Origin of the sequence: Paenibacillus lupini (assembly GCF_011761355.1) — a bacterium.
In the GTDB taxonomy this organism is placed as follows: domain Bacteria; phylum Bacillota; class Bacilli; order Paenibacillales; family Paenibacillaceae; genus Pristimantibacillus; species Pristimantibacillus lupini.
The window spans coordinates 288,358-346,028 of record NZ_JAASRW010000005.1; the positions used below are offsets into that span (position 1 = coordinate 288,358).

38 protein-coding genes (2 of these 38 only partly in view) are annotated in these 57,671 nt (G+C 44.2%); 34 read left to right on the forward strand and 4 right to left on the reverse strand.

The genetic code is table 11. The annotated features are described in order from the left end of the window. The 8 genes from FHS17_RS17815 to FHS17_RS17850 form a co-directional block, all read left to right on the forward strand. Positions 1-558: the 3' end of a type 2 periplasmic-binding domain-containing protein gene (locus FHS17_RS17815; RefSeq protein ID WP_167279775.1), read on the forward strand. 1,107 nt of this gene lie to the left of the window's left edge; only the last 558 of its 1,665 coding nucleotides appear in the window; its start codon lies beyond the left edge, outside the window; the stop codon is at positions 556-558. 75 nt (positions 559-633) lie between these two features. Next, positions 634-1,668, forward strand: coding sequence for a glycoside hydrolase family 88/105 protein (locus FHS17_RS17820; RefSeq protein ID WP_167279776.1), 1,035 nt, complete (start codon positions 634-636; stop codon positions 1,666-1,668). 155 nt (positions 1,669-1,823) lie between these two features. Then, positions 1,824-2,495, forward strand: coding sequence for a helix-turn-helix domain-containing protein (locus FHS17_RS17825; protein ID WP_167279777.1), 672 nt, complete (start codon positions 1,824-1,826; stop codon positions 2,493-2,495). A 146-nt stretch (positions 2,496-2,641) separates the two neighbouring features. Further along, positions 2,642-3,655: an NADP-dependent oxidoreductase gene (locus FHS17_RS17830; RefSeq protein WP_167279778.1), complete on the forward strand. Its 1,014-nt coding sequence runs from the start codon at positions 2,642-2,644 to the stop codon at positions 3,653-3,655. A gap of 237 nt (positions 3,656-3,892) precedes the next feature. Continuing rightward, on the forward strand, positions 3,893-5,962 hold the full coding sequence (locus tag FHS17_RS17835) for a UvrD-helicase domain-containing protein (RefSeq protein ID WP_167279779.1): 2,070 nt from the start codon (positions 3,893-3,895) through the stop codon (positions 5,960-5,962). A gap of 158 nt (positions 5,963-6,120) precedes the next feature. Next, positions 6,121-7,239, forward strand: coding sequence for a DUF4432 family protein (locus FHS17_RS17840; RefSeq protein WP_167279780.1), 1,119 nt, complete (start codon positions 6,121-6,123; stop codon positions 7,237-7,239). A 71-nt stretch (positions 7,240-7,310) separates the two neighbouring features. After that, positions 7,311-8,351 (forward strand): LacI family DNA-binding transcriptional regulator, encoded by a 1,041-nt coding sequence (locus FHS17_RS17845; protein ID WP_167279781.1) that lies wholly within the window; start codon positions 7,311-7,313, stop codon positions 8,349-8,351. A gap of 277 nt (positions 8,352-8,628) precedes the next feature. Continuing rightward, positions 8,629-11,064: a hypothetical protein gene (locus FHS17_RS17850; protein ID WP_167279782.1), complete on the forward strand. Its 2,436-nt coding sequence runs from the start codon at positions 8,629-8,631 to the stop codon at positions 11,062-11,064. A gap of 72 nt (positions 11,065-11,136) precedes the next feature. Here the strand turns inward: FHS17_RS17850 and FHS17_RS17855 are convergent, their stop codons facing one another. After that, a complete protein-coding gene (locus tag FHS17_RS17855) occupies positions 11,137-12,060 on the reverse strand; it encodes a helix-turn-helix domain-containing protein (RefSeq protein WP_243865418.1) in 924 nt (307 codons plus the stop codon). A gap of 406 nt (positions 12,061-12,466) precedes the next feature. On the opposite strand from FHS17_RS17855, the gene FHS17_RS17860 reads away from it, so the two are divergent. The 12 genes from FHS17_RS17860 to FHS17_RS17915 all read left to right on the forward strand — a co-directional run bounded on the left by FHS17_RS17860 (position 12,467) and on the right by FHS17_RS17915 (position 34,152). Further along, the gene (locus FHS17_RS17860) at positions 12,467-19,114 is read left to right on the forward strand and encodes a DUF5695 domain-containing protein (RefSeq protein ID WP_167279783.1); all 6,648 of its coding nucleotides are present in this window, start codon (positions 12,467-12,469) and stop codon (positions 19,112-19,114) included. Between the two features lie 75 nt (positions 19,115-19,189). Continuing rightward, positions 19,190-20,197 (forward strand): S-layer homology domain-containing protein, encoded by a 1,008-nt coding sequence (locus FHS17_RS17865; RefSeq protein ID WP_167279784.1) that lies wholly within the window; start codon positions 19,190-19,192, stop codon positions 20,195-20,197. Between the two features lie 449 nt (positions 20,198-20,646). Then, on the forward strand, positions 20,647-22,065 hold the full coding sequence (locus FHS17_RS17870) for an ABC transporter substrate-binding protein (protein WP_167279785.1): 1,419 nt from the start codon (positions 20,647-20,649) through the stop codon (positions 22,063-22,065). Between the two features lie 72 nt (positions 22,066-22,137). After that, positions 22,138-23,061 (forward strand): carbohydrate ABC transporter permease, encoded by a 924-nt coding sequence (locus FHS17_RS17875; RefSeq protein WP_167279786.1) that lies wholly within the window; start codon positions 22,138-22,140, stop codon positions 23,059-23,061. Further along, positions 23,058-23,930 (forward strand): carbohydrate ABC transporter permease, encoded by an 873-nt coding sequence (locus FHS17_RS17880; protein ID WP_167279787.1) that lies wholly within the window; start codon positions 23,058-23,060, stop codon positions 23,928-23,930. The genes FHS17_RS17875 and FHS17_RS17880 overlap by 4 nt, the downstream gene beginning before the upstream one ends. 305 nt (positions 23,931-24,235) lie before the next feature. Next, positions 24,236-25,093 carry a helix-turn-helix domain-containing protein gene (locus FHS17_RS17885; RefSeq protein WP_167279788.1) on the forward strand — a complete coding sequence of 286 codons (858 nt, stop codon included), beginning with the start codon at positions 24,236-24,238 and terminating at the stop codon, positions 25,091-25,093. A gap of 169 nt (positions 25,094-25,262) precedes the next feature. After that, entirely contained in the window at positions 25,263-26,216 is a 954-nt protein-coding gene (locus tag FHS17_RS17890; protein WP_167279789.1) for a glycoside hydrolase family 43 protein, read from the forward strand. 194 nt (positions 26,217-26,410) lie between these two features. After that, positions 26,411-28,156: an extracellular solute-binding protein gene (locus FHS17_RS17895; RefSeq protein WP_167279790.1), complete on the forward strand. Its 1,746-nt coding sequence runs from the start codon at positions 26,411-26,413 to the stop codon at positions 28,154-28,156. Between the two features lie 91 nt (positions 28,157-28,247). Then, on the forward strand, positions 28,248-29,162 hold the full coding sequence (locus FHS17_RS17900) for an ABC transporter permease (protein ID WP_167279791.1): 915 nt from the start codon (positions 28,248-28,250) through the stop codon (positions 29,160-29,162). Positions 29,163-29,181: 19 nt separating this feature from the next. Continuing rightward, a complete protein-coding gene (locus FHS17_RS17905) occupies positions 29,182-30,081 on the forward strand; it encodes a carbohydrate ABC transporter permease (RefSeq protein WP_167279792.1) in 900 nt (299 codons plus the stop codon). Positions 30,082-30,105: 24 nt separating this feature from the next. Further along, the gene (locus FHS17_RS17910) at positions 30,106-31,848 is read left to right on the forward strand and encodes a glycoside hydrolase family 2 protein (protein ID WP_167279793.1); all 1,743 of its coding nucleotides are present in this window, start codon (positions 30,106-30,108) and stop codon (positions 31,846-31,848) included. A gap of 255 nt (positions 31,849-32,103) precedes the next feature. Then, a complete protein-coding gene (locus tag FHS17_RS17915; protein ID WP_167279794.1) occupies positions 32,104-34,152 on the forward strand; it encodes a GxGYxYP domain-containing protein in 2,049 nt (682 codons plus the stop codon). Between the two features lie 268 nt (positions 34,153-34,420). On the opposite strand, the gene FHS17_RS17920 is transcribed toward FHS17_RS17915, so the two are convergent. After that, on the reverse strand, positions 34,421-35,074 hold the full coding sequence (locus FHS17_RS17920) for a transcriptional regulator (protein ID WP_208420444.1): 654 nt from the start codon (positions 35,072-35,074) through the stop codon (positions 34,421-34,423). A gap of 334 nt (positions 35,075-35,408) precedes the next feature. On the opposite strand from FHS17_RS17920, the gene FHS17_RS17925 reads away from it, so the two are divergent. The 10 genes from FHS17_RS17925 (at position 35,409) to FHS17_RS17970 (ending at position 50,056) form a co-directional block, all read left to right on the forward strand. After that, the gene (locus FHS17_RS17925; protein WP_167279795.1) at positions 35,409-36,398 is read left to right on the forward strand and encodes a cell wall hydrolase; all 990 of its coding nucleotides are present in this window, start codon (positions 35,409-35,411) and stop codon (positions 36,396-36,398) included. Positions 36,399-36,698: 300 nt separating this feature from the next. Further along, positions 36,699-38,537 carry an assimilatory sulfite reductase (NADPH) flavoprotein subunit gene (locus FHS17_RS17930; RefSeq protein ID WP_167279796.1) on the forward strand — a complete coding sequence of 613 codons (1,839 nt, stop codon included), beginning with the start codon at positions 36,699-36,701 and terminating at the stop codon, positions 38,535-38,537. Between the two features lie 73 nt (positions 38,538-38,610). Further along, positions 38,611-40,341, forward strand: a complete 1,731-nt coding sequence (gene cysI, locus FHS17_RS17935; RefSeq protein ID WP_167279797.1) for an assimilatory sulfite reductase (NADPH) hemoprotein subunit — start codon at positions 38,611-38,613, stop codon at positions 40,339-40,341. Positions 40,342-40,444: 103 nt separating this feature from the next. Next, complete coding sequence (locus tag FHS17_RS17940) at positions 40,445-41,917, forward strand: gluconokinase (RefSeq protein WP_167279798.1); 1,473 nt, start codon at positions 40,445-40,447, stop codon at positions 41,915-41,917. Positions 41,918-42,004: 87 nt separating this feature from the next. Next, positions 42,005-42,649, forward strand: coding sequence for an urease accessory protein UreH (locus tag FHS17_RS17945; RefSeq protein WP_167279799.1), 645 nt, complete (start codon positions 42,005-42,007; stop codon positions 42,647-42,649). A gap of 390 nt (positions 42,650-43,039) precedes the next feature. After that, positions 43,040-46,588, forward strand: a complete 3,549-nt coding sequence (locus tag FHS17_RS17950) for a glycosyl hydrolase family 18 protein (protein WP_341805865.1) — start codon at positions 43,040-43,042, stop codon at positions 46,586-46,588. A gap of 225 nt (positions 46,589-46,813) precedes the next feature. Further along, positions 46,814-47,833 carry an ATP-binding cassette domain-containing protein gene (locus FHS17_RS17955; RefSeq protein WP_167279801.1) on the forward strand — a complete coding sequence of 340 codons (1,020 nt, stop codon included), beginning with the start codon at positions 46,814-46,816 and terminating at the stop codon, positions 47,831-47,833. Then, complete coding sequence (locus FHS17_RS17960) at positions 47,830-48,633, forward strand: ABC transporter permease (protein ID WP_167279802.1); 804 nt, start codon at positions 47,830-47,832, stop codon at positions 48,631-48,633. Before FHS17_RS17955 ends, FHS17_RS17960 begins: the two co-directional genes overlap by 4 nt. Before the next feature lie 159 nt (positions 48,634-48,792). After that, positions 48,793-49,641 (forward strand): aldo/keto reductase, encoded by an 849-nt coding sequence (locus FHS17_RS17965; RefSeq protein ID WP_167279803.1) that lies wholly within the window; start codon positions 48,793-48,795, stop codon positions 49,639-49,641. 16 nt (positions 49,642-49,657) lie between these two features. Further along, on the forward strand, positions 49,658-50,056 hold the full coding sequence (locus FHS17_RS17970; RefSeq protein ID WP_167279804.1) for a cupin domain-containing protein: 399 nt from the start codon (positions 49,658-49,660) through the stop codon (positions 50,054-50,056). 69 nt (positions 50,057-50,125) lie between these two features. Here the strand turns inward: FHS17_RS17970 and FHS17_RS17975 are convergent, their stop codons facing one another. Together FHS17_RS17975 and FHS17_RS17980 are read right to left on the reverse strand one after the other, a co-directional pair. Then, positions 50,126-51,487 carry a response regulator transcription factor gene (locus FHS17_RS17975; protein WP_167279805.1) on the reverse strand — a complete coding sequence of 454 codons (1,362 nt, stop codon included), beginning with the start codon at positions 51,485-51,487 and terminating at the stop codon, positions 50,126-50,128. Further along, positions 51,468-53,195, reverse strand: coding sequence for a sensor histidine kinase (locus tag FHS17_RS17980; RefSeq protein WP_167279806.1), 1,728 nt, complete (start codon positions 53,193-53,195; stop codon positions 51,468-51,470). The genes FHS17_RS17975 and FHS17_RS17980 overlap by 20 nt, the downstream gene beginning before the upstream one ends. A gap of 334 nt (positions 53,196-53,529) precedes the next feature. Between FHS17_RS17980 and FHS17_RS17985 the strand changes: the two genes are divergently transcribed. The 4 genes from FHS17_RS17985 to FHS17_RS18000 form a co-directional block, all read left to right on the forward strand. Beyond that, positions 53,530-54,324, forward strand: coding sequence for an ABC transporter permease (locus FHS17_RS17985; RefSeq protein ID WP_243865420.1), 795 nt, complete (start codon positions 53,530-53,532; stop codon positions 54,322-54,324). 15 nt (positions 54,325-54,339) lie between these two features. Next, positions 54,340-55,209 carry an ABC transporter permease subunit gene (locus tag FHS17_RS17990; RefSeq protein ID WP_167279807.1) on the forward strand — a complete coding sequence of 290 codons (870 nt, stop codon included), beginning with the start codon at positions 54,340-54,342 and terminating at the stop codon, positions 55,207-55,209. Between the two features lie 36 nt (positions 55,210-55,245). After that, entirely contained in the window at positions 55,246-56,949 is a 1,704-nt protein-coding gene (locus FHS17_RS17995) for a type 2 periplasmic-binding domain-containing protein (protein ID WP_167279808.1), read from the forward strand. A gap of 75 nt (positions 56,950-57,024) precedes the next feature. Beyond that, on the forward strand, positions 57,025-57,671 hold the 5' end (the start) of the coding sequence (locus tag FHS17_RS18000) for a family 43 glycosylhydrolase (RefSeq protein WP_167279809.1). Its footprint extends 736 nt past the window's final position; only the first 647 of its 1,383 coding nucleotides appear in the window; it begins with the start codon at positions 57,025-57,027; its stop codon lies beyond the right edge, outside the window.

Genomic DNA, 57,671 nt, shown 5'->3' on the forward strand with positions numbered 1-57,671 from the left:
ATCAACTACGAATCTACTGCTGAGGAACGTGCTGCTGTATGGATGTACCTCGAATGGATGAGCCAGCCGGAGAATTTGTTCTTCATGCAAAACGGTGTAGAAGGCCAGAACTATACACTAGATGGATCCGGTCTTGCTGTTAAGAATGCAGACTTCAAAGGGGAATCCGTTCTGTCGCAAAACAATAACAAAGACTACTGGGCTCTTGTAATTGAAGCTGCTCAATATGCAGATCCGGCGGTAACACGTAAAGCCTACCTGCAGAACTGGTCGCCTCCTGGCTACGAGAATCTGGCTGAAGAAGTATTAACTAACTATGACAAATATGCAGAATTCCGTACACCAGACGCGTTGTTCAGCGTTGTTCTCGAGAAAGTAAATGAGTACAAAGCCGATCTGAACTCTCTCTTCCAAGAGCTGTATGTGAAGGTTGTTCTTGCTCCTGAAGATCAGTTCGATAAAGTGTATGAAGATGCGAAGAAAACGTATATGGATGCTGGCTACCAAGAAATTCTGGATGAAAAACAAAAAGCGATTGACGCGGGCCAATTCAAGTAATTTCTAACGATCAGCTGTCAGAGCCCCTGCTTCCGGCGGGGGCTCTAGGCTTTGGATAATGGAGGATTGGATACGATGAAAATTGACGCGACAGCAATAGATTTGAAGCAGATCACTGGACAAGTGGTAGATTATACATTTGGGATGGATTTGACGTGGGATTGGCCGGGTGGAGTAGCCTTTTACGGTGTAAGCCGGGCATTCGAAGTAACAGGGGAAACGGCTTATCTGGAGCGAATGGCTGCATGGGTCGATGAATACATCGAAGCAGGCTTGCCTGGCTGGACAGTTAATACCTGTGCGATGGGGCATATGTTGATTACTCTCTATGAACAGACGCAGGACCAAAAGTATCTGGATATTATTATGAGCAAGGTAGACTATCTTGAAAATAAAGCCCTTCGATTCGGAGACCGGGTGCTGCAGCATACGGTTTCTGCCAAAAATGATTTTCCTGAGCAGTGCTGGGCAGATACCTTGTTTATGGCCGCGTATTTCATGCTTCGTGTAGGCGTGATGCTGAATAAGAAACATCTTATTGAAGATGCTCTGCATCAATTTTACTGGCATATTAATTACTTACAGGATGAGGATACCGGTTTGTGGTACCACGGCTATACCCATATTCAAAAGGATCATATGTCCGGCATGTACTGGGCACGAGCGAATGCTTGGGCTGCTTATACGATGTCGCAAGCGGCAAGGGGAGTACCAGAAGGTTATCTGTATCCCCCGATGATGCATATTTGGAGTTCTTTGCGAGACCAACTTGCTGCGATTAAGAAACTGCAGAAAGAGGATGGACTCTGGGGGACAGTTCTTGATTACCCAGAAGCTTATGGTGAGGTATCTGCGACTGCAGGTATTGCTGCCGCTATGGTGATGCAGAACAATCCGCTGCATGGCAAGTATGTGCAGAAGGCGTTAGATGGAGTATTAAATAATATTACGGGCAGCGGACGAGTCTTGAGTGTGTCTGGTGGAACAGCTGTGATGAATGACATCGACGGTTATCTGAGTATCAATAGAAAATGGGCGCAAGGCTGGGGGCAAGGGCTTACGCTCGCTCTGCTTGCGGCTGTGATGCAGAATGAGAAGAGATTTTCTTAATGAGGTGTTCGAACCGCAGGGGCTGTTGGCCTTGCGGTTTTTTCATTCAAGAGCAGATATTTTGTTTCGAAGTAGTCAATAATGTTTCTATAATATTTATTTGGACTATGTTCATTGGTATACTACAAGCAGATGATTGAAAAGGAGAGCTTTCTATGACCTATTCCTCCGAAACCGCAGGAGCTGCTGCTGCACATACAGAGAAAGAAGTCCTGCTGAATGAAATGTTTATTCAGATAGGTGTCATACAGAAAAAGTTTCAGTCTGAAGGCGAGGACGATGAAAAACGCTGGATGATGGCCCAAACGAGCGATGCCAAAGTTATTGAAATTTTGAAAGAGGCTACGGTTATCATGTTACATGTGATAGAGGCAGTTGGTGAGATGCAGCCGGTAAACGGAATTGCGATCTCGAAGCATTTTGGCATACCTAAGGGCAGTATCTCAAAAATTACACGCAGACTTGTTGAACAAGAGGTAATGCGCAGTGAATATTTGCCGGATAACAAGAAAGAGGTCTGGTTTTCCCTTACCCCGCTTGGTCAAAGCATATATGAAATCCATAAGCAGCTGCATTCCCACATCGAGCGCAATGTACGGAAATTTCTCGGGAAGTATAATGAAGAGCAGTTGAAATTTCTTGTGCAGTGTATGAAAGATACATCGGAAGTTTCTTGGGTTGAAGATCCTGCTGATGAGACAGAGCAGCAGGAGGAATCATCGAAAGAGGCAACTGTCATGAGTGATATGTGGATGCTGCTTCAGCAATTAGATGACCGCAAGCTGAAGAAGGCGAAGGAGTTAATTCAAGTCGCTTTCTTTGATTAGAGGGAAAAGGAAAAAACCTGCGGGATGATGTATTTCAAGTTATTTTGCCAGGTTTCTTGGACAGCCTATAGGATGTCTGGAAACCTTTATTTTTTTTGAAAGTTTTATAACTATCACAACAACAAAGAAATGAGTGGATACAGTTGATGAACAAAATCATTACTTTACGTTCCCGTCCGCAAGGATGGCCAACAGATGAAACGTTTGAATTCAAGGAAGCACAAGTAGAGTCACCTGCAGAGGGGCAGATTGTGGTTCGTTCCTTATATTTCTCCGTTGATCCTTATATGCGGGGAAGAATGAATGACTCCAAGTCGTATATCCCGCCTTATCAGCTTGGTGAAGCGATTGTTGGCGGTATCGTAGGGGAAGTTACGGAATCTCGTTCGGAAGCTTATAACCCTGGCGATAAAGTTATGGGGTATTTGGGCTGGAAGCTGTATAACGTGGTTGATGCAGCGGCTGTTCGCCGGATTGATGAGAATTTGGCTCCGCTTTCCGCTTATTTAAGCGTCATCGGCATGACCGGTTTAACCGCCTATTTCGGACTCATGGATATTGGCAAGCCTAAAGCTGGCGAGACGATTGTCGTTTCCGGTGCAGCAGGAGCAGTTGGATCCATCGTTGGGCAAATTGCCAAAATTCAAGGAGCACGGGTTGTTGGTATTGCTGGATCTGATGAGAAAGTTAAGCTGCTGACTGACAAGTTCGGCTTTGATGCCGCTGTTAATTACAAGACAGCTGGTGACTTGAAAGCGGCAATTGCCGAGGCATGTCCGAATGGTGTTGATGTGTATTTCGATAACGTTGGCGGTGATGTGACAGATGCAGTCATGAGCTTGCTGAATGACTATGCAAGAATTCCACTTTGTGGAGCCATCTCTGCTTATAACATGGAGGAGGGTGCGGATCTACGGCCAAGTATATTGACGAAGCTGATTAAGACTCGTTCCATGATTAAAGGATTTGTACTTAGCGATTATACTGATCGTCTAGAAGAAGGCGCCAAACAGCTTGGACAATGGTTGTCGGAAGGCAAGCTGAAATATGAGGAGACCATTATTGAAGGCTTCGATCGGATTCCTGAAGCTTTCCTGGAGCTGTTCAAAGGTACAAATGTGGGGAAAATGCTTGTGAAGATTACGCCAGACGAAGGCTGAATGTAATGGTGAAAGGGAGAGCGAATATCGCTCTCCCTTTATGTCTAATAAACTAGACATAAAAAAACCCAGCTTCTATTCCAAGTGGAATAAGAGCTGGATAATAATGTAAATATGTATAGGTGTTTTTGGACCCACGATAATTACATAATAATCTATCTGAAACTATAAGTCTATACTTTTTTTAGTTTCCCTCTATACTTTTAAGTGACTTCAAGCAGAAGAGGGGGTTGGAAAGTGATCAATCATACGGAAGCAGAAGAACGAATTTATTTGGAGCTAGCGCTGTTGCGGCTTAACAAAGCGCTTAATGACTTGGATACTCAAATTGATGGTGCCCGCAAAGCGATTATTGAATCAAAAAAGTATGTATATGCGAACAGGGATCAGCTTGATCCAGCAGAGAGGGCAGCGAACATCGTAGAGATCAGCCTATCCATCGATAAAGGGGAGAGTGCCGTTGCCAAACGAAGCAGGCTTCAAAAGCTGGCGCAAGTTCCTTACTTCGGAAGAGTAGATTTCTCCCCTGATGATCGAATGGAAGGTCATGCTTATTATATAGGCATCCATTCTTTCAGCGATGAAACCGGGCAGGACAACGAAATCTACGACTGGCGGTCTCCGGTAGCGAATTTGTTTTATGATTACAATGTTGGAAGGGCTTTGTACATAGCTCCTGAAGGGGAAGTTGAAGGCAACATCGATTTGAAGAGACAGTATCGAATCAGACAAGGCGTTATGGAATATATGATTGAGAGCACTATCAACATTAACGACGAGGTGCTGCAAAGGGAGCTTAGTCAAACCTCGGATGAGAAGATGAAGAACATCGTCGCTACGATCCAAAAGGAACAAAATGAAATTATTCGGAATGAATATTCCCATGAACTCATTATCCAAGGCGTGGCTGGTTCCGGTAAAACTTCCGTTGCTTTGCATCGAATAGCTTTTTTACTGTACAGGTACAAGGGAACTCTTACATCGGATAATATGCTGATTGTCTCCCCAAATAAAGTGTTCTCCGATTATATCTCGAATGTCCTGCCTGAACTTGGTGAAGAAAAAATAGCCGAAATCGGATTTGACGCTATTGCTGCAAGTGAGCTTTCAGTCAGCTACCAGACCTTTGACGAGCAGGTATCGGAGCTTGCAACCTCAACAGACGATTCTTTAATTGAGCGGATTCGGTATAAGGCCAATATCGAATTTGTACAACAGATGGATGACTTTGTGCGTTATGTTGACGCAAGCTACTTTAGTCCTTCTGATATTAACCTCGATGGAGTGCACGTTGATAAAGCGCAAATATCAGAGGTATATCAGGCAGCCAATGCGTTGCCTTTGAAGCTTAGAGTAGAAAAGACGGCCACCGTCATTTCGGAAAGAACTAGAAATAGGAATGGCATGAAAGTGGACAGATCAACCATGAATAAGATAAAGACGGCGATAAAAAAGATGGTAAAGACACAAAGTCTTCTGGCGAACTATATGGATTTCTATCACTATATCGGAAGACCAGAGTTATTCAAATTTATTGGAAAGAAAAAACTCGAATACTCCGATGTGTTTCCTATGGTGTATTTAAAGATCCGGCTGGAAGGTCCGAAGGGGTACGAAGCGGTTAAGCACTTATTGGTAGACGAGATGCAGGATTACACGGCCGTTCAGTACGCAGTGTTATCTCTATTGTTCAAATGTAAAAAAACGATTCTAGGCGACCATTCCCAATCCGTTAATCCATACTCTTCCTCATCGATTGCTGATATTAAGAAGGTCTTCCCCGAAGCCGACCCGGTTGAGCTATTGAGAAGTTACCGATCTACGTTCGAGATTATTGAATTCATTCGGCGATTGAATCCAAGCAGTAAGATTATTCCGATTGAACGGCATGGGGAGCAGCCACAGATCATACAAGCTTCGGATCGAGGCGAAGAGATGATGCGGATCATACAATTATTGCTGGCATTTAAGGAATCAGGCAACCGCACATTAGGAATCATCTGCAAGACACAGAATCAAGCGGAAATGCTCTATGAAGAGCTCAATCAAACGGTGAATGCTGATGCCATTCATCTGCTCACGTTCAGCAGTGAGAAATTTCACGAAGGAGTTATCCTCACTTCAGCTCATATGGCAAAAGGCTTGGAATTCGACCAGGTAATCGTACCATTCGTAGATGCGGCTAACTATAAATCAGATTTGGATAGAAGCTTGCTGTATATCGCATGTTCCAGAGCAATGCATAGGTTAGCGGTAACTTATCATGGTGCAAGCAGTTCGTTTATTCCCGTAGAAGTTGATCGATAGAGTAGATGTACAATCATGGCCTCCGTTAATAAGAAGAGTTCGCTAGCCGATATGAATGGTGGGCTCTTCTCATTTTACCTTTTCAGCCATTGCAATCACATATCTTATCATCATATAATTATCTAAACGTTTAACTATAGAGAAGGAGAGTCTATGAAATGATGATCAATAAATGGTTATTAGCCGAAAAACATGATCAGATCATTAACTTACCTCATAGTGGTTATATTCGTACACGCATGATGAAAGACCAGAATGGGTCATTACTTACCGTCATTGACATATCGAATGGCAAAATGCATTTTACAGTACTCCCTGAAAGAGGGCTGGACATCGGAGAGCTATACTTAGGGGCAAAAAAGATGAGCTGGGATAGAAGCGGTGAATATCTATTGCATCCATCAAACGTGGATCTTAATGAATCAAATGGAACAGGCTGGATGAAGGGCTTTTACGGAGCGGTCGCTTCAATCGGGCCGGAATTATTCGGGACACCCGGTGAAGGATTTACGCTGCACGGCTCGGGATCGTACTCGTTTACTTCACCAGAAAGCATTCAAGTTACTTGGGATGAGCAATCCGTGTGGATTGAAGGAAAAGTCCCCGTTCTTAACCGACACGGAGAGCTGTTATTTGAAAAAATAATTCAAATGAGTACGCTTTGGGGAAGCTCGTTAATTTTACGGGAAGAAACGGTAATCAATAAAAGCCGCTATATGCAGGTTCTAGATGATGGATATCATATCCAATTGTCGGGTTCTTATATGCATCAAGGAGGCAGATATGTTCTGCCAGCTAGTCAGCATGAATTATTAATAAGGGATTCAGCGCCGCTTGAGGAGGATCCATTTCATATTCCTTCAAACAAAAAGGCTTACCCTATGAGATGTTATCAATATGTCCCAAGGCCGGTAGATGGTTTATATGAATTCGATAAAGTTATCCCCTATCTGAGTAAGATGAATGTAAGCAGAGGATTAACCGGTGAAATGATTATAAATACGGAAAATACTCATGCAGGATATGTCATTAGGCCTCTATTTGATTTCCCTAGATCACTTATAGCTAAACAGATCGACGATAGCTTTATGTTTGCCATAGAACCATGCAGGACCCGGCCGAATCGAATGTCACAGAAAATAACGGACGGAGAGGCCTTGTATTTGCAAAAAGGAGAGGCATTATCCTCTTGCTGCCTAATTGGTTTATCAGATTCTGAAATGGAGATTCGGAATTTGGAGAATATGATCCTATCTGCAGTTACTACTATAAAGTGAATGGCTTGAATGTAGGCTTTGTAAATGATATAACAATAGAATGTGAAACGTTTAAACAAAGGGTGAAGATCATGGAAAAAATCGGGATTAAAGAGATTGCATTGCGGGCAAATGTATCCACGGCAACAGTTTCCTATGTATTGAATGGCACCCGTAATGTAAGGCCTAAGACGAAAGAGCGGGTCTTAAAAGTAATCGAAGAACTTAATTACAGGCCAAATGATATTGCAAAAAGTCTAAAGAGTAAAAGAACAAATACGATTGGGGTTATTGCGGAAGACGTAACGGTCTTTAATGTACCTGAAATTATTGATGGAATTAATGAATATGCAGAGAAGAACGACATGCATATTTTATTAACGAATCTCCGTTTACAGAAAAAGGTGGGTTATGATTATGCGAACACCGATCATTATCAAAAGCTTGCGCAAGATGCAGTATCAACCCTCTTATCCAAACAAGTAGAGGGAATCATTTATATTGGTGTACATCCACGGGACTTAACGGGGTTGATCAATACGTATGAAAAGCCCATTGTATATACCTATTGTTATGCACAAAATGAGTGCTCTATCCAATATAATGATGAACAGGCTTCCTATGATGCAATTAAATATCTAGTTGATAAGGGTCATTCACGTATTGCGATCATAAGTGGTTTAATGGATTCAATACCTTCTAGACTGCGATTTAACGGTTATTATAAAGCATTGACAGAATTCCAGTTACCTTTTGATCCACAGTTTATTAAAGTAGGCGACTGGGGTTTAGATTCGGGTTATCATCTGACAGGTGAGCTATTTAAGTTACAGGACCCGCCTACGGCAATTCTTATTATGAACGATTTGATGGCTGCTGGTGCTGTGCGAGCTGCATCTGAACAAGGAATTATTGTTCCAAGGGATCTCTCCATAATAGGATTTGATAACCGAGAGTTCAGTGCTTATTTAAGTCCCAGAATTACGACAATGGATTTACCATTACATGATATGGGGATATTAGCAATGAAGGCTCTCTATAATAGGATTAACGGAAAAGATGACAAGACGGAGGAAACTCCTCTATGTAAACTAATTGAGCGGGAATCCGTAGCTGGGCCTAGGCCTAGGTGAGTAGCTGTAAAATAATATTCCGGTAAGAGACTGTTCATTCTAACAAAGCGGTCTCTTTTTTACTGCACTAAAGGTAAATCGATTAACTTAAATGAAGAACGGATTAGATACGAAATTCTCAGTATATATCTACTAGATCTATAGAGAAAAGGAGGTAAAAGTGTACGTTTATCAATGTATTTGGTTATTGGCATAAAATGCTTGCTGGGACTTATTGTGGTATGCTACTATTAAATCAATATTTAAACGTTTAGATTATGACATTGGGAGTGAGAACTTGAAGCTGCTTCGTAATGATACTTTTGAAATACAGATATCTCCACAAGGTACAGTAGAATCTATATTTCTGACAGATGATCCAGAAAAGATGAACTGGGTAATTGATGCACAATATGTAAAGGATGCTGGCTACTCAAGTCAGGATAAGCGATTCGGGCAGTGGAGTGCTATCGTTGACGATGAAGGAATTGAAAGCGTTAACTTACAACCACATATTCATTTTATCAATGATAAATCGGCTAATGTTACTTTTTCGCATGATAAATTTAAAGTTGAATATGATTATCTGCTAAATAATAATGGTGAATTGCTATGGAACATTCGTTGTTCAAATCCAACCATTGATCCTGTAAGAGTGAATGGATTTCATAGCTGGTTTTCTCTTGCCTATATCATGTTCCGAGATGAAGATGTCTTGAGAAACATGAAGCATTCTTGTGCAGTGTTTCCACATTTAGGCGGTGATTTCTCCAAGTTTGCAGCTATGCGTAGAAGCAATGAGGCTCCGCATCTTGCGATCTATAGCACAGGCGATCGTGTTACCGCTTTTGGGACGTATTGCAGTTATGTCAACCGTTTTTTAGAACAGGTATCACCATCATTGGATGGAATGCTCTATCACCGGTTGTCGTTTGTTGAGGATGGAAGCTCTATGGAGCAGTCTGCAGAAAATGATTGGATCTATGGGGGGGATTACTCAGCCATTACACTTGGACCTTCAGAAGAAAAAAAGTGGTCATTTGTATTTACACCATTTAAAGACCAAGAGGAATTTTATAAAAAGGCACAGAAGTATGGACATCCACATTGGACTTATTCGCACGTAACGACTACAGATGGAAAGTTTTTTGCTGAAGTGAATTTGCCGGAGGAGGAAACTTTAATTTCGGTGAAAATTGTAAGTGTAGTGGACGAAGCAGGTACCCTTAAGGAAACTGACATTACAAATGAATTTAAGCTTGTTTCTAAAGAAAAATCTAAACGTTTACGTGTTGCTATACCACTAAAGTCAGCGGGAGAGATTAAGTTAGAAGCTACACTTGCTAATGGGAAATGCGATGTATTAATTGGAAACGTACTTGAACCTATTCATAACTTACTGGAGAAAAGAGCAGATTGGTTATGTAACCATAGTTTTAATCCTACTCAAGAAACAACTCGTCCATATGCCTTTATGCCATTATCAAACCAAGGGGAGTCTCTTGGTAAATTATCATTTATTTTGATGAAAAATCTTTTATCTCCCCCTGTAGCGACACAAGTTAATAAAGTGGAAACTTCCGCATTCCTAGATTTAAAACATCATTGGTTTGAGGATGGAGACTTTATGATTCCCAGACCACTTTACGGTTCGGAATCCTTCTACCGCATTTATGATTTCGATTATATTGGTCACGTGTATTATTTATTGTCTAGATTTGAACAGTCATTATTGTCTTATGCAATTCCAGAAACGTATTTAACATGGGCTGCCGAGGTCATGTGCATGAGGCTCGATCCAGATTGTCATCGTAATAAACGTGAAAAAGAAGAATCACAGCTGGTTGGTGTATTTATTCTTTATATTGCTGATTTGCTTGAGGATCTGAAAGAAAATCAGTTATTCGATTGGCACGATAAGTTACATTGGTTATGGTTGCAATTTGTGGAAGGGCTCAAACAGGGTTCACAAGGCTATCAAGGAGCTGTGACGGAGCATTTTTATGATAATGCGGGATTTGGACCTACGTGTGAAGCGCTGTGTCTAGCTAAGTTGACGGATGAAGCAGAATTGTATGCCCCGCTCATTATTGCGAACATTGGATTCAGTAACGACTATAGGGCTAATGCTCCGGATCGTTGGTGGGAAGCCTTATCTTTTATGACGCATTCGTTATGGGGAGGTTTAGTAGCTGGTGCTGCCCGGTCTTCTTATGAAACTCTTGGAGACACGAGATTACTGGAAGCTGGCTATCGAGCAACAATGGCGGTGTTTAATTGTTATGATTGGAATGTTAACTCGACAACTCGTAGACTGAAACCCGGTGAAGCTGCTTCTACGTATAGCATTGCAGCTCCTAATTTAAATATGCCGGAGCTCTCCAGAAATCGTTTCGGGCAATCAATTTTTAAAAAATCGAGTGACCCGTTATTCAGCAGTCTTTTTTCTAACATTGAAGGCGACGACTGGGATATGGGGGAAGAGCTTGTTGCTTATATGCTTGGGTTTGGTTCGACAACATACCTATATACAGATGGCGAAGGGGAACTAAGCTGTGTAAATGGTTTTATTGAGCAGGCAGAGAAGGGCTGGGAGATTACTAGTTATGCCGCATATCCCACTAGATATGTGATGTTGGAAAAAGGACTCTCGTTCGTTTCAAATGCAGGAGAAATGATTAAGCGTATATTATTTATCGATGGTCAATTTATAAGAACAGAGATTAAAATTTAACAGGTTTATTCTAAAAATAAATAAAAACGGAAACTGGAGTGTGATTGCCAGCTTCCGTTTTTTTTGTTTATTCTAAGATATTTCAGGCTTCCGAAATTCTTTCTTTCGGAAGTTTGCTGGTGCAGTTCCTTGTTTATTGGTGAAGACGGAAGAGAAATAGGCAGGATTGCTAAAACCGACTTCATCAGCAATACGCGCAATGGACCAGTCCGTTTGAATGAGCAGCTTTTTTGCTTGCTCTATCCGATACTGCAGCAAATAATCAATGGGAGTTAAACCATACACTTTTAACATGCATTTGGCTAAATAGTTAGGATGGTAATTAAATTCGGCCTTTAGTACGGGGTTAGTGATCTTGGAGGTATAATTCTGACGAATAAACAATTCGATTTTTTCGGCAAGATGGATGGCCGTTGAATTTGTTGCTATCCCTGAATCAAAATTAATATTTTGCATAAAGTTCTGGAAAGCTGTTTGTTTCCGCCAATTACGGAGTGAACGTGGATCATTATCTAAAGAATAAAATTCATTGAGATCATTCATTGATTTGCTGGAGAGCTTTAATTTTTTTGGAATAAAGATCGAGCTTAATTCACAGTGATGGAGATAGGCTTTCTGTTTATGTTTTTCAAATAACGTCATTTGGTTTTCCAGGCATTCATTTATACCTTTCATTTCATCCCAGGCACCAAACGTTTGAAAATGTATCCAAGTAATTTCTGTCTCCTCTTCACAGGAAGTAGTGCCATAGTGATACGCATCGGGTCTTAAAATAATCGCTTCATCTTTATGTATGATCCACTCATTCTTATTCTCACCAATGAATAGCTTTCCCTTGGTGACTATAATGATATCGAACACATTAATAGAATATCGACATACATGTCGTTCCCCCGGCATGAAAGTATGCTTCCCACTGTCTATAAAATAAGGAATAGGCGGAGTTACAAAGTGCATGATTAGCTCGGACATAAGATATCCCTCACTTTGATCCATAATGATGAGCCTTCATTTATATCATAAGTAGTTGTTAATTGTATGTGAAATATCACAAGGAGGCTAAGAAATTTAAACGATTTACTAAAGTGAGGTCTTATATTGTGAAAATTTGCTATAGTGAAGCCAATCAGAAACTTTTGTATTAAAATAGCACACTTCTCTAAAATTTTCAAACCCTTAGGGGAAAGTTGAAATTCCATAAATATAGGTTGGAATATTAGTTTTTCAATATAAATCATGGGTGATACAATTAAGTAAGCGCTTTCCGTTGAGGAGATTAGAGGAAGGAGTAGGGATTTATGGGATGAGATGCGGAAAGTCATTGCCATAAAACTTAAAATCTAAACGTTTAATTGGAGGCAATCACCAGGATAAGACTACGAAAAGTAAACAGGAGGTTAAGATGAAAACGACGACTAAAAAGTTGATGTCACTGGCTACTGCATTTGTGTTATTTTTCGAAGTGCTGCCTTTGGGGGTTAACGCGGTGCCTTCGGCAGCCGCAGCAACGAATAGTATCTCCAATGCTAGTCTCTCTGCCAAGGTCGGTGATTTAGGGCAGATTGAAGAATTGTTTATCCAAAACAACCCAACAAACAAAAGTGGCAAACCTATCAATTTTGTTTTGCCCAACAATACGTCGCCACAAAACGACGTCCAGCACCAATGGATGGGCGAAATGATTTTTTCTTACCGTACCGGTGACAGCAAGCAATTCCCTAACGACAGGACCGGCTTTGTAGAAGTGGATACAAACAAAACATTGGCAGCTGGCGGATCAACCAAGTATACAGCTATCAATCCTACTAACCAATATTTTGCGAAGGAAGCTTCATCAGACGGCAAGAAAGTGGAAGTCGACTTTATTGGACAGAATCTAGATTCAACTGCAGCTCGGGTGATGAAAGGTTTTGACGTGAAGTCTGTATTTGATATGGATACCGATGATGGTTCGATGCTATGGGAAATTACGTTAAAAAACAAAAGCAGCAAGTACATGGAATTTGGTGATATCGGCTTGCCGATGCCTTGGAATAACAAATATCAATCAGTGTCAGATACCTATGACAACCGGGTTACGGTACATAATTTTGCCGGTGCCGACAGTGGATATTCCTATTCCATCCGCACAAGCGGTGAAGGGAATTTCATGATGTTTGCCCCAGTACCGGAAAGTGGCGCACGCATTGAATATGTTGATTATTGGTTGGGTGACACGGGTGAACTTCGCAATGGAAGTCTTTACTCCAACTGGGTTGGTGACAGCGGCGGCTGGTTCCCGGGGCTGAATGTTCTATATATTCACTCCAAAGATATACAGAAAACCGGCCGTGGCTATTTTACCGATGCCACCAGCTTGGTTTTGGCTCCAGATGAGCAAAAAACATATAAGTTTAAATTTTCAGCAGTACGCGCAGGCGACAACGATCCACAAGTAAATGCTCAAAGTCCAAATAATGCTTCTACTTCTATGGAAGATCGTGAAGCTAACCTTCGCTCCAATCTGTACAAATCAGGCATGATTGATGCCGTAGCGTTGCCCGGCTTCCAGGCTGCAATCAATATGCCTGTCAAGCTGGATTTGCATTATGACGACAGCCTCATCGACGTACAGTCAGTAGATATTCAGTCTGTTAACGAGAATGATCCGTTTGATGAAACACATATCCCGGTTATCAAGGCCGGTCAGACCAGAGACAAAATGGTCAATAATTCCCGCGCTGGACGTGGACTTCCTGATGGGAACCCGGGATATGAAGAATCCGTACAGTTTGTAGAAACCAAGGTTGTTAACGGTGAACAGCATCATATCTATTCGCTGAAGTTTGGCAATATCGGCAATAACAGCGTTCGTGTGAATTATAAGCTGAAGTCCGGTACGGAACAAATGGATAAATTTACTCAGTTTGAATTTAATATTCTTGCAGAGCTTGATCAAACATCGCAGGCTCACTCCGAATTTATGGTAGACAAAACGCAGGATAAGGACCCGAATAGTCCTACCTACGGCATCTACCGTGACTGGTATCTTACAACCGGACTTGACACGACGACCAGCCATTGGGGAGATGATTGGAGCCACGATAACATCAACTTCATGACCATGAAGAATGTTCTTGATCCAAATCCTGATGAAATTAAATCCATTGAGAACTACCTGATCGACTTTATGTGGGAAAAGTATATGAAAGATACGCAGAACAGCTTTACGGTTGCGAACTACCTGAGAGATTCAGGGGTTTATACGAATTCAGAAAAACCTTATGTACGGACGTTTTCCGAAATGATGGAATCTACTGGCTATTTCAACATGTATCGGATCCAAAAGGCATATCCGGATTTGGTAGAGTATCGTGAAACGCCGCAATACTATCTGGAAAAGGCCTACGGCATCTACTATAACCGTGTCTCCAGCGGAGCAACCGGATTCTATGGTGAGCAGCAGATACCAGATATGATCGAGGCACTTAAAGAAGAGGGAATGCTGACTGAATATGAGAATCTGAAGAAGAAGTTCGCACAAACCAAAGGACGGAACGTGACAAACGCCTCTTATCCTTACGGGTCAGAATTTGAATATGACAATACTGGCGAAGAAGGGGCTTATTCTGCAGCCAAGGCGCTGCGCACCTACTACCCTGAAGACGCGCGGGCTGCCGCGGCCTTGAAAAGTATGGGAATGGATGACTTGAAGACTCGTGCAATGCGAGGCATTCAGCCTACCTGGTACTATTATTCCGTACCGGTATTCCGCGCCGGCGAAGGCTGGTGGAATTTCCAATATACCGCGTCTTTGGCAGGATCCATTATGGATGACTGGCTCCGCTATGAGGATGACGGAAGATCTGGGGAACAGACTGCTATCGCGCAACAGCGTAACTATGCGGCGAAAATTTCAAATTTCAATGCCGTCAATATGGGTCAGATTTCGGCACAGTCCGTAGGCGGCATCGCTTGGAGATATAACGCCCAGAAGGGTGGAACGGGTACTAAAAACGTAAACGATGGCGGTACTCGCGTTATGAACAACGGTTGGCAGGACTTTTCCGGCGAATCAGAGGAAGGTCTCTATGGCTCGCTGCTGCGCATCAGTTCTGATATCGTCACCGATCCGGTATTTGGTCAATTCGGATATGGTGCTTTGGTCACTGACCAAGGCGGCACTTACCATATCACACCAAAGGACGGTTTTGGTAAACGTATCAACTTAATCGATGAAAAAATATATCTAGTCTCGGAAAGCGATAAAATCGAAAGCGCCGAGATTCAAAAAGACGGCAATGCCTTTCATTTGCAACTCTCGAATCTTGCTAAAAGCGAGCACGCTTCAAAGATTGATTTCGATGGGGCAGGATTAGACAACGGCTATTATACAATGAAACTTGATGATCAAGATGCCGGACAGTTCTATGTACAGAACAATAAAGGTACGGCTATGTTCCAAATGAGCAGTGCGCAAACGGCAGAATTGACGATTGAAAAGGCAGATACAGGTGAAAATCAAGCGCCGAAGGTTACTGCAGAATTGACGACGCAAAACGCACAGGCAATGATTCCATTTGTGATGAGCGGAAGTGTAACCGATGATGGCGCACCAGATGGCACGTTGACCTATCAATGGGAAGTTGTCAGCACTCCGGAAGGCGGCAAGCTGAGCTTTACCAATCCTAAGTCAACCGTCACACGGGCGAACGGTACCAAAGAAGGCTCTTATACGGTCAGACTCACCGCTAACGATGGGCAAGAAAGCACTTCTAACGAACTGACCTTCTCGCTCGCTGCTCCGCCTGAAAAACAGCCTCCAGTAATTGGCGAAGTAACGGCTGTTCAGGATGCTTCGAATAGCAGTATTCTCGTATTATCCGGCAAGGCGACTCCGGATCCAGTGTACAGCGCGGTATCTGACCCGGTATGGACATATGGATGGACGGTTAAGCAAAAGCCGGATGGCGCAGCGGATGTTACTTTTGTTGGTGGCGACAAAGCAAATGCATATGCCCGCATAAGCAAGGCAGGCACCTATGTCTTTACCTTTACAGCAGCTGATGAAGGCAAGACATCCAGCAAGGATGTAACGATTAATATCTCGAAAGATGCCGATGGCGCCTACAAGGCACTCAGCGTTGTGACACAAATAAACACGGCTCCGACACTTCCTGCGCAAATGGATATTCTGCTTGATGACGGATATAAGCCAAGCGTTATCAATTGGAATACGGTTGATCCAGCCAGCTATGCAAAAGAAGGTGAATTCGTAGTCGAGGGCAATATCGTAGACAGCGAATTGAAGGTGCGTGCCACGGTATATGTCGTGAAAGCACAACCTCAGAACAATGCGCTAATTGCGAAACCTTCAGCTAGTTATTCCGGTGGCGACGGATATCCTGAGGCGATGAATAACGGCAACGAACCAAAAAGCTCATCGGATTTCTCGGCATCCAAAGGTGCCGCTAACAGTGCATGGCACAACTGGGGAAAAGAAGGAGAACCAGCATGGGTCATGTATCAATGGGATGAACCATTCCTTGCCTCTTCGATGGATGTATATGTCTTCCGAGACGGTGGCGGGAATTTCCAACCTACGGATATGAAGCTTCAGCTTCGTGATGCGGATGGGAATTGGTACACACCAAGAGGAGTAACAGGACTTGGGAATGCATTGAATAAATACAACACGACTACCTTTGAGCCTGCCTATATTACCGGTGCTCGGCTTGACATGAAACCTGTCATCGTCGGGATCGGTATTCTGGAATGGAAGGTAAATGGATATACGGGAGGGACAGACAAGTCGAAGCTGACACAGGTTATTAACTTTGCTAATTCATTAAAGGCTGCGAACTTCATCGATCAAGGTCTTGCGCCGATTGCTGATGCGAAGGCGAATGCTTCCGCCGTGATGAGTGACAAGGAAGCTACAGAAGAGGATGTTGCCCAGGCGATTGCGAAGCTGCTGGCAGATCTGCGGCTCTTGAGTCCACGCGATAAGAATATGGCGTATGCAGCCAGTCTCTCCGCCAGCTTCACTTCATCTTGGGAAAGTCTTCCTGCGGCAAATGACGGGTTAAAAACGTCAACTAGCAACCCACATTGGGGTTCGTGGGGCAATACAAGCTCTGAAGAATGGGTGCAATATGATTGGCCTCAGGGCGCAACAATCGAAGGCTCAAATCTGATGCTGTGGACGGATAATGGCGGCATAGAGGTGCCTACAAAGTTAACGTATTCCTACATCCCGATGAATAGCCAAACGAATGAATGGGTAACGGCAGGAACCATTACTACAGGCATCACAGCTCTTACTACACCGGTTGGTTCTTCAAATCTATATGAGTTTGACCCGACTCTGGAGGTTAAATCTCTGCGTGTTACGATGACAAAAAAAGCCCGGAATGGGAATGGCGTTGGCTTATGGGAATGGGAAGTTTCCCAAGCGGTGACTAATCAGAATCAGCCGGCACCTACAACACCAACTGGGGTTATGCCGACCATATTCAACGGAAATGACGGTAAGCTGATTGGCGTGACATCGGCAATGGAGTACAAGAAGGAAGGCGCGGAACAGTATACGGCAATTACGGGAGCAGAGGTTACAGGCCTCAGTGCCGGCACGTATTTTGTCCGGTATATGCAAACTGGTTCTCTAAATGCCAGCCCTGATAAGGAAGTTGTGATTCCGGAAGGGGAGATAAGGGATGCCGTGGCCACCATTAGCGGTCCTTCATCACCAGTGGTTGTGGGTCAATCGATTAACCTTCCGGTTGGCGTTGCGGGATTGACTCATGACTTTAATATGATAAGCGTGGAGTTGAAGTATGATCCGGCTATGATTACGTTTGCTACTTCACTCAATGATGGTGTCAACGTCTTGGATGAAGGTTCTATTACTTCTTCGCGGGATGGACTCCAAGTTGTTGAGACAGCTGTGAAACCAGAGACAGGAGACATCTTGATAATTATGGGAATTACCGGAACCTTCTTATCAGGTGACGGCGAATTATTTGTTCTTCACGGCAATGCCAAGGCGGATGCAACTGCCGGAACCACAAATGTTACCGTAACCAAGCAGGAAATGGTCGGAGACGAGAGCCATTATACGTTACTCGACACCTCTCTGGCTGCGGTAGACATACAAGTTGTGCAGGCGGATAAGACGACATTGATTGCTTCGATTGCAGCAGCACAAGAACTCCTTGATGCAGCAGTAGAAGGAAACAAAGAGGGTCAATATCCAATCGGTTCAAAAGCAATCTTACAAGCTGCAATTAATAGTGCATCAGTAGTGGTGCAAAATGGAGCAGCAACACAAACTGACGTTGTTAATGCGTTTGAAGCGTTGGATCATGCAGTAACCGTCTTTAGCGGTTCGATTATCCTTATCAATAAAGCGGCATTGAATACAGCCATTACAGATGCTGAGCAAGCATTAAGCGCTGCAGTAGAAGGATCAGCGCCGGGCCAATATCCAACGGGTACGAAGGCTGCACTTCAAGCTGCGATTGATGCTGCAATTATTGTTCGTGATCGTACTACGGTAACGCAATCCGATGTGGACTTGGCTGTGTCGACATTAACGACAGCACTGAGCACATTCCGAGCCAGCGTGAATCCAACGACTACGCCTTCCGTTGATTTGGGAGCCTTAAATCAAGCGATTGCTGCTGCTCAAGCTAAACTTACGAAAGCAACAGTTGGTGACAAAATTGGTCAATATCCAGCAGCTGCAATCACGAATCTTCAAGCAGCCATTGTAGCAGCGAGCAACGTGAAGAGCAGCAATGGGACCTCACAGTCGATGGTTGATGCAGCGGTAGTAACATTAAATGAAGCTATATCAACATTCGCTTCGAAGCTTGTGACTCTTGTACCTGGAGCGACATCCATTACGATCCAGGATCTATCGATCATTGCTAAATATTACGGTGTTAAGAAAGATCAACCTGGTTGGGATATCGTAGAGAAGGCAGATTTGTTCGATAATCATGAGATTACGATTCTTGAATTAGCAGCAGTAGCACGTATGATCGTAGGGAATTGGTTACAGCAATAAACAATCGGTAACGTGGACTTAAGAGGGAAGGCGCTTTAAGCGCCTTCCTCCATCGTTTATGAAGGGATGATACGCATGTTGAAACGAAAGTTAGTTATGCTGTTGTCGATCGTCATCCTGGTTATTGGAGTATCGCAGGGGACTGTTATGGCAAAAGAGGCAAATGCCACGTTCGACTTAAAGCTTAGTTATTCGGGTAAAGATGTTAAGCTGTCTATTATGGGGCATGGACTGACGGATATGTACGCTTATGATTTTGAGTTATCCTATGATGAGAAAATACTTGCATTCAGCAAAGCGGAAACTGTGATTAAAGGGTTCTCTGTAGACCCTATCCTCAGCTCAAATACGCTCCGGATTGCTCATACGAAGATGGGAGAGATTGCTGGTGAGAAAGGGGACGTGGAGCTGTCCACGGTAACCTTTAAACGTATTGGATCGGGGACAACCTCTATTAAGCTTAGCAATATAAAGCTTGTTGATTCGAAGCTGGACATGGTTGAATTAGAGCCTAAAGTAACGGCAACGGTTATTGATGATCCCAATTTGTCGACTTTCAAAGATGTTAAAGGACATTGGGCAGAAGCTTCGATCTATGAAGCTGTTAGTCTGGGCTTCGTGACCGGCTATTCGGATGCTACCTTTAAGCCTAATCTGGAAGTAACCAGGGCAGAATTTGCAACGATGATCGTTCGGGCTTTGAAGCTCCAGACAAGTGACGGTAAAGGTCTGGCCTTTAAAGATAGTAAAGAGATTCCTGTATGGGCGAGAGCTTATGTACAAACAGCGGTTGAAGCAAAGCTGATTACCGGCTATGCGGATAATACATTTGGGGCAAGCAAATGGATTACTCGCTCAGAAATGTCAGCCATCATTGTACGTGCACTTGCTAAAGAAACAAGCTCCACTATTAAGTTACAGTTCGCTGATCTGGATAAGATACCGATATGGGCAATCCCATCTGTGAAGGCAGCAGTGGAGCTAGGTATTATGAAAGGAAATACACATAATCAATTTGCTCCTAATGCACCTGCAACCCGTGCAGAGGCTGTTACGGTCATTCTCAGAATGCTCAAAGCGTAAAATAAAGAACACATTACTGCAGCGGCAACTCGCCTGCAGAATGTGTTCTTTGCTCTGTTATTCCATAGGGAAGAGGCTATAGAAAGGATGTCGGATTTAATTAGTAGATTTTGTTTAAATGGTTGAAAAATTATAAAAATTGGAATAAGATATCCTTAATAGCTTGCTTAGTCCAGACGAGATTGGAATTTTGCTAAACGTTTAACTTTTACCCAAAAACAATTGGATTGGTTAAGTAAAACCGATTCAATTGTTCTGTAAGCCTTTTCAATGGTTGAAATATGAAAAGAACAGGTTGAAATAATCGGTTTCGTTCTTTTATTAAAAATGGCACAATATGAATGGGTTCAATGTTAAACGTTTAACTCTAAAGCGTGGAGATTTTGAACGTTTGAGTCAGACGGTTAGACATATAAATTAAAGCGAATTTTGAAGGGAGATCGGGGTCAATGAAAACGGGAAGGAAACTTGGGGTAGGTCTTGTATCGGCTGCATTGGTAATGAGTGTCGTTGGTTGCGGAAACAATGGAAACAACGGAAATAACGAGACAAATACAGCATCACCCGGAACAGATGCTACCAAAGCACCTGCAACGTCGTCTTCCAAAGCTGAAAAGGTTAAAATTATCTACTCGATGTGGGGAAGTGCGGAAGAGGGGAATACCACACAATCGGTGGCTGACAAATTTAATGCCTCCCAAGACAGAATTCAAGTGGAAGTGCAGGCGATTCCATGGGAAAGCTACATGACAAAATTGAATACGCTTGCAACGGCAGATCAACTGCCCGATACAGGCATGTTAAAAGAGGATGGCGTTATCCAATGGTCCTCTCAAGGTATGCTTAACGATGTAAGTTCTATGTATGAAGGAAGCGACAGCAAGCCGCTGGATAGCCTGGCTTACAAATATGAAGGCAAAACCGTAGCATATGCTGCTGCAAATGAAATCCTCCTACTCTACTATAACAAAGACATGTTTGACAAAGCGAACGTTCCTTATCCACCATCCTCACTCGATAAAGCATGGACATGGGACGAATTCGTAGAGACGGCCAAGAAATTGACGAACGACAAAAAAGGCAAACATCCTGGTGACGATGGCTTCGATTCCCAAAGCATCGTTCAGTACGGTGCATCTGTAGAAAATCTCCCGTGGCAGTTGGAAACTTGGACACTTAGTAACGGCGGAGGTTTTTATGCCAATGACGGTACAGAGGTTCGGGTTGGGGAAGACGCTAGCATCGAAGCCATTCAGAAAGTTGCTGATCTGTACTTAAAAGATCATGTTGCTCCTTTGTCCGTCGGACAGACCGATGATGGCATTCAACGTACCATTATTGCAGGTACAGTCGCTATGGCAACGAATGGTGCATGGAATGTGGGAACTAGCTTAAATACGGCGAAGGAGGCCGGTCTGAACTACGGCGTAGCTGTTCTGCCTTACATGAAGGATAAAGTTACTCTTAATACAGGTGGCGCCAATGTTGTATTCTCTCAATCCAAGCATCCAGAAGAAGCAATGGAATGGCTGAAATGGTATAACTCTGAAGAAAATAACTGGGCACTTATCTCATCGGGTATTTGGATGCCAACGCTGGAGAAGTGGTATAAAGACGAAACACTGACCCACAAATGGCTCGAAAATCCTAACTTCCCACCGTACGAAGAATATAAGTCTGCCGTAGTTGATTATGCACAATCTTCCGCAGCAAGACCTGCTTCCTGGTTCTATACGAATAATACAACGGAATTTAACACCTTGCTAGGATCCGTTCTGGGGGATGTATGGACGGGTAAAACGACTGCTAAGGACGCCATCTCCAAAAATCTTGATGCTTTGAAGGCCGCTCATACAGGCAATCAATAATAAAGATTGGAAGGATGACCGCCATGATCACAAGCGGCGGTCATCCTTTAAACATGAGGTGGGGAGCGAGAAATGGAAACCATTAATAGACCACAAAAGCGCCGTTCCCGTATTTTTTCAGCCGAGGCACGCGTAGCTTATATTTGTTTGATTCCAGCCTTCCTAGGATTAGTCTTTCTGACGTATTTGCCTCTTGTAGGAGTGCTAGGCATTAGTTTGACCAATTGGACTGGCTTGAAAAACCCCGAATTCATCGGTTTTGATAATTATGTCAAGCTATTTACCACGGACCCTTATATTAAAGATTCCATTATCGCAACAATTTATTTTGCGATTTTATCGGTAATCGGCAGTATGATCTATTCGCTGTTTATTGCACTGCTGCTGAATCGTAAAATTCCTGCAAGAGGTTTCTTCAGAGCTGTATTCTATGTGCCATATGTATTGCCTGCTGCAGCAATCTACGTAGGATGGTCTTGGCTTTATGAGGGGAATTTTGGTTTCTTCAACTATCTTCTCTCAGAACTCGGGCTGAAAAAAATTCTCTTTATAGCCGATTCCAGCTATGTCGTTCCTTCACTCTCATTAATATCAGTTTGGCTAGCAGGTAACTTGATCGTTATCTTTTTGGCTGGACTTCAAAACGTTCCCGTAGTTTACCATGAAGCAGCTGAAATGGATGGAGCGAACGGCTGGCAACGCTTCCGTCACATCACAATACCATGCATGACACCGATTATCTTCTACAATCTATTGATGAGTCTGATCGCCAACCTTCAAGTCGTTACACCAGCACTTTCTTTGACGAATGGCGGTCCAGGTAATTCATCCCGATTCATGACTTATCTCATGTATGATCAGGCATTTGTAAATTACAAATTAGGTTATGCCTGTGCAACTACTTTCATTATTTTTGCCATTCTTGCGGCCTTTACCGCCATATTATTTAAGACGTCTAACAAATGGATTTATAATGAAGGAGGGGACGACAAATGAGTGTAGCAGCATACGGGGGCAGACTAAAAAGCAAAAAACGCAGGGACCGAATGATGAACATTTTAACGATTGTCGTCGTCCTTGTATTTACCATTTTAGCTCTCTTTCCAATCTGGTGGATTTTCCGCACGTCTCTCATGACGAATGCCGAGATCTATAAATATCCCCCTTCCCTATTACCGCAAAATTGGTTGTTTTCCAACTATGAGAAGACACTAGAGATATTTAAGTTCTGGAAATACCTGTGGAATACGATGGTGATTATCGTTCCCTCCTGTCTGGCAGGAACCTTTACGGCTACATTGTGTGGATATGCTTTTGCAAGGTTGAGATTTCGGGGGAAAACGGTGATCTGGGCACTATGTGTGGGATCCATGCTTCTGCCTGCTATGGTAACGCTCATTCCACTGTACATCGGTTGGACGCGTGGACTAGGCATTCATGACAGCTACTGGCCATTAATCCTGCCATATTTTTGTGGCGGAGGCGCGTTTAATATCTTCTTGATCCGTCAATTTATTATGTCCATTCCAAGAGAACTCGATCAAGCGGCAACGATCGACGGTGCCGGGTACTTCCGCATTTTGTTCAGCATTATTATGCCGGCTATCCGACCAGCTATGATTGTCGTCGCGTTGTTTATCTTCATAGGGTTATGGAACGATTTGCTTCAACAGATGATTTACATTAACTCGAGCGATAAATATACGATTGCACTTGGACTAACCAACTTTAGAGGCCAATTAAAAAGTGATTGGTCGCTTACCATGGCCGCCACATGTTTATCTTTTGCTCCAGGTGTCATCTTCTACTTAATTGGTCAAAAGTATTTCGTAGAGGGAATCACTCTAACCGGGTTAAAAAGTTAGTTTCTTTCAATGAATTAACAGCGGCTAAATGGCGTACTTGAAGGTGCTGAAGGAAGTAGAGAACGTTCTTTCGTAAAAATCAGTTTAACAATGGGCTATTCTATGGTCATTTTTAAATGACATATGGGATAGTCCTTTATTTTTGTCTATACTTCTATCTAATGAAGTACTTTCTTTTTTTTCGAAATTGCGTAATGGTATAAGTGTAGGCAGCAATGATGAGTGACTAAATTGTATGCTGAGAAGACTTCATGAAGGACTTGAAGATGAGATGACGGAGCATTCAACCTAAAGGGGGATGGAAGATGGAACCGTGCAATGAAAGTTTTATTAAAAGCATTGACCGTTTTAAGCCGCATACCTTTCATGCCATTGACGGAGACGGGATCTTTATTTCGCATTCACATGATTATGATGAATTAACGCTCATATTGGAAGGGGAAGGGTACTACAGCTCTCCTGAACAAAATATGAAAGTAACTGCGGGTAACCTAATTTTAATTCCGCCTGGACTTCATCACGGTTTTGTTTGTACCGTGCCTTGGCGAGGGGTTTCGATTCATTTTTTTCAGAATGAGCTTCCAGTTCAATGCCAGTATCTCTTTCATTCCGGGTATGAGTCTAACCGAATTCATAGTATTAAACTTAGTGAAGAAGACACTCGTTGGGCGGAGATGAGTATCCTGCAGCTGGAGAATGAGTGGAAATCCGACCATGTGAGCATCGATTCCCAGAATATTATGCGGATTGCTTTCGAGACGGCACTTGTCTTATTCCAGCGGTATAAGACTAATACGACACCCTCCACCGGGAATAAGACGGATCAGACGATTATGCAAGAGGTATTAAAGGAGATTCACTCCAGATTCTACAGCAGCTTAACGGTGCATGAGCTTGCATCAAGGTATTTCCTATCAGAAAGTAATCTGCGGAAAAAGTTTACGGAAGCGATCGGCATTTCTCCCAAGCAATATATCATCAATCTTCGCGTGCAGGAAGCAAAACGGCTGCTGCAGCAGACCGATAAGGCGATCGAATCGATCTCAACCGAGGTAGGGTTCACGTCCTCCAGCCGCTTCTATGAATTTTTTGTCAAATCAGTAGGTGTTACCCCGCTTGAATGGCGTAAAAACACATCAAAAAACACATCAAAAAGAGCTTAACGATTAAGCCATCTCTTCTGAGATGGCTTTTTTCGACCGACGAAATCGATTTGGCTATTCCTTTTTTTGAATAAAAAGTAAAGCGCTTTCGTAATTGTTGGCAAAGGGTAATCTCCTAGATAATAGAAAATGTAAGATGCAATGAGGGAGCAAGTAAAGGAGAGAGCAAATGACACAACGTAAAAACTTCTTCAACCCCGTTGTTGCAAGCGCTGCCGATCCGTGGGTGCTGAAGCATACAGACGGCTATTATTACTTCATGTGTACACGAGGGGGCTGTCTGGAACTTACACAATCGGCTAGTTTGACAGGACTTGCAGAGGGGCGTAAAAAAACGATTTGGACACCGGAGCAAGGGGGACGCTATAGCTCCAACCTATGGGCACCGGAAATTCATTATCTGGATAGCAAATGGTACATCTACTATACAGCTAATGATGGCGGCGGCGATGATTCAAGAAGAGTTTGTGTACTCGAGAATACGGAGGCTGATCCGCTGGAAGGTGAGTGGGTATGGAAGAGCGCTCTTGATACTCCTGTTCCAGGCCTCGATGGCTCCGTGCTGATTATGCATGACCAGCTTTACTTCTTGTATGCCGGTTATGGGCATTTCCCGGATTATGGATCAGCGATTTATATCATGAGAATGACTAATCCGTGGACGTTAGAAGGAGAGCAGACTTTACTCACCGCTCCAACTTTGGACTGGGAGAAGCAAGGTGGTATGGCCATTAACGAAGGTCCGGTTATTCTGAAACGGAACGGAAGAGTGTTCCTCGTCTATTCAGCCAGCACGACATGGTCGGAAGATTATGCGTTAGGGATGTTAACGATGGATGAGAAGGCTGATCCTATGCTGCAGTCCTCTTGGACGAAATCGATGGAGCCTGTTTTCCGCAAGAGCGTGGAAAATAGCGTGTATGCTACAGGGCACAACAGCTTCACGAAATCTCCAGATGACACGGAAGATTGGATCGTATTCCATGCCCTTCCTGCTGTGGGAGTTGAGACGAAGTTCCGTGCAACCCGTATTCAGAAATTCGATTGGCATCCTGACGGTACACCAGACTTTGGCATTCCATTTGGTGATGAGCAAGCTTTGGAAGCTCCGTCAGGCGAGTAAGGATTATTTTTTTATTAATTGATACATTAATTTTGTAACTAAGTACTTTTCTTGTGAATTGGAATCGGTCTAAAGTCCTTGATTTAAGCGAAGGTCTGCTATTTCTAAGTTTTATTAGTTCTAATATTTAAATATGAAAACGTTGACAATTTTAATTGGCACTCCTATTAAAAAGCGAAAGCAGGGGGATTAAAATGGGTAAAATGAAAAACCGTTTGCTTAACCTGTTACTGGTGTCCGCAATGTCAGTTTCTGTTCTAGCTGCATGCAGCAATAATAATGATCCGAAGGAGTCATCCGAGCCGGCTGCTACAGAGAGTTCGGATAATGGGACTACAACCGAAACGGCAGCCTTCTCCGACATTAGTCAAACGATTCGTGGAAATAAAACTCCTACTCAGGAGCAAATGGATGAAGTAAACAACACGATGAATGATACGTACCTGGGTGACCTTTACGATGAGAAGATTCCAAGCCATTATGAGGCTTATCCTTTTAAAAAGGACGTTACGCTGGACGTATGGCTGCCGGCTGATTCGAATATCCCGGATATGAATAATCAGGTTGTGCAGAAGCAAGTTGAGAAATTGACTGGCATTAAAGTGAACTTCATTACGCCGCCTGTAGGGCAGGAAGCAGACGCCTTTACCCTTATGATCTCCTCCGGTGAGCTGCCTGACATTATTATTGAGCCAGAACGTTACCCAGGTGGAATGGAAGCGGGCCTCAAAGATGGTGCTTACCTTGATTTGACCGATTTGATGGAGAAGAACGCACCTAACTATTCGGAATGGCGTAACTCCGATGAGACAAGAAGAAAAACAACGGTAACTGACAGCGGTAAGCTGCTAGGCTTTTACGGCATTGCTCCATATTCCGAGTGGATGTGGTTCGGCATGCTGATTAAGAAGGAAGCGCTCGAGAAGACAGGTTTGGAAATTCCAACTACGATGGATGAGTGGCATGCTTTCCTGACGAAAGCGAAGGAAGTGGGTTACAGCGAGCCGCTTAACTACGGTTCTACCTACGGCCAAGTCTTTACTGGCATTATTAACGGTGCATTTGGCGTTTGGGATTGGACGTTTATGGATGCGGACGGCAAAGTGCAATGGGGTCCAGCTCAGCCTAAAGCGAAAGATTACCTGACAACTATGCAGCAATGGAATAAAGAAGGACTGCTCAACCGTGACTGGGCTACTGCTGACTTTAACCAACGTATGGCAAGTGCCATTTCGAATAAAACAGCTGTTATGATGGACTCCCCGGATACGATGTGGAGCTACTGGAAGCAGCAAAACAATATTGATTTCGTAGGTGCTTTGAACCCCGTGCTGAACGCTGGCGATAAAGCAGCCACCACTTATAAGAACTTCAAGAGAACCGGCAGATCAGCTGCGATTACAACACAAGCAGATGATGTAGAAGCTGCAATGGCATGGCTTGATTTTGCTTACAGCAAAAAAGGCTGGGAGATCCTGAACTACGGCGAGTACGGCAAGACCCATTTGGTTGATGACAGCGGCAAGCCTTACTTCCAACCAGAGAGCAACATCTACAAAGATCCAGACGGTCAACCAGTTGCGACTACTCTTGTGAAATACCGTATGCATTCCTGGCCTGATATCCGCGATGAGCATAACTCTAACCCGCTTATCGTTGCAGAGGGCAGCTATTCGGGCGATATTCGTAAGTACTGGACGGAAAATATGGACACAAGCGTAGCTATGCCGCCAATTACATTTACACAAGATGAGGCATCCCGTGAAGCTGAGCTTGGTAATCAGCTGTCCACATTACGTGGTGAGTATTTTGCCAAAATTATTTCGGGCCAGCTTCCGGTCAGCGCTTACGATAAATTCTTGAGCGAAGCGAAAAATATGGGTCTGGATGAGTTCCTGAGCATCCATCAGGCAGCGCTTGATCGTTATAACCAAAGATAACTAATGGATAATTCAGGTGGTGAATGGGCAGGGCTGTTCGCGGATTTTCGCGAATGGCTTTGCCCATACCTGGAAATAAGGTGGTGGGTGCATGAAGACAAGTCTCATTATTAAGAAGGATGTTAGAAAAAACTGGTTTGCCTATATGCTGGCCGTGCCGGTCATTGCATGGTTTGCTATTTTTTGTTACGGACCTATGTGGGGGCTCTTGATTGCCTTTAAGGACTTTAAGCCGTTACTTGGATTTGCAAACAGCGATTGGGTCGGGCTGAAGCATTTTATTGATTTCTTTGAAGGGCCATATTTCTGGAGAGTCGTGAAGAATACGCTGCTCCTCAATGTTTGGGGCCTTGCGTTTGGGTTTACTGCTCCAATCATACTCGCCTTGATGTTAAATGAAGTGCGTGACGGCAAGTTTAAGAAGCTGGTTCAGACAATCACGTATATGCCGCATTTTATCTCACTTGTTGTTGTGTGCGGGATGATTCATATTTTCACAGAAGACGAAGGGGTCGTAACTCAACTGCTGCAGTTGATTACGGGCAAGGACTATACGTCTCTGCTTGGCTATTCCTCCTTCTTCAGGCCGATTTATACCTTCTCGGATATTTGGCAGACCATTGGCTGGTCCAGCATTATTTATTTGGCTGCGATGAGCTCGATCGACTCTACCTTGTATGAGGCAGCGGATATTGACGGCATTGGGAGACTGGGGAAAATGTGGCATATTACGCTCCCTCAGATCAGTCCGGTTATCGTTATCCTATTTATCTTTGCAGTAGGCGGCATAATGGCTTCGAGTTATGAGAAGATCATTCTCCTCTATAACCCGTTAACCTATGACAAGGCGGATGTTATAGCATCCTATGTCTATCGCAGAGGCTTACGAGAAGCGAGCTTAAGCTACTCCACGGCTGTTGGTTTAGTAAGTTCCCTAGTTAACTTTGCTCTTCTATGGGTGACGAACAAGATAGCAAGCCGCAAATCTGACGTGAGCTTATGGTAGGAAGGGGGATACATGTACGATGAAATATTATTCCGTTGGCAGCAGAGTATTTGATATTATCATTTATTTATTACTTGCTCTCTTAACCTTGTGTTGTCTGTATCCAATCGTCCATATCCTATTTGCTTCTGTCAGTGATCCGGCGAGGCTGGTTGCACACAAAGGGATATTGTTAAATCCACTTGGGTTTACGATTGACGGCTATAAGCTGATTTTCAAAGATAACAGTCTATTAGTGGGATACAAGAATACAATCCTGTATGTAGGGCTTGGCACGCTCGTCAATATGATTATGACGATTATGGGCGCGTTTGTTTTATCGAGACGGGATTTATATTTCAAGAAATATATTATGATCATCATTACGATTACGATGTTTTTTGGCGGGGGATTAATTCCCTGGTTCTTATTGATGAAAGATATCGGTCTGTACAATAATTTATGGGCTATGATTCTGCCAACAGCGCTTAGTACATGGAATATGATTGTGCTCCGGACGGGCTTTCAATCCATTCCTACGGAGCTTGAGGAAGCGGCAATTATTGATGGTGCAAGCCAGATTAAGCTGTTAATCAATGTGATTATTCCATTGTCTAAAGCTACCTTGGCCGTTATCTTCTTATACTATTTGGTTGGCAACTGGAATTCCTGGTTTAATGCCATGGTTCTGCTTAAAGATCGGGATCAATTCCCGCTGCAGCTGCTGTTGAAGGAGATTCTGGTAGCGAACGACTCTACGGCAACCTCACAGGGCAGCGCTGGCGGAGTTATCATCGACAGTGCTTCAAGTGCGACGGCATTCCGTGAATTAGTGAAGTATTGCACAATTGTGTTCTCAACACTGCCAATTTTGATGGTGTATCCATTCCTTCAGAAATATTTTGTAAAAGGTGTCTATGTTGGTTCGATTAAAGGCTAAGATAGCAAAGGAGCTTACTAACTTATGAAACTTGAATTTCCGCGTCCGGAATACCCGCGTCCTCAGTGGGTTCGGCCTAATTGGATCAACTTGAATGGGGAATGGCAATTCGAAATCGATCATGGCAAAAGTGGTAAAGAACGCGGGTATCAGCAATCCACACATGTGTTGTCTGATAAGATAACGGTTCCCTTTTGCCCAGAAAGCAAGCTCTCCGGAGTGGAATATAAGGACTTCATGCCAGCTGTCTGGTATCGAAGAGAAATCACTGTACCAGACAGCTGGATGAAAGGCAAAATTCTGCTGCACTTTGGTGCTGTCGATTATGAAACGGAAGTGTGGGTTAACGGAGTATCAGTTGGCACACATCGTGGAGGGTATTCTTCTTTCCACTTTGATATCACAGCAGCAGTTACAGCTGGAAGTAATGTGATTACCGTTTGTGCAGAAGATGATGTTCGTTCCGGGCTGCAGCCTCGCGGAAAGCAAAGTGAAAGATTCTATTCGCATGGCTGTGATTATACACGTACGACAGGAATATGGCAGACCGTTTGGCTTGAGCAGGTGCCTCAGTCTTATTTGGCAGGAATGAAGGTGGTTACAGATCCGGAAAACGATTGTGCGCATCTGGAAGTGCAGATCGGAGGAGAAGGCGCTGGAGCAACGCTAACGGCAACAGCTTTATACGAAGGAAGAGCGGTTGGTACTGTGGCCAGCGTGGTATCTGGAGCAACGGCCAGGCTGACACTTCCTTTGTCTGAGATTCACTTGTGGGAGCCTGGTCATCCACAGTTATATGATCTGGAGATCAGCTTGGCGAAGCAAGGACAAGTGAATGATACGGTCCAGTCTTACTTTGGGCTTCGTACTATCGAGCTCGATGGTATGGCCGTTCGGATTAACGGTAAATCTGTGTTCCAGCGCCTTGTGCTGGATCAAGGCTTTTATCCAGATGGCGTCTATACCGCCCCATCTGATAATGATCTGCGAAAAGATATCGAAATATCGATGGGACTTGGCTTTAATGGCGCTAGGCTCCATGAGAAAATGTTCGAACCTCGTTTCCTGTATTGGGCGGATAAGCTGGGCTATTTGGTGTGGGGTGAGCATGCGAACTGGGGCCTTGATATTACGACAGCTGAGGGCTTAGCCCGGTTCCTGCCGGAATGGCTGGAAGGGATGGAGCGGGACTTCAATCATCCTGCACTTATCGGCTGGTGTCCGTTTAATGAAACATGGGACCGGGATGGTGCGAAGCAAAACAATGATGTGCTGCGGATCGTTTATGAGGTGACAAAGCGGATGGATCCGACACGTCCTGTCATCGATACAAGCGGTAATTTCCATGTCATAACGGATATATTTGACATACATGACTATGATCAGAATCCGGAGACGTTCAAGGCTAGATATGAACCGATGAAGGCCGGCGGCGAAGTATTTAATACATTCCCGAACCGTCAGAAATACGAAGGGCAGCCTTACTTTATCAGTGAGTATGGCGGTATTTGGTGGAATCCGGATCAGAAGGATGAAAAGTCTTGGGGTTACGGCGACAGGCCGAAATCCGAAGATGATTTCCTTACGCGGTATGCGGGATTGACGGATGCTTTACTTGATCATCCAATGATGTTTGGGTTCTGTTATACGCAGCTTTATGATGTGGAGCAGGAAGTGAATGGGTTGTATACGTACGACCGCTGCCCGAAATTTGATCCTAAAGTCATTCGCAGCATTAATGCGAGAAAAGCTGCAATTGAAGATTAAACATTATGTAAAAAGGCCTCTTAGGAGGCCTTTTTCTTGTTTTCTGCTTGGATCACGGTATGCAACTAAAGACCTGGAGGGCTTAAGTAAGAACTATTTATTTGGGAATTTTTGTCGAAGTGATTGAAATGACATATATAATATATATAATATGACTTGTGAGTTACAGACTCTATGCTGAACAATTGGGAGGTGGGGAGTCAGCGTTTCGAACGGCATGCATCATCACTAATTCATAATAAGAGGTGTGGGAACATGATTCGAAAATTAACGGCAATCAGTTTAGTTGTTGTCAGTACGCTGTCTTTCTCGGCGGGATCTTATGCACAGCCGCAGCCGGCGGCGCAAGGATCCGCCATTTCATGGCCAAATAATCAAGCGCTTCCATCATTCAAGCAAGGCAAACAGCTAGAGGTAGCGGACATTTATGATGCACCAGGAGATGTGAAGCTGTTGTTCTCCACTTTGCAGGGCATCGTGAACCGGAAAGAAACTCGAATCTACCTTCTGGAAAACAAGGAAGAGGGTAAGTTCAAATGGTTGAATGATCTGAACGTCGATTATAAAGTGCGTGATGATTATTATGATATTTTGAAGCAGTACAAAAATGAAGTTAAAGGCATTATCATTTATGACCCTAATGTACCGGATTCTGTGAACGTGGCAACAACTTTGGCTGGTCTTCGTGACGGCGTAGCTGTAAGCCCTGAGCTGGCTGTAAAGCTGCAAGCTGCACCGTATAGCTTTAAGGTGATCGAGGATCTTCAAGGGAAGTTTAAGGACCGGGTAGACGCTTATACATGGCAGTATGAGAATTTGTGGAAAGAAACAACTCACCGGATGCTCGTAGGCCTCAGCCCTGAAGTGTCTTCACGTCCACCTGCGAATCAGCCTGATACATACAAGGTTGTAGCACAGGAGAAGACGGAAGAACGCGATGCGAAAAACCGTCAAGTGTATGATATGGACCTGTCTCAATTTGTAGCGAAGCCTGATGTGTATGTGAAATTCGGAGATGCGTTCACTCAGGACGGCTGGGGTGCAGCGGTTCATGAAATTACGGTGAAGGCTGACGGAGAAACGATCGCTCATTTCCTGCCAGGTACTGCTGATGAGAAGCCTTACCTGTACGACCCGCAAGGCTCCCAAGTATCGTCGGGAAGCGGCGGCCACCGTTTTGCTGATGGCGGCAACTATTTCACGTATAAGTTCACTCCACCTGCAGACACGAAGGAGCTTACAATGTCTGCTGAGATGTGGAATGAGTACAAGGTGAGTGCGACTAATGACCAGCCGTTCTCTTCTCAGACGAAGGAGCCTTATGGTTACCTGCGCGATTATGCCGTAGCAAACAAAGCAATGGTATTCTGGCTGGATTCGAATGATCCGGCCGAAAAAGAGCTGTTTGAGAAAATTTTGTCCGATGTGAAGCCTGGTACACCGTATCTTGGATGGTTCAGCAATGACTTCCAAGGTGAATTCAGCGGGGTAGAGGTTGCTTCGAATCATGGTGTGTACGTTCTTGCGGCGGACTGGTTCAGCAACTTGACCGTGTTCTCCGGAACGAAACCAAATTTTGTGAAGCCTAAAGCTCCAGCGCCGGTGAAACTGGACAACAAAATTTATGTAACGTATACATTCAGCGAAGGCGATAACCTTCAATATAACGAGCATAAGCTGCGGATCCTGTGGGATGACCCGAAACGCGGCCAGGTGCCAATCAACTGGACATCCAGCCCGCTGCTCTACGACGCCGCTCCAGCTATGCTGAACTACTTCTACGGCACAGCAACAGCGAATGATCAGATTATTGCCGGACCTTCCGGAGCAGGTTACTTCTACCCGGCTGCATGGCCGGAGAAATCGCTCACGGAATTCCTGAAAAACACTAAAGATTACATGAAGAAGACTGGAATGGAAATTCCATATGTGCTTAACCGCTTGAACGGTGAAAACCTGCCGCTCAGCAAAGCGAACAATGCAGCTTACCGCGATGAGTATGATGCGAAAGGCATCTTCATCGGCTGGGATAACTTCACTAAAGTAGATATTGTTGACGGTCTGCCGACTTCCAACATTCTAGGTGTAGGCTCAGTAAATGATGCGAAAAAAGCTCTTGCTGATGCAAAAGCGAAATGGGATGGCAAATCGCCGCTCTTCGTATCCCTTGGTATTCTCGCATGGGGCATGACGCCTACAGATTTGGCTAACATCACAGCTGGACTTGATTCTTCGTATCAAGTGGTATTGGCAGATCAATACTTCTCGCTTATTAGAGAAGCTAATGGCTTGCCTAAGAAATAGTCTTTATTAGAAAGAAGACCTCCGGATGTCTGGGGGTCTTTGTTTATTGAGGGTCATCCTTTTCCTCGCTAACGAATCGTCAGATGCTTATTCCTCGAAAAACAGCTACTTGAAGAATCTAACGAATCCTAGTAACGCTATTAGTCTGGTTGAAGGCAAAATGATGCGCTTTTAAGGGAAATAGCGATACCAGGATTCGTTACAATTTCCGAACCCTCCATTTCGAGCAAATAGCGTGTTGTAGATTCGTTAGAGTTTCATTAGTTGATTAGAATTGTACGGGCAGAGCAAATGTGCGGTAACGCTGCTTGCCGCTGGCTACGATAAGAAGTTGGTGTTCAACCAAGCTGAGCAGAATTCGGCGTGCATGCTGGTCGGAAATCCGCAGATGAAAAGCGAGCTCCGACGGCATGAAAGGACGCAGCAGACGCGTTGCATAGCGAATAGTTTCCGCCTCAAGCCAGCCTAATGACTCTGGCACATCGGTTGCAATAAACTTTCCGATAAAGGAAAGCACGAGCTGCTGACAGCGCTTTGGTTCATCAGTGATGGATAAATAAGCAATCGGCAAAAAGATCCAGTCATCAAGCGTTAATAGGCAGTGCCGCCAACACAGATCTTTGAAGCGCCTCACATCCAAATCTCTTGCGTGAGGTCCGTAGCCTTGAATTTCAATTCCACCTTTCATCTCCCCGCCGGGCATATACGCCAGATCAAGATAGCGGTATCCGTTATTGAAATCGCGAACCTCCCACTCTGGATATAAATGATTAAAGTTACGGACGGCCGGGAACCAGACCGAACGGAGAAATTCGACTGTGCCATGGCCAAGCCCTTTCTCGAGTAATTCTCGTCTTCGGTGATTCACTTCTTGTTGAATCATGGATTGCATCCATTCTTCATAAGCTTGGTCGAATTTCATAATTGCTCAACACATCCTTTAAAAAATTAGAATCTCATTCGTATCGTTGTTCGTGCCGTTACCATAAAAAAACGCCGTTTTGACATCATCCCACCTCATGGGGGACGGTTGTCAAAACGGCGTGTTCTTCACGACCAAACAATATATGTTCAGTATAAATCGATAATAAATGAGAAACAATCTGCTCTTTTATGAGAAAAATGAAAGAATTTATAGCGATTATCTTCATTTCTGTGAAAATGTTAATCCAAACTTTATATTTCTCTGTGGTACAATTACCCAAAAGCATGAACGTATCGGGCTTTATACCTACATAAATTATAGGGAGGTATATATGATCATACATAGTAAGCTTATGAAGTGCATAATAGGATTGGCGCTCATATTGCTCAGTATCGGAACGGTGTCCGTTGTCTCTTCTGGAGCAGCATATGCGGCAGAAGCAAACGCATCGGTTAAGGTGAATGACAAGAAAGTGAAGTTGTCCGATTCGGTTATCGTTCAGAAGAACAGAATGTATGTGCCTGCAGCAAGTATAGCTTCAATGCTTGGTGCAAACGTAAGCTGGGACAATGAAAATGAAGAATTAACTTTAGATACGGAATTAAATGATGAAGTTGTTTTCGGAAATGGCGTGCCGGTCGTTTATTTCAATGACATCCGTTATCGGATGGATGCGGTTCCATTCATTGAGGATGGCAGACTGTATGTGCCACTCCGTCAGCTGGCTGAAGTGCTCCATACCGATATGTCCTGGAACAACGATTCCAACACGGCTGAACTTACTGAAGTGGAGCGTGCGGCTGTAACGGAAGAGTACGGATTGGCTGAGATCAGCGATGAATACGGCATCGGCGCATCGACGCTACTGAAGCGCAACGGACTGGGCAGTAAGGATAAAGTTAAGCCAGGAGTAAAGCTTAAAGTTATCATCCCATCGTTTCTTGATAATCCGGCTGCGGCCTACTCCCAATCGGATTTGACGCTGCTCGCCAGGATTTCAGTGGTGGAGGCAGGCAAAACTTCTTATGAAGGACAGCTGGCGATTGCCAATGTCATTCTGAATCGTGTGAAGGACCCGAAATTCCCGAAATCGATACATGATGTAATTTATTCCGGAAAGCAGTTTCCACCAGCTCATAATGGACTACTAGATCAAACAAAGCCAACTGCAAGCGCCCTTCGGGCAGCTAAAGATGCACTGAATGGGAAAAACAATATTGAAGACGCTGTTTATTTCTTTAATCCACGTGTTACAAAAGGGGCATTCTGGTCCAGCCTGGATGTTGTCGTGACGATTGGCAGTCATAGCTTCGCAAAATAATAAAAACCCGCTAGACACAACAATGTGTTTAGCGGGTTTTTCGCGTGGCGTTCATTTATGATCAGCCGACTTAGCCTCGGATGAGGGGAACATGCATCGTATAACCATAATTAGGCAAAGAATAAGCCGATTGAATTCCTGTACACAGCTTTATAAATAAAAATGATTAATTTTACAAAATAACTTATAGACAATTTTCGACTTATACATTGAACCTGACGTGAGCCTGCGTTAGTATAAAGATAGTATAAAACACAGTACCGAAGTCGGATTTTATAGATTGATGTGAGGTGGATAGAGTTGCAACTTCTTGTGACGAACAGTCCGTTTACAAGCGAGCAGGCGGAATTAATTAACAAGCTGCTCCCAACTTTAACGGAAGCTCAGAAAAATTGGTTAAGCGGATATTTAAGTTTTTATGCTGCAGGCAATGTAGCAGCAGCAACGGCAGAAGCGCCAATCGTAACTGCTGAAGCTCCTGCAGCAGCAGCCATTCCTGAAGGTCCGAAGGAAGCAACAATTTTGTTCGGATCGCAAACAGGCAATTCACAAAGACTGGCGGGACGCTTGGCTGATAAGCTGAAAGGCCAAGGGTTCGAGGTAACGCTGTCGGCAATGAACAAATTTAAAACAAACAAATTAAAAGAAGTTAGTTATCTGTTTATTGTGGCTAGTACACATGGCGAAGGAGATCCGCCGGATAACGCGCTGACATTCTATGAGTTCTTGAATAGCAAACGTGCACCTAAGTTAGAAGGAGCGAAGTTCTCTGTTCTGGCGCTTGGCGACACATCGTATGAATTCTTCTGTAAAACAGGTGCAGACTTTGACACCAGACTTGCTGAGCTTGGTGCTGAGCGTATCGTTGATCGTGTTGATTGTGATGTTGACTTCGAAGATGCAGCCGCTGCTTGGATTGCTTCGGTTAACGGCGCAGTAAGCACAGCTTCTGCAGCATCGGCAGCTCCTCAAGGAGCAGCAGTTGTTTCACAGGCAGCAGCAGTAGAATCAGAATATACACGTGCTAATCCGTTTATGGCTGAGGTTCTAGAGACACTGAACCTGAACGGCAGAGGCTCGGATCGCGAGACTCGCCATCTTGAGCTGTCGCTGGAAGGCTCCGGTCTTTCTTATGAGCCTGGCGATGCGGTTGGTGTATATCCACAGAATGATCCTTCTTTAGTAGAAGAAATTATTTCATTCCTTGGGTGGAACTCGGATGAGAAGGTTGTAACGGGCAAAGCAGGCGAAACTTCCACGCTCCGTGAAGCGCTTCTTCATCATTATGAAATTACGGTATTAACGAAACCTCTGCTTGAAAAAGCGGTTGCCTTCTCGGGTAACAGCAAGCTGGCAGACTTGGTTAAACCAGAAAATAAAGAAGATCTGAAAGCCTATACAAATGGACGGGATCTGCTTGATCTGCTTCGTGACTATGCGCCTTGGACGATTCAAGCAGGGGATCTTGCTAACTTGCTTCGCAAGCTGCCGCCTCGCCTGTATTCCATTGCAAGCAGCGTCAACGCTCATCCGGAGGAAGTTCATCTGACAATCCGGAAAGTGGAATACGAAGCACATGGCCGTGATCGTAAAGGCGTTTGTTCGGTATACACTTCTGAGCGTCTGCAGCCTGGCGACAAGCTTCCGATCTTTATCCAGCAGAATCCGAACTTCAAGCCTCCTGTTAACTCGGATACACCAGTTATCATGGTAGGTCCAGGTACAGGTGTTGCACCGTTCCGTGCATTTATGGAAGAGCGTGAGGAATCCGGAGCAGCAGGTCAAACATGGCTGTTCTATGGTGACCGTCATTTCGTTACTGACTTCCTGTATCAAACGGACTGGCAGCGTATGCTGAAAGACGGCGTGCTGTCGAAGCTGGATGTAGCGTTCTCCCGTGATTCGGACGAGAAGGTTTACGTACAACACCGGATGCTTCAAAACGGTGAAGAGCTGTACAAATGGCTGGAAAATGGCGCACATGTGTATGTATGCGGTGACGAGAAGCATATGGCGCATGACGTGCAATCCGCACTCCTTACGATTATCGGCCAATATGGCGGTAAATCTCCGGAAGAAGCGGCAGCTTATCTGTCCCAGCTGCAAGAGCAAGGACGTTACCAACGAGACGTATACTAACGCTTGAGCAATAGCGCATAGCGATAATAGAGAGTATCGACCCATTATATGGGTAAAGGAGCGAACAACAGCAATGGCAAAGAACCATAAAGTCGAGCCTATCGGCGGACCGCCGAGCGACGTGGAACATCTGAAATTGGAAAGTAACTATTTGCGCGGTTCGTTGACAGAATCCCTGTCGAACCGTATTACGGGCGGTTTGCCCGAGCTGGATAACCGTTTGTTGAAATTCCATGGCAGCTATATGCAAGACGACCGTGACTATCGTAACGAGCGCGAAAAGCAAAAGCTGGAGCCTTATTTCCAATTCATGCTTCGTGTTGTAACTCCAGGTGGTGTAGCAACTCCAGAGCAATGGCTTGTTATGGACAGCCTGGCGGATAAATACGGGACGGGCAGCCTTAAGTTGACTACGCGTCAAGCTTTCCAGCTGCATGGTGTATTGAAGTGGAATCTGAAACATACGATTCAAGAAATCCACCAAGCTATGCTGACAACACTTGCAGCTTGTGGTGACGTTAGCCGTAACGTGATGTGTAATCCTAACCCTTATCAATCGGAGCTTCATAGCGAAGTATTCTACTGGTCGCAGCAGTTGACGTCGCATCTGGCGCCTAAGACACCTGCCTACCATGAAATTTGGCTGGATGGCGAGAAGGTAGTCGACAGCACGGAGCAAGAAGGCGTAGAAGTAGAGCCCATTTATGGTCCAGTCTACCTGCCGCGTAAGTTCAAGATTGGTATTGCTGTACCTCCATCCAATGATGTTGACGTGTATTCGCAGGATCTTGGCTTTATTGCAATCGTTGGTGAAGACGGCAAACTTGCCGGCTTTAACGTAAGTGTTGGCGGCGGCATGGGCATGACTCATGGCGATACAGCGACTTACCCGCAGCTTGCTAAAGTGATTGGCTTCGTTACTCCAGATCAAGTATTGGATCTGGCTGAGAAAGTTGTAACGATCCAACGCGATTATGGTAACCGTTCGGTGCGTAAATACGCTCGTTTTAAATATACAATCGACCGTCATGGTATGCCTTGGTTCATTGACGAGCTGCAAGATCGTTTGGGCTGGGAGCTTGCTCCTGCTCGTGAGTTCCATTTTGAGCATACGGGCGACCGTTATGGCTGGATTAAAGGCAAAGACGGCAAGTGGAATTTGAACCTGTACGTTCAAGCCGGCCGTGTTGTTGATACAGAAGACAACAAGCTAAGAACAGCACTTCGTGAAATCGCGAAGATCCATACTGGTGATTTCCGTCTGACGGCTAACCAGAACTTGGTTATTGCTAACGTAACTGCCCAGAAGAAAACAAAAATCGTTGCCTTGCTGAAAGAATACGGTATTGCAGAAGGCACTCAATATTCGGCTCTTCGTCGCAGCGCCTTGTCTTGCGTAGCACTTCCAACTTGCGGTTTGGCAATGGCTGAGGCTGAACGCTACCTGCCTTCCCTAATTGACAGACTGGAGCCAGTTCTTGCGGAAGCAGGTCTCCGGGACAAAGAAATTAATATTCGTATGACGGGCTGTCCGAACGGCTGCGCGCGTCCAGCACTTGGCGAGATTTCGTTCATCGGTAAATCGCCAGGCAAGTACAACATGTACATGGGTGCCGGTTTCTCAGGCGACCGCCTAAGCAAGATGTACAAAGAGAATATCGGCGAAGACGAAATTATGGATACTCTTACTCCGATCATTCACCGTTATGCAGCTGAACGCAACAATGGCGAGCACTTTGGCGACTTTGTCATCCGTGCAGGTTATGTGAAGGCAGTTACCGACGGCACGAACTTCCACGAATAATAGATGAGCGGTACAGAGTTGATCTCTGTACCGCTTTTTTTGCTGCATGTTATGAGGAAAACGTTAGGCACATTATTGGCCAGAGAAAAGGAAGGTTTCAACAATGTCAGAATACATAATTGGGCTTGATATCGGTACGACCAGCGTGAAAGCATGTATTTTTAACCGTATTGGAAATCTTGTTGCGGAAGCAGAAGAACTCATCCTTTCGGAATATCCGCAGGTAGGCCAAGTTCAGCAGGATGCCGTGGTTATAGAGCGATTGGCGGTCGTGGCTGTAAGAAATTCCATTCAGAAAGCAGGCCTTGCAAAAGAAGACCTGGCTGCGATGGGCTTCTCTGCGGCTATGCATTCCCTCTTGTCGGTAAGTTCTGAGGGAGTTCCATTATCTCCTGCCTTCATTTGGTCGGACGGCAGAGGGACAGATCAAGCCAATCGTTTTACAGAGGAAGAGCGCCAGTATTTATATAGCAAGACAGGTACACCGATTCACCCGATGTCGCCATTCTTAAAGCTGCTCTGGATGAAAGAAACCGGATATGAACCGTATCAGAAGGCAGCGTACTTCATGTCCATTAAGGAGTATCTGATTTATTGCTGGTTCGGAAAACGGGTCATTGACTACTCTATGGCATCTGCTACCGGATTATTTAACCCTTCAACCTTGAATTGGGAGCCTGAGCTATTGTCTTTGGCAGATATTACGGCTAGCCAGTTATCAGAGATCGTGGAGCCAACATTCCTGTTAGGTGCATTAAAAGCTGAGATTGCTGAAGAGATGGGGGTTGCTTCATCGCTGCCTTTTGCTATCGGAGCAGCAGATGGCCAGCTGTCTAATCTGGGAATTGGAGCACTACTTCCTGGTGAGGTTGCAGTATCTGTTGGAACAAGCGGGGCAATCCGGCAGGTTACGAATGAAGCAAAAGTGAGCGGTAACGGGGAGACGTTCTGCTACTCATTTACACAAGATTCCTATATTATTGGCGGTCCTACAAATAATGGTGGTGTAGCTCTTCAATGGCTGAAGCAGCTGTTGAATGATCAGGGCAGCTATGAGGATTTTCTTGCAGAAGCTTGGCAATCAACACCAGGAGCAGAAGGTCTGCTATTCCTCCCCTACATAAATGGTGAACGAGCTCCGCTATGGAATCAACAGGCTAGAGGCAATTTCTATGGGATGACGATTGCTCATACGAAAGCACATTATGTGCGGGCCGTTCTTGAAGGGATTACCTTCAATCTATATCAGATCGGAAGGGCTCTTGAGCAACTGGCTGGTCCTCCTAAGAAAATGTACGTAAATGGCGGCTTATCGCGTTCTCCAATCTGGCTGCAGATGATGGCGGATATTTTTGAAGCTGAAATTTATGTATCGGAGAATCATCATAGCGCGGCTTGGGGAGCAGCATGGACAGCTCTTGTCGCAATTGGGGAAGAGCAGGATTTTGCATCGATTAAGCAGAATATTCCTATGGGAGAAGCGGTACTGCCAAATCACGAGAATATCGGTATGTACAAAGCGGTGTACAAGCGTTATGAGAAATTAGCAAATGCGATTACACCATTGTTTGAATAACCAACTAGATTTAAACTTACGAACTTACACAAGCTTAACTACAGACATCGAAGAAAAAATATATATACCTCATGGGGGGGATATTGGATGGGTAGTTTAATAACGGTAATGCTTCTTGGTTTAGTGTTGGGAGTCAAGCATTCGATTGAGCCGGACCACATTATTGCAGTTTCAACAATGGTAAGCAATCAGAAGAAGTTGTGGCGTTCGACATTAACAGGCATCTTCTGGGGGATTGGCCATACAAGCACTTTATTTATTGTAGGTATGGTTCTTGTGCTGCTTAAGGGAGAACTGCCTGAAGTGTGGGCGATGTCGCTGGAATTTCTAGTTGGGATTATGCTGGTATACCTTGGCTTTAAAAACTTTGTATCGGTAAAAACCGCCTATCAGCAAACCCATCAACACGAGAAATCTTCACTTGTGAAAGTGACAATCATCGGGTTTGTCCATGGTCTGGCCGGAAGTGCAGCAATGGTCATTCTGACCTTATCTACGGTTGAGTCGATATGGGAATGTGCATTATATATTCTTGTATTTGGTGTTGGGACCATTACAGGTATGTTAATTTTTACGACGATACTAGGTATTCCTTTTGTATACAGCAAGACGAGTGTTAGAATTAACCGCGGTTTGATGCAGGCAGCTGGAACCGTGAGCTTCCTTTTTGGACTATTTTATATGTATAACCTAGGTGTGACAGAAGGTCTCTTTGAGCTTTGGGCGAAGTAAAGACGATTTGCACTTAACAAAGCGGTAGTGAAGGTCTATGACCTGCATTACCGCTTTTGTTATTTTAGACCAAATAATTATCCCCCTGTTAAACGTTATAACATTATAATATCCCCCCTGATAATGGAATTTTCCACCTTACGAATCCACGCGGCTTACGCCATGATAGATTTACTAGAAATTAATAACTTTAATGACATTAAATAACATGGTGGTGATGAATGGGAGAATTTTTTACACCTCGTTAGTTGCCGGTCTGTCTGATTTGATTTGTCTTCTATTAGTCAACCAAAACCAAATCCAATAGAGGTGAAATAATTGAACTTATCAATGATGAGAAGATCTTTATGGAATCTCCCTTTGTTATTAGTAGTTAATTTATTGACAGGCGTGTTGGCATTCGCGCCAAGCGTTCGTGCTGAGGAAGGTTCGGGTGATCCTGTGAAGTCGGGTCCAGCTAATCTGCGCATAGCCAAGGACGGGAACGGTGTCGACCGTATTACACATAATACGGCTACGATTGCATGGGACATGATTGGTGATGAAACGAATAAGAATGACATCGATGTCTGGAATGCAGATACCAATGCATGGATGACTTGGGGAGACCGGAGTAAACAAGAAATCGGCGCATTAACGCCGGAAACGACCTACCGTGTTTATATTACGTGGTATGCCGATCGGCCATCGCTAGAATATAAGAGTAATGTAATTGAATTTACGACAGCTGCCGATACAAGCGAATATCCGGAGCCTCCACTTACTCCACCAGGTCATTTGCAGACAACAGCGGTTACCGATTCCACCGTTACATTGAAGTGGTCGGGCAGCCCTGGTGCCAATGGCTATGATCTCTATGTGAATGGCGGCTGGAAGCAAGGAATCTGGGATGGTTCGAATACCGTGACGTACACGCTTCCCGAAGGAGGGAATACAAAAGGTACCAGCTATCAATTCGAGGTTGGAGCTCAGAACCTTCCGAAGGTATCGGCAAACAGCAATCCTGTGACGATTACATGGGGAGAGCTCGCTGCACCAAGCGGCCTTCAGGCAGTGACGACAACCAGAACGGTGGCATCGCTTGGTTGGGCGGAGACAGCAGGAGCAACTGGCTATGACATCTACGCCAACGGACAACTTCTTGGTTCCAGCAGCGAGAATAGATATGCAGCAACGGGACTTAATGAAGGGGAATCTTATAGCTTTAAAGTTGTTGCAAAAAACGCGCTTTGGCGTTCATCTGACAGCGACGAGATAACCGTTGTTCCAGGGGCCGATTACAATATTGTCTCGTATTATACGCTTTGGTCTCCGAGCAGTACGGGACGCAACTTCCATCCATCGGACGTAGATGCATCGCAAATTACACATGTAAATCTGGCCTTTGCGGATATATGCTGGAGAGGATTTGGCTCTGGTGCTGCAGCATGCCAGAATGCTGATGTTCCTACCCAAACCGATTATGTTTTTGACGGTGAAATTATAGTTGGAGATCCTTCAGTGGATCTTGATCTATTCGAGGAATGGGCAGCTATCCGGGAAGCTAATCCCCATCTGAAGCTGATTATTTCCGTGGGTGGCTGGTCGTGGTCGAATAACTTCTCGAATATGGCCAGTACAGAAGAGACTCGAACTGCTTTTGCCAATTCCGTTGTGAAGTTCCTACGGACCTACAAGCTGGATGGCGTCGATATCGACTGGGAGTATCCAGTGGAAGGCGGCGAGGATGATAACTCACGTAGTCCTGAGGACAAGGCAAACTTTGGTCTGATGGCTCAGGCGGTAAGGGATGCACTGGACGCTGCCGGATCGGAAGACGGCAAATATTATTTGCAGACGATTGCTTCAGGGCAAGGCGATAACTTTGTTGCCAATTCGGATCTCGGCCAATCATCCGATTATCTTGATTTTATCAATATTATGACTTACGACTACAGCGGCAGCTGGGATACCCTCGCTCACCATAACTCTCCGCTTTATTATGATAAGAATCACCCGAAGGATTATGCAGAACGTAACCATGTGCTTGGAGGTGTACTTGGGCATCTGAATGGCGGGGTACCCCATTATAAGGTGAATATAGGTGTTCCATTCTACGGCAAAGGATGGATTGGCTGTCCTGCTAGCGGTGAGTATCAGACGTGCACAGGCGCTACACCATTTGGTACATGGGAGAACGGCATTTTTGATTATACCGATATTGAAGAGAACTACTTGAATCATGAAGGTTATGTCCATTATTGGAATGATGAAGCCAAAGTATCTTATCTCTACAATGTGGAAAATGGTGTATTCCTCACCTATAATGATGAATCATCGATGATGTATATCGCTTCCCTTGCGAAGTCGCTTGATTTGTCAGGTGTCATGAGCTGGGATATAAGCGGCGACCGCAATCGGACACTTACAACACGTCTTGCCAAAGATCTTCCGATCACAGGAACTCCTGATGGTGATGCCCTTTCCGCTCCAACTGGCCTGCAGGCTATATCGATAGGCAGCCGCAGCCTTAAAGTAAAATGGAATGCGGCAGAGCAGGCGACAGCTTATGAAGTGTATGTAGATAAAGCAGGAGTTGGCACAACAGCAGGCACAGAATTTGCGATCTCGGACCTCATGCCTGATACGGTCTATTCTATTGAAGTTCTTGCCATTGAAAAAGAAGCAGAGACCCTTAAGCATGTATCTGCTTTTAGTCATCTGCTGACAACGAAGACAGCGCCAGTGAAAACGGCCTCACCTGAACCATCACAGCCTGCGGCACATGAAGGGCTTGATACGGATGTTACAAAAGACGGAGATAAGCTGCTGGTCAGCTTGCTAAGTGAAACGGTGCTGAAAGAAATCACTGCTTCCACGTCAACAGAATTCCCGATAATAGTAGAAGGTGATGGTAAGCAGATCGAAGTTACGCTGTCTAAAGAAATAACCGCAGCAATTGCAGCTAAAGGCAAAGACTCGACGATTATTGTCCGCTGGAGCGGGGCAGCATTCAAAATTCCGGCAGCAGCATTGCCTGCTGGCACGGATATCCAAATCACCATTGAGGTCCCGGCAGTTGAAACGGTTGATGCGTGGAAGAAGCTTTTGCAGCAGGAAAGTATATCTTTAATTGAAACTCCGCTTATTTTTACAATTGAAAGCAAAAATGTGAATGGAACGTTTAGTGAAATCAAGGACTTCGGAGATTATTTCCTCTCGCATGCCTTTACTTTGAACAGCTCAGCTATTCATAAAGATCAGACGGCTGGTGTAGTCTACGTACCAGAATCCAATGAACTGCGGCCAGTACCGGTTACTTACACGGAACATGCAGATGGGACGGTAACAGCTGAACTGAAGCGGAAAGGCAACAGCATATACGGTTTGGTGAAAGCGGAAGTCTCCTTTACCGATACAGTGACTAGCTGGGTTCAAAAGGATGTATGGCAGGCGGCAGCCAAGCTGATCGTAAAAGCGGAGTCAGATGGCAAGTTCGGAGGTTCGCGTGAGCTGACTCGTGCCGAAGTAACTTCACTGATCGTCAGAGCACTTGGTATTTTGCCTGATGATTCGGCTTCCTCATTCAAAGATGTTCCTGCGGGTTCCACTTACGCGGCAGATATTGCTGCAGCGCAGAAAGCTGGTCTTGTAAACGGGAAAGGGAACGGAATGTTTGACCCTTCCTCAGCCATTACCCGTGAAGAAACCTCAGTAATTCTAGTGAAGGCACTAGCCTATGCAGGAGCTGCGAAACATGCGGATCCAGCTGTTCTGAGTCGGTTCGTTGATCACTCTGCTGTGTCCGGTTATGCAGAAGCTTCCATTGCTCTTTTAGTAGAAAGTAGCATTATGAACGGAGTATCCGCCAGCAAACTTGCACCGCAAGCGCATATAACCAAGGAGCAGGCAACTGTGCTAGTCATGAAGACATTACTATACGCCGGCTTATCGAATTAAAGGCTAACCGCCCGATTCTTTCGGGCGGTTTTCTTATTTAAGGACATTTTTCATTCTCTGGACGATTAAGGAATACATCTGCAGGCTGATTTAGTAGTAAACGATTTGGTTTAAGCTTAGAACATATTTTTGACGGATTATAAAATGTTAAATTGATCGTTTAAATTCAGTTTAAAAATGTACGATAAAATCATCACATCAACAATTTCTGGGAGGAAACAGGAAATGGACTATAGAGTTAATTCGAAACAGCCAAACAATGGTGATTGGGCTGTTGAAGCAGAAGGACTCGTCAAAATATTTGGCGACAACCGTGCAGTGGACGGCGTTGATATGCATGTGAAAGCAGGCACGATTTACGGTGTTCTGGGGCCAAACGGGGCAGGCAAAACAACAACGATTCGAATGCTGGCAACACTGCTTCGGGCGGATGCAGGTTCAGCTCGAATCTTCGGACATGACGTGGTAAAGGAATCGCAAATCGTTCGGCAATTAATTGGTGTCACAGGGCAATATGCCTCAGTAGATGAATCGCTTAGCGCAACGGAAAACTTAATTATTTTCTCCAGGCTGCTTGGACTCGGACGTGCGGAATCGAAGAAGAAAGCAGCAGAACTGCTTGAGGAGTTTGGGTTAACAGAAGCGGCAAAACGTCCGCTAAAAAACTTCTCCGGCGGTATGAGACGACGTCTGGATTTGGCAGCAAGCCTTATCGCACAGCCACCGCTTATTTTCCTTGATGAGCCAACAACAGGACTTGACCCCCGTACACGCTCGCAAATGTGGGATACCATTCGCCGCTTGGTCAACACAGGTTCAACTGTCTTGCTGACTACACAATATCTCGAAGAAGCCGATCAACTAGCGGACCGGATTGCGGTTATTGACCGCGGCAGAGTTGTGGCTGAAGGCACTGGCGATGAATTGAAACAATCGGTAGGAACTTCATCTCTGCATCTTAGAGTAGAGAATCAATCTGATATTGAGAATGCCCGTCAAACCGTGGAGCAGGTTCTTAAAGTTCAAGCTACATTGACGAGCGAAGCAGCGAAGATTACTGCGCCGATGGCGAATGCGGATTTGATTACCGACCTCTTAATTGCCCTTCGTGAGAAAGGTATTACATTGTCCGAGGTTAGTGTGCAGAAGCCAACTCTTGACGAGGTTTTCCTGACGATTACGGGACATGGCGTTGAAGATGAGAAAACCAAAGATACAAATAGAGCGGAGGCAGTAACCGTATGAGCACTTCAGTAAAAACGGGTCATCTAAAAAACCATACGAGCTTTATTCAAACAGTCAAAAATTCACTTACAATGGCGTACCGCGGCATACTCAAAATTCGCCGCACACCAGAGCAGTTATTTGATGTAACGCTGCAGCCGATTATTTTCACATTGATGTTTACTTATATTTTTGGCGGAGCTATTTCCGGTGATGTACAGAGCTACTTGCCGGTTATTATTCCAGGCATTCTTGTTCAAACCGTTATTTCAACCTCTATCGTAACGGGTGTCCAGCTCCGGGAAGATATGGATAAGGGCGTATTTGACCGCTTTAAATCACTTCCTATTGCACGTATTGCTCCACTAGCGGGGGCCTTATTAGCAGATACCATTCGATATACGATTGCAACTGTACTCACGTTCGCTATGGGCTATATCATGGGCTACCGTCCAGACGGCGGCTTTGAAAATGTTATTTTATCCGCGCTGCTGGTTATATTCGTATCTTGGTCGGTTAGCTGGATCTTTGCATTCTTTGGTGTCATTGCTCGTACGGCTTCCAGCGTACAAGGGATCTCCATGCTTATACTATTCCCATTAACCTTCCTGTCCAATGCATTTGTTCCAGTTGACACCATGCCGAAATGGCTGCAATGGTTCGTAAACGTTAATCCGGTTACGCATGTCGTGTCTGCTGTCCGTGAATTAACGAATACAGGAACAGTCGGCTGGGATCTTGGTATCTCCCTGATTGGTGCTGTAGTTATCGTTGCAGTCTTTGCTCCAATTACCGTGCGTGCTTATATGCGTCGGACATAATAAATGAATAAGACGGTTCAGGACATATTAAGTCCTGGACCGTCTTTGTTTTTGGGGGAGTGAGAGTTTTAGGCAAGCATTTGAGATGATTAAGGTAACGGCAGCCAGGACATCTGTTACATAATAAAGAGGAGAAAAAGATCGACAGGAGGATATAATATGAATGTAACTTTGAACAATGGTGTTCAGATGCCTATACTTGGTTTTGGTGTTTTCCAGATGACGGATCAAAATGAATGTGAACAAAGCGTTTATGATGCTATTATGGCGGGCTATCGTCTGATTGATACAGCAGCCTCTTATATGAATGAAGAAGCAGTTGGCAGAGCGATCAAGCGAAGTGGTGTGGCTAGAGAAGAATTATTTATTACCACGAAGCTATGGGTTCAGGATACAGGATATGAAAAAACGAAAAAAGCAGTCGAAAAAGCATTAGCTAGATTGCAATTGGATTATTTGGATCTGTATTTAATTCATCAGCCTTTTGGCGATGTACACGGCTCTTGGCGTGCAATGGAGGAGCTATATCGTGAAGGTAAGATTAGAGCGATTGGCGTAAGTAACTTCCATCCGGACCGCCTGATCGATTTGATTATTCAGAATGAAGTTGTTCCTGCCGTTAATCAGGTTGAAACTCATCCTTTCAATCAGCAAATTGATAATGCTAAATTTATGAAAGAAAACAATGTTCAAATTGAGTCCTGGGCGCCTTTTGCTGAGGGAAAAAACAACTTGTTCCAAAATGAAGTATTAGCATCCATCGCTGAAAAGTATAATAAATCCGTTGCCCAAGTGGTATTACGCTGGCTAACACAAAGAGATGTTGTTGTTATTCCAAAGTCTGTTCGTTTAGAAAGAATAAAAGAAAACTTCAATATCTTTGATTTTGAATTAAACCAAGAAGATATGGAGTCGATTGCTGCACTGGATACGAATGAGAGCTTGTTCTTCTCGCACCGTGATCCTGAGATGGTAAAATGGATCAGCAACCGTAAACTGGATATCTAAGAAAGAGGTAATAACAATGGCAAATGAACAATTAAGTAATAGCACAATCTTTCCTTTGGGCCAAAAAGTAGATCCAAACTATTTTATCGGGGATGCATACCTGCAGATGGTCTTTACGGATCCAACCCCACTCAATGCACCAATCGGTAATGTAACCTTTGCTCCAGGAGCACGCAATAACTGGCATACTCATAAAGTTGGACAAGTATTGTTAGTTACAGGCGGTGAGGGCTGGTATCAAGAAGAAGGTAAACCAGCGCAATTAATCAAGACTGGTGATGTCGTGAATATCCAACCAAATGTAAAACATTGGCATGGCGCGACAAAAGACAGCTGGTTTGTACACTTAGCCATTACTCCAGGGCAGACGGATTGGTTAGAAGCTGTTGATGATGAAGCGTATAGTAAGTTATAAAGCCACAGCTGATTTTATAATTTAATAAAGGCGTGTTAAATGGGTCATCCATTTGCACGCCTATTTGTATTAGTTTTTCACCGCTTCACATTTGATTCGCCGATATTGATAGGGAGTGGTCCCATATTGATCTTTGAACAGCTTAATAAAATATTGTGTCTTTTTATAACCAACAAGCTGGGATATGTCGACCACATGAAGATTCGAATCGATAAGAAGCTGAGCGGCCTTTTGCAGTCGCTTCATGGCGATATGGCTGGATAGATTTTGACCAGTCTCCTGCTTGTAAAGCTTGGAGAGATAGACCGGATGAAGATGGACAATCTTCCCTAACTCCTCCAGACTGAGGTCATCACTAATATGGCATGCGATGTAGTCATGAATGGTTTGAACAATCATTTGATTAGAGGATTTATTTCCGTTAAACAATTGAGACAGACTAATCATGATGATCGGGAGTGCGGAGCCAGGTTCAGACAGCTGATTAAATAGCCAATCCACCACGTCTGCCTGCTGTAATTTGGTATCCATTGTGTACAGCGCAGAAGTCAATTCCAGCAAATAAATGATCTTATGTTTTCGGGAAGTGAGCTGTGAAAAATTCTTTTGAATTTGTTTCCGGGCAAGGTCACATTCTCCAGGCTCTATGCTTGGTAATGTACGCATGATTTCAAGATCAGATGGACATACCTTCTCTTTATAGAAGAACTGGTAGAACAAATGGCGGACGACATTCCGCTGACTAAACTCGAAATTTTCCGATACGATCAGGGTTGGAAATATAGAAGAGAGGTTATCTGCACCAGATGCCGGAATAAGTCCAATAAGCTTTGATCCGGTACGCCAAATAAAACGTTTATATTCTAAGCTGTAATCTAGAAAAATCATTTCATCCCGTTCTTCTGTTTCAGGAAGCTGGAAAAAGCAGAAGCTTTCATCCACCAAAGCAGAGTGGACAGGATTATATTCGTCCCTCGGAGGACAATGCTCGCTGATCACAGTCATTAAGAATCCTAGACCATCCAGTTTGTCCCAGGCAACAGGTGTGCTTTTCTTTTTTGTATGGATAAACAGGGTTACTTTTTTCATTGCTTTTTCCATATCGTCTTTATCTACGGGTTTTAATAAATAATCGACAGCCCCTAATCGCACGGCTTGCTGCGCGTATTCAAACTGAGAATAACCGGATAGAATGATCACTTTTGTTTTAAGTCCTTGTTCTTCGATATGCTGCAGAAGATCAATACCGGAAACCTCAGGCATTCGAATATCGGTAATAAGGATATCGAAGTCATTGTTATTCAAAATCTGTTTGGCATTAATGGAGTTGGTCGTTGTTGTGATATATTCGACACCAAGGCTCTTCCAATCAAGCAGATGCTTTAAATATTCAACGATATAATGGCCGTCATCAACGATTAAGAGCCGCATTTTCCTCTTCTTCTCCTTCCAGTGACAAGTCAATGAATGTCATAACGGACAGGCCGCCCCAGTCATTTATGAAAAACCGCAGACTACTTAGTTCCCCATATGCATTTTTAAGTCGCTTATTGATATTCCATAAACCAATTCCATCTGTACTCTCTGGTGCTGATTCGCAATCAATTCTAAGCTTCAGCTTCTCCATCTCATCAGGAGTCAGCCCTTTTCCATCATTACTGATAATGATGAGCGCTCCGGGATGAAGTAGTTTAACATCAATCGTAACGCGATGGGCGCCTTGCCTCTCTTCAATGCCATGCTGAATGGCATTCTCTACAATAGGTTGAATAATAAGCGGCATAATAGGGTGCCTGCCTAATTCAGGTGGAAAATTGATTTCATATTGGATTTGCTTACAAAGCGCCATGATTGATAAATAATGATCAGCCAGCTGTAATTCCGAGTTTAAAGTAGCTTCAACGGAATCAAGCCTAGTTAAGTAGCGGTAATATTCGGCTAAATGCTTGCTCATCTGAATGACACCATCAGGAGAGGACTTGGCCATCGACATAATGAAGAACAGACTATTGTACAGAAAATGCGGATTAATTTGCGCTTGCAGCTGCTTGATCTCAGCATCTTTCCGAAGCTCTGTCTCCACCTTCAGGGAACCAAATAAAGCCTGAATTTTTGCAACCATGTGGTTGAAGCTTTTAAACAAACTAAAAAATTCGTTAGCAGGGTTCTCACTGATTCTGGCGCTGTAATCTCCTAACTCAACCTGGAAAAACTTCTTATCCAGTAAGCGGACATTTCGGTAATAGTTGCGGTAGAACAAGAAGATAACGAATAAGCCAATAATCAGGATCGATACAATGCTCGCCATGAATACCTGCTGATTCCGATGCAAGGGGCTCATAATATCCGTTACCTGAGTATAAGTCACGAGATAGGTATCAATGGGCTTAATATACTTCGATAACACATAATAGTCGTCGTCACTATTGTGATAATCAAATTGTTGAATTTGTTCAGCATCAGGTGTAATTAGTTGTTTAATTTTTTCCTCAATCTTACTGTCGACCGGTTTATTGCTGAGCAGTTGGGTTTTATTAATCAGGAAAAAGGCATTTGAGCTTTCACTGTTTACGGCTTTCTCAAGTAAGCTTGCCAGATACTCTGTCTTTAGCTTCACCCCAACAACGTATTGAATATTATCCGGATTAGATGGCTGGTGTATATAAGGATAGACGGAGAAATAGTACAAGCTGTTATTAACCACCTGCCAGCCTCGTTTGGTTACGGTTTCATAAGGGGTTTTGGCAAGGAAATCGTGGCTGGAAGAAATAAAACTGCTGTCAGATTTCCAGTAGATCCCGATGGATTCAATCGATTGACTGGATAGGATGGAGCCTGTTATTCGATCAGAGAGATCATTTTTTTTCATTTGGGCGTCATAGTTGTCGAGCTCTAGAAGCTGCCGTTGATAGAGCCGTACATCATCATCGGCCGTGTATTGAATTCCGTACATACTTGCTTCCGATATGACACTCTCCAGGATGCTGTCTGCATAGGCGATCTGGTTTTTCGAAGAGGTGATCAAGCTTTTTTGAATCGTCTTCGAGCCTAATGTGTTCATAACAAAAAATAAAGCTAACGTCAGCATTAGAAAAAAGATGAAAAAGTAGATAAACCGTTTCATGTTTACTTTTTTCATCCTGAATCACCCCTTTTAGTAGGATCATTATAAGATATATGTCTGGAAAGGGGAAGGAACAGAGAACCATTTGAATGAAAGCGTATACACATTGATTGAAAGAGTGGTTATGATGTTGAGATTGAGTCATTTCTGAGTGGATATGTCTTTGTTAACATGAAGTCAGTAAGAACAACAGACAGCCATACAGGGGGTGAACACAATAGCTCAGGTAAGGAGTAGGAAGAATCCTTGGAACAAGGAAATAAAGAAAAATTGGCCTTTATACGTGCTTTGTCTTCCGGCTTTAGTCTGCGTCATCATCTTTTCATATGGGCCGATGGTTGGCCTCTTGATGGCATTCGAGGATTACAAACCGTGGCAGGGCATCTCGGGTTCAGCCTGGATTGGGCTAGACAATTTCAAGCGAATCTTTGATTATGAAGAATCGACACAAGCTATTTACAACACGCTTATTATCGCAGTCATCAAGATTATAGTTGGTATGATCGTACCAATCTTCATGGCTATTCTATTAAGTGAGATTCGGATGATGGGCGTCAAGAAGAGTATTCAGACTTTGGTGTATCTGCCGCATTTCCTGTCGTGGGTTACGATAGCGGGGATCATGATTGATATCCTCGGGCTGGATGGCAGCATTAATCATATGCTTACTCATCTGTTCGGGATTAAACCAATTTACTTCCTAGGTGACCCGGAACTGTTCCGGCCAACGATTATTATTAGCGACCTGTGGAAAAATTTCGGGTTCAGCATGATCGTTTATCTTGCGGTTATTACCGGTATTGACCCGTCTTATTATGAAGCTGCGGAGATTGACGGTGCTACACGCAGACAACAGATCAGACATGTTACTTTGCCAAGTATGCTGCCGATGATTATTGTCATTGCGACTCTTAGTCTTGGTAATGTCCTGGATGCTGGATTTGACCAGATCTTTAACTTGTACAATCCGCTGGTATACAGCACAGGTGATATTATCGATACCTACGTATACCGTTCGTCCTTGTTGAATGGTCAATATGGATTTGGTACGGCGGTCGGCTTGTTCAAATCGTTAGTAAGTTTCATCCTTATTATCATTTCGTACCGAATTGCTTATAAGGCAGCTAATTATAAAATTTTCTAAAAAGGAGGAGGGGGAGTGTACCATAAGTCCACGGGGTATAAGGTATTTGCAGGTTTCAATTATGCATTTCTGATTCTCATTGCCTTATCATGCTTCTTGCCTATGCTTCATTTGTTAGCGCAATCGTTCAGCAGCAAGTCCGCAATAAACGGTAACCTGGTTGTCTTCTGGCCGGTAGAATTTAATACGGATGCCTATGTGAAAACCTTCCATAACACCAACTTTACTGGTTCTATGCGAATTTCGGTAATCCGGACGGTAGTAGGGACCGTACTCAGCATGTTTGTCATTACGACAGCGGGTTATGCCTTATCCAAAGACTTCCGCGGACGTAATGCGTTAATGTGGATTTTTATTTTCACCATGCTGTTCTCCGGCGGCTTGATTCCTTCCTACATTCTGATTACGAAGCTTGGATTAAAGGATACGATCTGGTCGCTGATTCTGCCTGGGGCCTTTGGAGCCTATAATCTCATTCTGATTATGAACTTCTTCAAGACAATTCCGAAAGCTCTGGAAGAGGCGGCATTTATTGATGGGGCTTCGTTCTTTGCGATTTTCCGGAAAATCTATCTGCCTCTGTCTCTTCCGGGCCTCGCAACCGTCGGCTTGTTCATTATGGTAGGAAACTGGAACGCCTGGTTCGACGGAATCTTGTATATGTCCGATACGGCCGATTACCCGCTTGCATCGTTCCTGCAGACGGTTGTCGTACAGGGCTCGGCACAGAATATGGCGCTCACGCCATCAGAGGCAGAAGCCTTGTCGGAGCAAAGTATTAAAGCGGCTCAAATCTTTATCAGCACGCTGCCTATTATTCTCGTGTATCCGTTCCTGCAAAGGTATTTTGTAAAAGGGATTGTCTTAGGCGCAGTAAAAGAGTAGGGTTTCCATATGAAATATAAAGGGGATAGAATGGATATGAAAAAAATCGCAGTTCTCGCTTCCGCGGCTATTCTTACTACTGGATTGCTCGCTGGTTGCAGCTCGGATAATAAAGATAATGCCAATAAAGCATCTAATGCAACTGCAAATGCTGACGCTGGATCAGCTATGAAGGACGGGAAATTTGATCCACCTATCACGATTTCGATTGCCAAACAGCAGGACGAGAATGCGGGTAAATACATTAATGGAGAGACCATAAACGATAATGTGCTTACGCGCTGGGGCAAAGATAATCTTGGCATTAATATTGAAACCACTTTATTAGGCGGTGACGCTGGCAACTACAATACAAAGCTTCGACTAGCCATTACCGGTTCCGAGAAGCTTCCGGATGTGCTGCCCGTGTATGACACGATGCTGGAGAATGATCTTATCCAATCCGGACTTGTGAAGGATATTACAGAAGACATCAGCAAATATATGCCTGACCGTTTGAAAGAAATATACAAGCAGTTCCCAACGTCATTTAATCCGATCGTCCATGACGGCAAGGTTTACGGTATGGCTATTGCGCCGAACTTAACGGAAGGCCAAGTAATGCTGATCCGACAAGATTGGCTGGATAAATTAAATCTGAAAGCACCTACTACGATCGATGAATTCGAGAAGGTTATTGCTGCGTTTACGAATGATGATCCAGATGGCAACGGTCAGAAGGATACCTATGGTTTTGATTTCTCCGGCAAAGATTCCTATAACACAGGCTGGGTAAGCGATTCGGTTATGATTTTCAGTGCCTTCACCGGTAAGAATCTTCCTGGACAATGGTATAACGATAACGGCAAGCTTACTTATGGATCGGTAGCAGAGGGTACGAAAGAGGCTTTGGCCAAACTGCAAGACTGGTATTCCAAGGGTTATTTGAATCCGGAGCTTGCTACACAGGGCGCATGGGATGCACTTGCTGACTTTACAGAAGGCAAAGCCGGCATTATTATCGGTCGTCCATGGCTGTATGGAAGTATCAAAGACGTAGAGAAAAATGTTTCGGGTGCGAAAGTTATTATGTATCCGACAATCAACGGCGTGAATGGGGATAAGACTTATCAAGCAGGCCAGCAAAATGACGGCGTGTTTATGTTCAATAAAGATTTTAAGAACATGGAAGCTTTCTTCGTTTACTATGACAAGTTGTATGACGCTGCGTTTGGTACTGGCGACTTTAAGTATGGGTATGCGGAGGGCTATGATTATGACATCGTTAACGATGAAGTAGTGTTTGATCCTACAAAATTTAATAAGCCACTTGAAGCTGCTGTTATGGTAGGTAAAATGTCGTTTACGAAAAACACGCCAAGCGTCGATGGCACGGGTAAATCCTTCTATGATCTGGCTAATGGTGTAGAAGCCAATACCGGCGTACTGATGAGAGCTGCTTCAACAGATCAGACAACAAGAGACGGGTATGTCATCTCTTATGAGAACAGTGATGTCCTGCTGCCAAATGCATTTAATGGTCCTCCAACTAAGACAATGCAAACTTCGTGGGAGCAGCTTACAACGATGGAGAAAGAAACGTTTACCAAGATCATTTACAGCAGAGAGCCAATCTCGGCGTATGATGATTTTGTGAAAAAATGGCATGACAAAGGCGGTACTCAGATTACGGAAGAAGTAAATGAGTGGTATACCAATGCCAGCAAAGTTGATGTCATGACTAACATGGGATTGAAATAAATAAAGAGAAAGGACAGGTTCAGTCAAGGTCATCTTGGCCGAACCTGTTTTTTTGCAGAAACGGAGGAATTGTTAATGAAAATGTCTAATGTTGAGCCGCTTGTGGATCAGTACGGCAACCCCGTCCATGCACATGGTGGTCATATGCTCTACGAAGAGGGGTATTATTACTGGTTTGGAGAAAACAGAACGGGAAGACGGAAAGTAAGCTGTTACCGGTCCAATGATTTGTCGCAGTGGGAATGGCGGAATGATGTGCTTACGCTGGACTCACCAGTAAAGCCGATTTATCATCGTACGTCGCTCACGCTTGAAACGAAGGAAGGCGCTGATCGTGGTTACGGTACGGGAGCGGTTATCGAACGCCCGAAAGTGTTGTTTAATGCAACCACTGGACGATATGTCATGTGGATGCATTGGGAGAACGGGCGGGACTACTCCGATGCGCGTTGTGCGATCGCCGATTGTGACACAGTGGATGGCGATTATATTTACCGGGGCAGCTTTAATCCGATTGGTCATATGTCGAGAGACTGTACGTTGTTCCAGGATGATGACGGTACAGCTTATTTCGTCTCCGCGGCAAGGGAGAATGCGGATCTGATCATGTACCGGTTGTCACCAGATTATCTGAGTATCGAGGAGCAGGTGAAAATTTTATGGCCGGGTCAGGCACGAGAAGCGCCTGCGATTATGAAGCGTAACGGCGTCTATTTTCTAAT

Coding starts and splice junctions, on each gene's coding strand:
- FHS17_RS17900 (WP_167279791.1), top strand. CDS start 28,248: ATGAAGACAAGTCTCATTATTAAGAAGGATGTTAGAAAAAACTGGTTT.
- FHS17_RS17895 (WP_167279790.1), top strand. CDS start 26,411: ATGGGTAAAATGAAAAACCGTTTGCTTAACCTGTTACTGGTGTCCGCA.
- FHS17_RS17830 (WP_167279778.1), top strand. CDS start 2,642: ATGAACAAAATCATTACTTTACGTTCCCGTCCGCAAGGATGGCCAACA.
- FHS17_RS17965 (WP_167279803.1), top strand. CDS start 48,793: ATGAATGTAACTTTGAACAATGGTGTTCAGATGCCTATACTTGGTTTT.
- FHS17_RS17915 (WP_167279794.1), top strand. CDS start 32,104: ATGATTCGAAAATTAACGGCAATCAGTTTAGTTGTTGTCAGTACGCTG.
- FHS17_RS17925 (WP_167279795.1), top strand. CDS start 35,409: ATGATCATACATAGTAAGCTTATGAAGTGCATAATAGGATTGGCGCTC.
- FHS17_RS17885 (WP_167279788.1), top strand. CDS start 24,236: ATGGAACCGTGCAATGAAAGTTTTATTAAAAGCATTGACCGTTTTAAG.
- FHS17_RS17985 (WP_243865420.1), top strand. CDS start 53,530: ATGGCATTCGAGGATTACAAACCGTGGCAGGGCATCTCGGGTTCAGCC.
- FHS17_RS17910 (WP_167279793.1), top strand. CDS start 30,106: ATGAAACTTGAATTTCCGCGTCCGGAATACCCGCGTCCTCAGTGGGTT.
- FHS17_RS17825 (WP_167279777.1), top strand. CDS start 1,824: ATGACCTATTCCTCCGAAACCGCAGGAGCTGCTGCTGCACATACAGAG.
- FHS17_RS17855 (WP_243865418.1), bottom strand. CDS start 12,060: ATGGATCAAAGTGAGGGATATCTTATGTCCGAGCTAATCATGCACTTT.
- FHS17_RS17845 (WP_167279781.1), top strand. CDS start 7,311: ATGGAAAAAATCGGGATTAAAGAGATTGCATTGCGGGCAAATGTATCC.
- FHS17_RS17940 (WP_167279798.1), top strand. CDS start 40,445: ATGTCAGAATACATAATTGGGCTTGATATCGGTACGACCAGCGTGAAA.
- FHS17_RS17820 (WP_167279776.1), top strand. CDS start 634: ATGAAAATTGACGCGACAGCAATAGATTTGAAGCAGATCACTGGACAA.
- FHS17_RS17945 (WP_167279799.1), top strand. CDS start 42,005: ATGGGTAGTTTAATAACGGTAATGCTTCTTGGTTTAGTGTTGGGAGTC.
- FHS17_RS17955 (WP_167279801.1), top strand. CDS start 46,814: ATGGACTATAGAGTTAATTCGAAACAGCCAAACAATGGTGATTGGGCT.
- FHS17_RS17980 (WP_167279806.1), bottom strand. CDS start 53,195: ATGAAAAAAGTAAACATGAAACGGTTTATCTACTTTTTCATCTTTTTT.
- FHS17_RS17840 (WP_167279780.1), top strand. CDS start 6,121: ATGATGATCAATAAATGGTTATTAGCCGAAAAACATGATCAGATCATT.
- FHS17_RS17975 (WP_167279805.1), bottom strand. CDS start 51,487: ATGCGGCTCTTAATCGTTGATGACGGCCATTATATCGTTGAATATTTA.
- FHS17_RS17970 (WP_167279804.1), top strand. CDS start 49,658: ATGGCAAATGAACAATTAAGTAATAGCACAATCTTTCCTTTGGGCCAA.
- FHS17_RS17960 (WP_167279802.1), top strand. CDS start 47,830: ATGAGCACTTCAGTAAAAACGGGTCATCTAAAAAACCATACGAGCTTT.
- FHS17_RS17890 (WP_167279789.1), top strand. CDS start 25,263: ATGACACAACGTAAAAACTTCTTCAACCCCGTTGTTGCAAGCGCTGCC.
- cysI (WP_167279797.1), top strand. CDS start 38,611: ATGGCAAAGAACCATAAAGTCGAGCCTATCGGCGGACCGCCGAGCGAC.
- FHS17_RS17920 (WP_208420444.1), bottom strand. CDS start 35,074: ATGAAATTCGACCAAGCTTATGAAGAATGGATGCAATCCATGATTCAA.
- FHS17_RS17995 (WP_167279808.1), top strand. CDS start 55,246: ATGAAAAAAATCGCAGTTCTCGCTTCCGCGGCTATTCTTACTACTGGA.
- FHS17_RS17865 (WP_167279784.1), top strand. CDS start 19,190: ATGTTGAAACGAAAGTTAGTTATGCTGTTGTCGATCGTCATCCTGGTT.
- FHS17_RS17870 (WP_167279785.1), top strand. CDS start 20,647: ATGAAAACGGGAAGGAAACTTGGGGTAGGTCTTGTATCGGCTGCATTG.
- FHS17_RS17905 (WP_167279792.1), top strand. CDS start 29,182: ATGAAATATTATTCCGTTGGCAGCAGAGTATTTGATATTATCATTTAT.
- FHS17_RS17875 (WP_167279786.1), top strand. CDS start 22,138: ATGGAAACCATTAATAGACCACAAAAGCGCCGTTCCCGTATTTTTTCA.
- FHS17_RS17860 (WP_167279783.1), top strand. CDS start 12,467: ATGAAAACGACGACTAAAAAGTTGATGTCACTGGCTACTGCATTTGTG.
- FHS17_RS17880 (WP_167279787.1), top strand. CDS start 23,058: ATGAGTGTAGCAGCATACGGGGGCAGACTAAAAAGCAAAAAACGCAGG.